The 57671-nt window shown below is 37.9% G+C and carries 51 protein-coding genes, 1 tRNA gene and 2 pseudogenes (2 of these 54 only partly in view); 19 read left to right on the top strand and 35 right to left on the bottom strand.

The genetic code is table 11. From position 1 onward, the window contains the following. The 7 genes from TDE_RS06430 to ispE form a co-directional block, all read right to left on the bottom strand. Positions 1 to 211, bottom strand: the start of a protein-coding gene (locus TDE_RS06430; protein WP_002678901.1) for a S1C family serine protease. Its footprint begins 1400 nt before the window's first position; 211 of the gene's 1611 nt are visible here — the first part of the coding sequence; the start codon lies at positions 209 to 211; its stop codon lies beyond the left edge, outside the window. A 64-nt stretch (positions 212 to 275) separates the two neighbouring features. After that, complete coding sequence (locus TDE_RS06425) at positions 276 to 2315, bottom strand: tetratricopeptide repeat protein (protein ID WP_002678898.1); 2040 nt, start codon at positions 2313 to 2315, stop codon at positions 276 to 278. Further along, positions 2312 to 3676, bottom strand: a complete 1365-nt coding sequence (gene tilS / locus TDE_RS06420) for a tRNA lysidine(34) synthetase TilS (protein ID WP_002678896.1) — start codon at positions 3674 to 3676, stop codon at positions 2312 to 2314. The genes TDE_RS06425 and tilS overlap by 4 nt, the downstream gene beginning before the upstream one ends. A gap of 128 nt (positions 3677 to 3804) precedes the next feature. Next, entirely contained in the window at positions 3805 to 4440 is a 636-nt protein-coding gene (locus tag TDE_RS06415; protein WP_002678895.1) for a 50S ribosomal protein L25, read from the bottom strand. Positions 4441 to 4510: 70 nt separating this feature from the next. Next, a tRNA-Gln gene (locus TDE_RS06410) sits at positions 4511 to 4583 on the bottom strand. 85 nt (positions 4584 to 4668) lie between these two features. Next, positions 4669 to 4950, bottom strand: coding sequence for a septation regulator SpoVG (gene spoVG, locus TDE_RS06405; protein WP_002678893.1), 282 nt, complete (start codon positions 4948 to 4950; stop codon positions 4669 to 4671). Between the two features lie 63 nt (positions 4951 to 5013). After that, positions 5014 to 5868: a 4-(cytidine 5'-diphospho)-2-C-methyl-D-erythritol kinase gene (ispE, locus tag TDE_RS06400; protein ID WP_002678892.1), complete on the bottom strand. Its 855-nt coding sequence runs from the start codon at positions 5866 to 5868 to the stop codon at positions 5014 to 5016. A gap of 132 nt (positions 5869 to 6000) precedes the next feature. Between ispE and TDE_RS06395 the strand changes: the two genes are divergently transcribed. Continuing rightward, positions 6001 to 7041, top strand: coding sequence for a DUF2804 domain-containing protein (locus tag TDE_RS06395; protein WP_002678891.1), 1041 nt, complete (start codon positions 6001 to 6003; stop codon positions 7039 to 7041). A 15-nt stretch (positions 7042 to 7056) separates the two neighbouring features. Here the strand turns inward: TDE_RS06395 and TDE_RS06390 are convergent, their stop codons facing one another. The 8 genes from TDE_RS06390 to TDE_RS06355 form a co-directional block, all read right to left on the bottom strand. Beyond that, complete coding sequence (locus TDE_RS06390; protein WP_002678890.1) at positions 7057 to 8454, bottom strand: SGNH/GDSL hydrolase family protein; 1398 nt, start codon at positions 8452 to 8454, stop codon at positions 7057 to 7059. Between the two features lie 14 nt (positions 8455 to 8468). Then, a complete protein-coding gene (locus tag TDE_RS06385; RefSeq protein ID WP_010956953.1) occupies positions 8469 to 9941 on the bottom strand; it encodes an MBOAT family O-acyltransferase in 1473 nt (490 codons plus the stop codon). A gap of 21 nt (positions 9942 to 9962) precedes the next feature. Next, positions 9963 to 10589 carry a periplasmic-type flagellar collar protein FlbB gene (locus TDE_RS06380; RefSeq protein ID WP_002678886.1) on the bottom strand — a complete coding sequence of 209 codons (627 nt, stop codon included), beginning with the start codon at positions 10587 to 10589 and terminating at the stop codon, positions 9963 to 9965. A gap of 99 nt (positions 10590 to 10688) precedes the next feature. Further along, entirely contained in the window at positions 10689 to 11753 is a 1065-nt protein-coding gene (gene hflC / locus TDE_RS06375) for a protease modulator HflC (protein ID WP_002678885.1), read from the bottom strand. 5 nt (positions 11754 to 11758) lie between these two features. Continuing rightward, entirely contained in the window at positions 11759 to 12715 is a 957-nt protein-coding gene (hflK, locus tag TDE_RS06370) for an FtsH protease activity modulator HflK (RefSeq protein ID WP_002678884.1), read from the bottom strand. A gap of 47 nt (positions 12716 to 12762) precedes the next feature. Further along, the gene (locus TDE_RS06365) at positions 12763 to 14889 is read right to left on the bottom strand and encodes a ribonucleoside triphosphate reductase (RefSeq protein ID WP_002678883.1); all 2127 of its coding nucleotides are present in this window, start codon (positions 14887 to 14889) and stop codon (positions 12763 to 12765) included. A gap of 33 nt (positions 14890 to 14922) precedes the next feature. Next, a complete protein-coding gene (gene nrdR, locus TDE_RS06360) occupies positions 14923 to 15378 on the bottom strand; it encodes a transcriptional regulator NrdR (protein WP_002678882.1) in 456 nt (151 codons plus the stop codon). 112 nt (positions 15379 to 15490) lie between these two features. Continuing rightward, the gene (locus TDE_RS06355; protein ID WP_002668661.1) at positions 15491 to 17254 is read right to left on the bottom strand and encodes an ATP-binding protein; all 1764 of its coding nucleotides are present in this window, start codon (positions 17252 to 17254) and stop codon (positions 15491 to 15493) included. 150 nt (positions 17255 to 17404) lie between these two features. Between TDE_RS06355 and TDE_RS06350 the strand changes: the two genes are divergently transcribed. The 3 genes from TDE_RS06350 to TDE_RS06340 all read left to right on the top strand — a co-directional run bounded on the left by TDE_RS06350 (position 17405) and on the right by TDE_RS06340 (position 19892). Continuing rightward, positions 17405 to 17845 (top strand): hypothetical protein, encoded by a 441-nt coding sequence (locus tag TDE_RS06350; RefSeq protein ID WP_002668656.1) that lies wholly within the window; start codon positions 17405 to 17407, stop codon positions 17843 to 17845. A gap of 12 nt (positions 17846 to 17857) precedes the next feature. Next, on the top strand, positions 17858 to 19018 hold the full coding sequence (locus tag TDE_RS06345; protein WP_002678869.1) for a hypothetical protein: 1161 nt from the start codon (positions 17858 to 17860) through the stop codon (positions 19016 to 19018). A gap of 178 nt (positions 19019 to 19196) precedes the next feature. Further along, positions 19197 to 19892 carry a FecR family protein gene (locus TDE_RS06340; protein ID WP_002678868.1) on the top strand — a complete coding sequence of 232 codons (696 nt, stop codon included), beginning with the start codon at positions 19197 to 19199 and terminating at the stop codon, positions 19890 to 19892. On the opposite strand, the pseudogene TDE_RS13370 reads toward TDE_RS06340, so the two are convergent. Next, positions 19869 to 19988: pseudogene (locus TDE_RS13370) on the bottom strand (YigZ family protein); the annotation flags it as partial. The gene TDE_RS06340 and the pseudogene TDE_RS13370 sit on opposite strands and share 24 nt — an antisense overlap. 82 nt (positions 19989 to 20070) lie before the next feature. Between TDE_RS13370 and TDE_RS06330 the strand changes: the two are divergent. Beyond that, positions 20071 to 20787: a hypothetical protein gene (locus tag TDE_RS06330; protein ID WP_002678867.1), complete on the top strand. Its 717-nt coding sequence runs from the start codon at positions 20071 to 20073 to the stop codon at positions 20785 to 20787. A 26-nt stretch (positions 20788 to 20813) separates the two neighbouring features. On the opposite strand, the gene TDE_RS06325 is transcribed toward TDE_RS06330, so the two are convergent. Genes TDE_RS06325 through TDE_RS06310 form a run of 4 tightly spaced genes read right to left on the bottom strand, consistent with a single transcriptional unit; the run spans position 20814 to position 25310 of the window. Then, positions 20814 to 21422: a YigZ family protein gene (locus tag TDE_RS06325; protein ID WP_002678865.1), complete on the bottom strand. Its 609-nt coding sequence runs from the start codon at positions 21420 to 21422 to the stop codon at positions 20814 to 20816. Then, positions 21419 to 22993: a ComEC/Rec2 family competence protein gene (locus tag TDE_RS06320; RefSeq protein WP_010956948.1), complete on the bottom strand. Its 1575-nt coding sequence runs from the start codon at positions 22991 to 22993 to the stop codon at positions 21419 to 21421. The genes TDE_RS06325 and TDE_RS06320 overlap by 4 nt, the downstream gene beginning before the upstream one ends. Continuing rightward, a complete protein-coding gene (locus TDE_RS06315) occupies positions 22987 to 24159 on the bottom strand; it encodes a hypothetical protein (RefSeq protein ID WP_002678862.1) in 1173 nt (390 codons plus the stop codon). The genes TDE_RS06320 and TDE_RS06315 overlap by 7 nt, the downstream gene beginning before the upstream one ends. Further along, on the bottom strand, positions 24156 to 25310 hold the full coding sequence (locus tag TDE_RS06310) for a PilZ domain-containing protein (protein WP_002678853.1): 1155 nt from the start codon (positions 25308 to 25310) through the stop codon (positions 24156 to 24158). The genes TDE_RS06315 and TDE_RS06310 overlap by 4 nt, the downstream gene beginning before the upstream one ends. Before the next feature lie 32 nt (positions 25311 to 25342). On the opposite strand from TDE_RS06310, the gene TDE_RS06305 reads away from it, so the two are divergent. After that, complete coding sequence (locus tag TDE_RS06305; protein ID WP_002678850.1) at positions 25343 to 25837, top strand: CPBP family intramembrane glutamic endopeptidase; 495 nt, start codon at positions 25343 to 25345, stop codon at positions 25835 to 25837. Here TDE_RS06305 and TDE_RS13270 read toward each other — a convergent pair. From TDE_RS13270 to TDE_RS06260, 10 genes are all read right to left on the bottom strand, one after another. Further along, the gene (locus TDE_RS13270; protein WP_002678849.1) at positions 25813 to 26016 is read right to left on the bottom strand and encodes a hypothetical protein; all 204 of its coding nucleotides are present in this window, start codon (positions 26014 to 26016) and stop codon (positions 25813 to 25815) included. The two genes, TDE_RS06305 and TDE_RS13270, sit on opposite strands and share 25 nt — an antisense overlap. Next, complete coding sequence (locus TDE_RS06300; RefSeq protein ID WP_002678848.1) at positions 26004 to 27740, bottom strand: motility associated factor glycosyltransferase family protein; 1737 nt, start codon at positions 27738 to 27740, stop codon at positions 26004 to 26006. Before TDE_RS06300 ends, TDE_RS13270 begins: the two co-directional genes overlap by 13 nt. Then, entirely contained in the window at positions 27721 to 29583 is a 1863-nt protein-coding gene (locus TDE_RS06295; protein ID WP_002678847.1) for a penicillin-binding protein, read from the bottom strand. The genes TDE_RS06300 and TDE_RS06295 overlap by 20 nt, the downstream gene beginning before the upstream one ends. Beyond that, positions 29571 to 30107: a signal peptidase I gene (gene lepB, locus TDE_RS06290; RefSeq protein ID WP_010956947.1), complete on the bottom strand. Its 537-nt coding sequence runs from the start codon at positions 30105 to 30107 to the stop codon at positions 29571 to 29573. The genes TDE_RS06295 and lepB overlap by 13 nt, the downstream gene beginning before the upstream one ends. Positions 30108 to 30121: 14 nt before the next feature. Beyond that, a complete protein-coding gene (locus TDE_RS06285; protein WP_002678845.1) occupies positions 30122 to 31669 on the bottom strand; it encodes a helicase HerA-like domain-containing protein in 1548 nt (515 codons plus the stop codon). A gap of 112 nt (positions 31670 to 31781) precedes the next feature. After that, a complete protein-coding gene (locus tag TDE_RS06280) occupies positions 31782 to 33386 on the bottom strand; it encodes an ATP-binding cassette domain-containing protein (RefSeq protein WP_002678844.1) in 1605 nt (534 codons plus the stop codon). 110 nt (positions 33387 to 33496) lie between these two features. Beyond that, positions 33497 to 34795 carry a metallopeptidase TldD-related protein gene (locus TDE_RS06275; RefSeq protein WP_002678843.1) on the bottom strand — a complete coding sequence of 433 codons (1299 nt, stop codon included), beginning with the start codon at positions 34793 to 34795 and terminating at the stop codon, positions 33497 to 33499. Continuing rightward, positions 34795 to 36222: a TldD/PmbA family protein gene (locus tag TDE_RS06270; protein ID WP_002678842.1), complete on the bottom strand. Its 1428-nt coding sequence runs from the start codon at positions 36220 to 36222 to the stop codon at positions 34795 to 34797. Before TDE_RS06270 ends, TDE_RS06275 begins: the two co-directional genes overlap by 1 nt. A 44-nt stretch (positions 36223 to 36266) precedes the next feature. Beyond that, a complete protein-coding gene (tkt, locus tag TDE_RS06265; protein WP_002678841.1) occupies positions 36267 to 38294 on the bottom strand; it encodes a transketolase in 2028 nt (675 codons plus the stop codon). A 21-nt stretch (positions 38295 to 38315) separates the two neighbouring features. Next, on the bottom strand, positions 38316 to 39803 hold the full coding sequence (locus TDE_RS06260; protein WP_002678830.1) for a hypothetical protein: 1488 nt from the start codon (positions 39801 to 39803) through the stop codon (positions 38316 to 38318). Positions 39804 to 39932: 129 nt separating this feature from the next. Here TDE_RS06260 and TDE_RS06255 point away from each other — a divergent pair, with 129 nt between their 5' ends. Further along, a complete protein-coding gene (locus TDE_RS06255; RefSeq protein ID WP_002678829.1) occupies positions 39933 to 40355 on the top strand; it encodes a hypothetical protein in 423 nt (140 codons plus the stop codon). Positions 40356 to 40438: 83 nt separating this feature from the next. On the opposite strand, the gene TDE_RS06250 is transcribed toward TDE_RS06255, so the two are convergent. Together TDE_RS06250 and TDE_RS13265 are read right to left on the bottom strand one after the other, a co-directional pair. Continuing rightward, positions 40439 to 40801, bottom strand: a complete 363-nt coding sequence (locus TDE_RS06250) for a helix-turn-helix domain-containing protein (protein WP_002678826.1) — start codon at positions 40799 to 40801, stop codon at positions 40439 to 40441. An 87-nt stretch (positions 40802 to 40888) separates the two neighbouring features. Beyond that, positions 40889 to 41035, bottom strand: a complete 147-nt coding sequence (locus tag TDE_RS13265) for a hypothetical protein (RefSeq protein ID WP_164920584.1) — start codon at positions 41033 to 41035, stop codon at positions 40889 to 40891. A gap of 127 nt (positions 41036 to 41162) precedes the next feature. On the opposite strand from TDE_RS13265, the gene TDE_RS06240 reads away from it, so the two are divergent. The 12 genes and pseudogenes from TDE_RS06240 (at position 41163) to TDE_RS06185 (ending at position 52169) form a co-directional block, all read left to right on the top strand. Further along, complete coding sequence (locus tag TDE_RS06240; RefSeq protein ID WP_002671531.1) at positions 41163 to 41594, top strand: hemerythrin family protein; 432 nt, start codon at positions 41163 to 41165, stop codon at positions 41592 to 41594. Between the two features lie 96 nt (positions 41595 to 41690). Next, entirely contained in the window at positions 41691 to 43376 is a 1686-nt protein-coding gene (recN, locus tag TDE_RS06235) for a DNA repair protein RecN (protein ID WP_002678799.1), read from the top strand. Positions 43377 to 43387: 11 nt separating this feature from the next. Further along, positions 43388 to 44197, top strand: a complete 810-nt coding sequence (locus TDE_RS06230) for a hypothetical protein (protein ID WP_002668611.1) — start codon at positions 43388 to 43390, stop codon at positions 44195 to 44197. Next, on the top strand, positions 44194 to 45390 hold the full coding sequence (locus TDE_RS06225) for an HD domain-containing protein (protein ID WP_002671534.1): 1197 nt from the start codon (positions 44194 to 44196) through the stop codon (positions 45388 to 45390). Before TDE_RS06230 ends, TDE_RS06225 begins: the two co-directional genes overlap by 4 nt. Before the next feature lie 101 nt (positions 45391 to 45491). After that, positions 45492 to 46025, top strand: coding sequence for a cyclic nucleotide-binding domain-containing protein (locus TDE_RS06220; protein WP_002668609.1), 534 nt, complete (start codon positions 45492 to 45494; stop codon positions 46023 to 46025). Then, positions 46025 to 46930, top strand: a complete 906-nt coding sequence (locus TDE_RS06215) for a M23 family metallopeptidase (RefSeq protein ID WP_002678797.1) — start codon at positions 46025 to 46027, stop codon at positions 46928 to 46930. The genes TDE_RS06220 and TDE_RS06215 overlap by 1 nt, the downstream gene beginning before the upstream one ends. 122 nt (positions 46931 to 47052) lie before the next feature. Then, positions 47053 to 47343 carry an HPF/RaiA family ribosome-associated protein gene (locus TDE_RS06210; protein WP_002671537.1) on the top strand — a complete coding sequence of 97 codons (291 nt, stop codon included), beginning with the start codon at positions 47053 to 47055 and terminating at the stop codon, positions 47341 to 47343. Between the two features lie 77 nt (positions 47344 to 47420). Continuing rightward, positions 47421 to 48473: pseudogene (hprK, locus tag TDE_RS06205) on the top strand (HPr(Ser) kinase/phosphatase). Positions 48474 to 48485: 12 nt separating this feature from the next. Continuing rightward, entirely contained in the window at positions 48486 to 48752 is a 267-nt protein-coding gene (locus tag TDE_RS06200) for an HPr family phosphocarrier protein (RefSeq protein ID WP_002668605.1), read from the top strand. 51 nt (positions 48753 to 48803) lie between these two features. Further along, positions 48804 to 50186, top strand: a complete 1383-nt coding sequence (locus TDE_RS06195; RefSeq protein WP_002668604.1) for a TldD/PmbA family protein — start codon at positions 48804 to 48806, stop codon at positions 50184 to 50186. Beyond that, positions 50186 to 51493, top strand: coding sequence for a TldD/PmbA family protein (locus TDE_RS06190; protein WP_002678796.1), 1308 nt, complete (start codon positions 50186 to 50188; stop codon positions 51491 to 51493). The genes TDE_RS06195 and TDE_RS06190 overlap by 1 nt, the downstream gene beginning before the upstream one ends. A 100-nt stretch (positions 51494 to 51593) precedes the next feature. Further along, entirely contained in the window at positions 51594 to 52169 is a 576-nt protein-coding gene (locus TDE_RS06185; protein WP_002678795.1) for an HDOD domain-containing protein, read from the top strand. A gap of 19 nt (positions 52170 to 52188) precedes the next feature. Here TDE_RS06185 and TDE_RS06180 read toward each other — a convergent pair whose 3' ends face one another. The 3 genes from TDE_RS06180 to mfd all read right to left on the bottom strand — a co-directional run. Next, positions 52189 to 53409, bottom strand: a complete 1221-nt coding sequence (locus tag TDE_RS06180) for a hypothetical protein (protein WP_002678794.1) — start codon at positions 53407 to 53409, stop codon at positions 52189 to 52191. 152 nt (positions 53410 to 53561) lie between these two features. After that, entirely contained in the window at positions 53562 to 54428 is an 867-nt protein-coding gene (locus tag TDE_RS06175) for a CPBP family intramembrane glutamic endopeptidase (protein WP_044971571.1), read from the bottom strand. Between the two features lie 123 nt (positions 54429 to 54551). Continuing rightward, on the bottom strand, positions 54552 to 57671 hold the 3' portion of the coding sequence (gene mfd / locus TDE_RS06170; RefSeq protein ID WP_002678792.1) for a transcription-repair coupling factor. The gene runs 348 nt beyond the window's last position; 3120 of the gene's 3468 nt are visible here — the last part of the coding sequence; the start codon falls outside the window, past its right edge; its stop codon occupies positions 54552 to 54554.

The following is a 57671-nucleotide window of genomic DNA, read 5'->3' as shown; positions in this document are numbered from 1 at the left end:
CATCCCAATTTTTTTCCTCTATGCTTTGTAAAAATGCGGCTTCCGTTTTTTCTATCGACTTTAAATTAATCTTGTCCACTTCTTCAAAATTTTTTGTGTTAAGATGAAGAATCCGGGAGCGGATTAAAGCATCCGTTATCTTACCCGATTTAAGGAGTTTTTCTGCGTAATCAACCTGATACAATACACTGGATCTATCCGAATAATCCACATAATGGACCTCTTTGGTTGAAGTACAAGAAAAAATCAATAAGAAGAAAAGAAAAAAACTTATTTTATTCGTTGACGATTTCAGCAAAAACAAACCCTCCGGAGCGCACGGCAAAAACTTCGATATTATTTATACCAAACATATAGGAAACAACCGGAAGGGTCGTTTGGTTAAATATTTCTATAATTTTTTCGTTTACTTTTTCAATATTTGTAGGACTCCGATTAAGCCAGAACAGGTTTCCCTTATCCGAAGGAATGAGCAGAAGGTTTTCTTTTCCGTCAAACAATTGGAAAGGAACACCGTTTTTATAACTGACACGGATTTTTTTATTCAGCTTGGGATGAATCCATTCGGTTTGAGAGTCGCCATTTTCATATTGTGTATATGTAATTTCGTAGGAACCGTCCTCATCGCTGTCCCAAACCTTTGTAACGGAGCCGTCTTTTTGATGGTATTCCGAATATTCATAGAGTTTATTTTTATTTAAATCCATATCTATCCTTTTTAATACACCCTTTGGATCATACTCAATCCTTGTTTCAAAATAACCGTCTCCGTCTTTATCTATGTTTTCAAAAACAGGTAAGCCTTTTCTGTAATTAGTTTGCGAGTATGGCTCCCCTAGCACAGTTACCTCGGCCTTTATCGGGATACCCTTATCAAAGAATACTTTTTTTATGCCTCCGTCTATGTACGAAGTATTTTCTTCAGAAAATGCAGCGGAGTAAATCAATGCACCTTCATGAAGACTTCTTACATTTTTGCCTACTTTTAAAGAAAAAAAGGCCTGTTGTTTTTGGTGCATGCCATACAGCTTTAGGTTTAATTCTTTTAATTCTATCGGTGCCCAATTCAAGTCAAGGGGGCGCATGGTATACTTTTTACCGTTTTTGGTAAAATTTTTAACGGCCGGATATGAATCATAGGACACCGAATATTCATTTTTTTTGCCGTGAATTACGGAGGGAATACCGAAGTTACATTCCACAGTGTATTCGGGATATCCTGTTTGGAGGCTGTCAAATTCGGCACACCAGGGTCTGCCGTTTTTATAATAGATTTTAGAATCTATAATCAGATCTCCATTTTCATCATCGACAACCAAACCCTCATAAACAGATAAAAAGTTCTTAAGCTCATTTCTCAATTCGGAATTTACAACCAAGCGTAAAAGCTCGACCAAATGGGATTCATACATAGCCTGAGTAAGAATATACTCCTTCAAAATCGGGTTAAAATAATAAACCTTAGCCGATAAAAATTCGTTTACAGCCGTTTGTTCATCTATTATACCGTACCTTAGACAAAGCAATGTAGAATAAGAGCGGTTATATAAGTCGTCAAGATCATAAGATTCGGTAAAGGGTAAGTACATACCTCGATATAGTTTCAGCCGTCTGATATTTTCTTCCGATTTTGTTTCAAATGGACTTGCAAGCAAGAGGAGAGACGGATCCTCATCCTGCCACGCGTAAAGGCGGGAAATTATATGTTCGGCCAATTTTTTGCCTAAAAAGTTTACCTTTTTTCCGCGTTCCCGTAAAAAGAACAATTTTGCAAAAGAAGAATTAAAGGCCCAGCGGTCAAGAGCTTCGGAAATAAGCTGCTTTGCCTCATCATATCGCCCCAAGCCATAGAGGGCATCTGCCCTTACATAGTCCGACTCGGCAGATTCAAAGGGTAAACGTTTGACAAGATCCAGAGCTTCCTTGTATTTTAACATCCGTGTATTGACTTGAGCTGCCAATAAGCGGCCGGCATTTATATCGTATAAACGCCAGATCATTCCATCGGTACAGGCAGCATTGACTTTCTGCAATACATCGTCATTAGGATAATTTAATTTTAAACTGCATACTGCCTGAATATATAAAAAATCGGCGGTTTTCGAATCATAAACTTCACCAAGCTGGGCCTCAAATAAGGCTTCCTTCCATTTTTCTTCGGTAAAGAGCTTAGCGGAATTCTGCAAATATGATAGGGCAGCAGATAAATTTACCCCCTCAGTTTGATTTGCATAAATACCTATACAAATTAAAATAAAAAAAGCACATAATCTATGCTTGAGTTTAAAACACTTAAATCTACAGGAATATTTCATCTCTTTACTCCTAAATCCCCTACAACATACCAATTTTTTTTGCCGAAAACGGCTCCGTATATACCTTTAACTACCCCGCCCTCTTCGATTATCGGCAAAATATTTCTATTTTCATAGTCTATATTCCACTCATTTATAATTTTTTTTACCGATTTTTTTGAGCCCGAAGAGGTCTCAATTTCATCTCCAAAGAGGCGTGAACGCACACAAAAGGGAGGCTTAAAAGGACCTATACCGCAGGTTTTATCGCTTTCATGCACTATAAAGAAGCCGTCATCATTTTCTAAGGCCTTAAAATTTCCGGCAGGGGTATCAAAGGAGCAAGGCTTATCAATCCAGATAGAATAAAAAACTTCGCTTGTCTTTTCTTCGGTTACGGCCTTAAAAAGCAATACTTCATCTCCTTCTTTTTTTATACAAAAGCCGCCGGAAAAAATTATCTTTTTAGTATCGGAAAGCTTCATCAAATCGTCAAAGACCGAGTAAGGTATCCTTCTTTTTCCTTTTAAAAGAATAAGGCCTTCTTGAAGAAATTTAAGTTTTAAGGCTTCGTCAAGGCTTAGAAAAAAAAGAAATTTACATCGGCAGCAATCTTCCTTTTTATCCAATACCCATTCTTCTTTTTTTGTTTTATATGAGGCAATAACAAAATCGTTTTGAGCCTTTATTTTTGCCAAACTTTTATCCAAGCCGCTTTGCCAGCCGTCAAAGCAGATACTCAAAACAGGAAGAAGATTGTGTCTGACCTTATTTCTAAGATATGAGGCTTCAAGATTAGTAGCATCTTCTCTCCACGGGATATTTTTTTCTTTTAAATATTCTTCTATTTCCGAGCGGCTGATATTAAGCATGGGGCGTATAAATCTTCCCCGTCTTGGAGAAATCCCCATAAGGGCTTCAGGCTCGGAGCCTTGAAAGAGCCTCATCAAAACCGTTTCATAATTATCATTTTTATTATGGGCCGTTAGAATATAATCGGCATTTAAGGAGTCGGCAGCCTTTTCAAACTCATTGTACCTTAAAAAGCGGGCAGCATCTTCAATTCCGGTTTTTCTATTTTTAGCCTCATCAAATACCGTATTTTTAGGAATTTCGGCCAAAATACATGGACATTTATCATTACAAAAATCTAAAACAAATTGGGCATCGCCTAAGGTTTCTTTTTCGGGTCTTATATTGTGGTTTACAGTCAGTACAAAAATTTCGGCATTTATATCGCTCTTCAATTCCAAAAAGGCTGAAAGCATGGCCATAGAATCGGCTCCTCCTGAAACGGCAAGCAGGAGTCTCAAAGGTGCCGCCGTTCTATCGCATAAGGAGGAAAAGCCTAAAAGCACATCTTTTAAAAACGATTTTGCCATAAGATAGATTTTACACAATTTCTAAAAATGGTCAACAGTCAAGAAAAAATGCAGGGAAAGTTATAAAGACATAAAAAAACTTCCGCCCTTTAAATGGAACGGAAGTTTTGAAATATTAAGATTAAAGCTTATTTATCCTCTGCAGCAGGTTCGGGTGCGGCAGCGGCAGCTTCGGTTTCTTCACCTTCAGTTGCAGCCGGTGTTGTACTTTCAGCAGCAGCAAACTTAATAGCAGCAACCGTTATATCATCGCTTGTTAAAACGGTAACGGCTTCAGGAAGCTTAATATCCCTGACATGAAGCGATTGATTTACATCAAGAGCAGAAACATCAACGATAATTCTGGCAGGAAGATCCTTAGGCAGACACTCAAGTTCAAGTTCGGTAATACCGGTCTCAAGAATTCCACCATGGCGTACACCTTCGGGAGAACCTTCAAGTCTAATCTTAACCTTTGTACGTAAGGTCTTTCCTCTTTCTACTTCATAAAAGTCGATATGTTTAATCTTATCCGAAACAATATCATGCTGAAAATCTTTAATAAAAACTTCGTAATCCTTTCCCGCGGCATTTAATGTTACAATAGTACTTTCGGTAACAAGTTTAAAAAGTTTCATAAATTCTCTTTCATCAACATCAATAGGAACGGATTTGCCGTGTCTATCATACATTACTGCGGGAATTCTTCCAGCTTTTCTCATTTTTACAGCGGCATTTTTACCATATGTTGATCTTTCATTTGCGTTTAACAGTCTCTGTTCCATAATCCCAGAACTCCTCTAATACCAATTATTTAGTTTGCAACAAGGGCCGCCGATAAAAGCAGCCTCAAAACTGGGACGGTAGGATTCGAACCTACGGAATGACGGCACCAAAAGCCGTTGGCTTACCACTTGCCGACGTCCCAAAATATATACAAAAAGCCGAAAGCTAAATTGTATCCAAAAACAGAAAAATAAAACTAGTATTACGTCACAAATTGATTGCTAAAGCTAGATTTCAGCCTCTTGCCCGGGCATAATAGGTGTTTTTTCGTAAACCTCCAAAACAGCCTTTGTCATCTTTTCCCTAAACTCGGCAGTGATAGGATGAGCTATATTTTTAAACTCACCGTTACTCAACTTCCGGCTGGGCATTCCAATGTACAAACCGTCATTACCCTCGATCACTCTTACATTATGAAGGACAAAGCAATCATCAAACGTAATATTAGCATAAGCCTTTAAACTATTCCCCGGACTCACTCTCTGAACACGGACTTCTGTAATTTCCATACTGTCCTCCTTGCATAATAATATTGGTAATACTTACCTACCAATATTTTACTACGCTTTCTATCAGAACGCAAGTAACAAAAAGAAAAAACATCGTCCATATTCGGCTAAAAGCTTAGAATAAGCATTTTTGACGGTTTTTTCATTTTTAAAAAGCCCGAAAACTGAAGAACCGGCACCGCTCATAAGAGCAAAATCAGCCCCGTTAGTTAAAAGGTCTTGTTTTGCCTTTTTTATTGCAGGATATTCCGTAAAAAGAACGTCTTCAAAACTGTTAAAAAAAGGCCATTCACGGCAATCTTTACCGCAAAAAAGCTCAGGATTAAAAGCAGGATTCAGTATCTCCGATTCTTTACGGCCTAAAAGGCTGTAAGCCCTGGGTGTAGCGCTTTTTATTTCGGGATAAATCAAAATCCCAAAATAATCTGAAAAAACTGAAACCCTTTTTATCGTTTCTCCGCGGCCTCTTACAACCGCAGCCTCATTTCCCAAAAAAAAGGGAACATCGCTTCCTATTTTCAAAGCTATAGCCCTTAAGTCTTCTTCCGCTAAACCGGTAGAAAACATATCGTTAAGCCCCCGCAAAACCGAAGCGGCATCGGAAGACCCGCCTCCCAATCCGGCACCTTCAGGGATTCTTTTTAAAATCCTAACGGAAATGCCTTCAGAAATACCGGCAAAGTTTTTAAACTCTTCATAAGCTCTTGTAATTGTATTTTCTGCCGGCAATTCAGCCAAAGGAGACAATACCTTACATTCTTTTTTATCCGGTTTTCTTTGCATCAAAAGCTCATCGGCAAGAGAAATCGGAGCAAAAACACTTACGATGTCATGAAATCCGTCGCTTCTCTTTCCTAAAACTTCCAAATGCAGATTAATTTTTGCATGAGCTTTAAGGCTAATCGCACTTTTAATCATGTCTTAAGCATTATATCCAATTATAAAGTTTTGTCAATACAAAATAATGGAAATTTACGTAATTTATAAGAGCATTTTAATCGGTTTTAGTGTATAATGGACATCGCAAATAAATCGATGGAGGAAAAATTTATGAATCATGAAGTCAAGGAAAAACAAGATTTACTCAATGCGCAGGGTCATATCACCGAAGAAGGATGGGCAAGATTTCCTGTATGGAACTATGATAGAAGTAAGATTAAGGCTTCGGCATTTAAAATAAAGGAATGGGACTATTACAGCATAACCAATTCCAAGGAGCTTTGGAGCTTAAATACTACAATGGCAGACTTAGGTTTTGGAGCCTTATTTTCCGTTTCGTTTATTGACTTAAAAAAGAAAGCTTTTTCACAGGAAGATGCTATGACCTTCTTTACCTTCGGTAAAACAGGATTAAAACCTTCATCCCTAATGGATCATAAGCTTGAGTTTAAAAATAAAAAAATGAAACTGCTTTTTTGTAAGCAGGGAGAAAAAATTATTATACAAACAGATGTGCCTCATATGCACCTGCCTTGCGGAAAAACAGGGCTTAAAGCAGATATTGAGCTTACACGAAATCCGAATGATGAGAGTATGAACATAGCAACTTCATGGAAAGAAAACCGTAAGTGTTTTTACTTAAATGAAAAGGTCAACTGTATGCCGGTAAGCGGAACCGTAAGCCTTGGAAACGATAAAATCACTTTAGAAAAAAACAGCTCTTGGGCTGTACTGGATTGGGGCCGGGGTTTTTGGACAAGAAAGAACCGTTGGTATTGGTCAAGCGGGAGCGGTATAGTCGAAGGGAAGAGATTCGGCTTTAACCTAGGTTATGGTTTTACCGATAGGAGCCCTGCAAGCGAAAACGTAATTTTTTATGATGGAAAAATACATAAACTTACAGATGTGGAATTTCATATTAAAAATGATGAGTATTTAAAGCCTTGGAATTTCATATCAAGCGATAAACGTTTTGAAGCCGAGTTTATACCGGCTATAGACCGCTCGGCAAATACGAATTTAGGGCTTATAAAAAGCGTTCAACACCAAGTATTCGGCTTTTTTTCGGGTCAGGCAGTATTGGACGAAGGCAAGATTGTAAAATTCGAAAATTTTCCTGCCTTTGCTGAGGATGTATTAAATGTCTGGTAAAACTATGGGCTTAAATTAAGGCGTACAGGGTTCCAGATCCCAATCCTTATAAAGCAGCTCTAAAAAGGGCTGCATAATATATTCACCGCCTGAAACCGTATAATGATGCCCGTCATCTTTCATAAGTCTTATTTTTTTACCTTCGGCGGTTTTAACGGTATCGGTATAAGGAACCCCTTCTCCGGGAGCGATACTGCTTAGAGAAAATTTATTAAGGATTATACTCGAATATTCAGATGCTATTTTTTTCTGTAAGTCTTCAATATAGAGTAATTGGGCATTGTATATTTTATCCCGTACAATAGGCATGCCCAGCCAATACACCTTTTTTGTATTTGCAAATAAAACGTCCAAATGTGTTATTACCTTATCCCTATAAGCCGATTCCCAGTCTTCAGTTTCTTTTACAAGAACTTTGCCATTATCTGCATAAAAATTTTGATAATCATTCATTCCTAAAAAAATGACGGCAATATCATAGCGTTCGTTTTGACTTTCTTCAAATACATTCTTTAACTTTTTAGGCCAGTTGTAATAATCGCTTCTTATAAAACCTGAAGAGTGAACCGAAATTTCTTTTACCCTTATGGAAGAGTTTTGACCTGTAAGCCTTAAAAAGCCTGCGGCAATACTGTGCATCTGAGAATCCCCTATCATTAATATACGCAAGGGTCTTTCCGTATTATAGGTATAAACCTTTTTAGGCGCCTCAGCCTGCTCTACATTTGATTCTCCTTCCTTAACGGCAGTTTCGAATATATCTTCCTTTCTTAATTCCAACATTTTTTGTGTGAGTCTTATTTTTTCAAGCTCTGCAATTCTAGCCTGCTCAATGTCCTTTAACCTATCCAAAACCGTATTTACATTTTCAAGTTTTGCCTCAAGCTCATCTATCATTTTTTTAACGGCGGCAACATCTTCCGGTTTTGATTCTGCCGGTAAACCGTCTCTTGCTCTTTCTAAGTCTTTCTCAAGATTATCTATAGAAGATTTTTTATCTTGAGATTTATCTATAGCCTGCCCTAAGTTTTCCAAGGCTAAAAGTCTTTCCCGATGAATTAATTCTGCAGAATCCATATAATAAAAAGAATCCCAATCGCTTAAACCTTCAAGACCGGCATAGCGTAAAAAGAAAGTTCTTGCAGAAGGAATCAGATTATCAAGTTTCAATTTTTGAGACAGTTCCGAAACGGGTTTAACGGCAGTCCTGAATACCTCTGCGGCATAAGGATTTTTTATTTTAGATGAAAAATTGTCTAAAGATTTACCTAAGAGCAGCATGAAGAAAAAAATACAGAGTAAAAAAAACGAAAGAGCTTTGTTTGCAGAATAAAAGATGGATTTTTTATTTTTTAGTTTTATTTTAAAAGGAAGAACATCATTTAGTTTTTTTATTGTATCTTTTAGTTTCATATGTCAACTTTCACCTAAAATGCAAAATAAATAAACGGCGGTATACCCGAAGTTGAAACCGCATAAAGAGCGGCTAAAAAACTGACGGTGGTAACAACCTTAACAATCATCGGAAGACGGCTATATATTGTAAAAGCTTTTTTCCTTAAACTTTCCGAAGGAAGCTGCAAAGAAAGGCCTGCAAAAAAGATTAAAAGAATAAATGGACTTATAATTTGAAATGGCTGAGAAATATTGCCAAGAGATCTTAAATATAAACTCAGTTCCGATAGTGACGGCGAAAAAAACACAAGCCAGCTGATATTTACGAATATAAAAACCGGTATAATTCTCAAAAAATCAAAACTTTTTTTTGCGTCTTTTTCTTCATCTAAAATTTCTTCTCCTATAGCTTTACGTTCTTTTATTTCCGAAAAAATCTTTTCGATACACAGCATTGTCCCCTGCATAGCTCCCCATATTAAAAATGTCCATGAAGCCCCGTGCCAAAGTCCTGCAATGAGCATCGTAAAAAAAAGCGCAAAGAGAGCTCTGGCAAGACCGAATCGGGAGCCGCCTAGGCCAAAATAAAGATAATCTCTAAGCCAAGAAGAAAAACTTATATGCCACCTTCTCCAAAACTCGGTGATAGACTTTGAAACATAGGGACGGTTAAAGTTTGCAGGCGTATTAAATCCCAAAAGGATTCCTATACCTATCGCCATGTCGCTGTAGCCCGAAAAATCTGCGTAGATAATTATCGTATAACATAGTAGTCCGAAAATAAGCTCCCATGTATTATAAAATGAAGGATTTGCAAAAATTTTATCGGTAACGAGTATGGTCAAAAAATTTGAAATTATCATTTTTTTATACAAGCCTGAAATTAAAAACACGATAGCACGGTCAAAGGCTATGGGTTTTGCTCCTTTTTCATTATCGCAGTTAAGTGCCCGAGGAAGGTCCTTAAAAAAATACTCGGCCTGAACAATCGGCCCTGAGGACAGCTGAGGAAAAAACGATACATAGAGTAAAAAATCCCAAAAAGATTTTACATGCCTTATCTTACAAAGATAAATATCGAAGACATAACTCATACATCGAAAAGTATAATAAGAAATTCCAACAGGAACCAAAAGAGACCAAGAACGCAGAGTTAAAAGAGTAGAATTAACAAACATATCCGGAAAAAATTGGTTTAAATATGAGAGCAGGGTGTAAAGGTATTTAAAAAATCCCAGATATAAAATATCGATAATACAGATAATGATTACGATAGCCTTTCGAGGAGCATAATTTTTTTCTTTATCGAGAAGAAAACCGTAAAAATAATTTATAAGGGTAAAAACAAAAAGCAGAATACAAAAACGCCAATCCCACATTGCATAGAAAAAATAAGAGGCGGCCGTTAAAAGGATTTTACGTTCTTTTTCCTGCCTAAAAATATACCAGTATAAAAAAAAGACTGAGAGAAAAAAAACTGCAAAAGAAATCGTCGGAAAAAACATGCTTGAATTTTAAATTACCGATTACGGGAAGGTAACAGGCTTATTTGCCATCTTACGCTGAATCTCCGCAGCCCTGGAGGCCGGCATCAAAGAAAACCAATAAGCAACCGAAGAGTTTTTACCTTCTTCTGCAGCTATTTTTTCTACAGCCCTAAGCACGTCAATTATATCCTGATCGTCCATGGCTATAAGATTTGAAACGGCTTTTTCAGGGGGCATACCGTTTATATATTTAGCGATTTGGATTATGTTCGCCTCACGGGCATCCCGTTCCACAACCAAAAGATTATAGTTCTTTTCTTTTTCTTCTATAGCCAACCTGCGGTCATCGAGCTCTTCGGCAACCTGTTTATTTTCGTTTTCCTGAGTTTGAACATCTTCCTCCCGCTTATCCAATTCCTGAGAACGCAGCTCTAAGGCCATCAAGCGTTTTTCGTAGCGGTCATTTTCCAAATTTGCCATTTCATCGGAATCTAAGGGGGCAATACCCTCAGGCGTTTTTAAACCGAAAAAGGAGTAAATAGGAGAAAACAAGCTCCTTGAGCTGATTAGGCCTAAATAATCAAACCACAATAGGCCTCCGAACACAAGTAAAACAATCAATATCAAAAGAACAATAATACGTCCTATAGTTCCGCTTCTTCTCAAAATTTTTACCTCCCATACAATCAATAAACAGTGAGGCAGAATTCCTGCCGAGCTGTTTATCGTACCTCCTATATAATATCGGAAAAACTTCTTCTAATGTTAATGCCTATACAGATACTGAAAATATTCCATATCCGTTGAGAGGACTTTTTCGGTCTCGGGCAAGGAATTTTTATAAATCTCCATGCTTTTCCAAAAGCTGTAGAATTCGGGAGACTTACCGTAGCTTTCGGCATAGATTGCAACAGCCTTTGCATCGGCATCTCCCTTTATCCTTTCTGACTCGGCATAGGCTTGCGACAGGATAGTCCGCTTTTCGTTTTCCAACTCTCCTAAGATTTTAAGTTTTTCACCGTCGCCTGTAGACCTAAAGGTTCCGGCGATCTGATTCCTTTCTTTTATCATGCGGCTGAATACGGAATTTTCAAGCTCATCCGAATACTTAATTCCTTTAAAAATCAGGTCAACCACCTCCAAGCCGAATTCACCCAGCTGGCTATTGGCCTTGGCCAAAATTTCATCAGCCAGAGTTTCCCTGCCCTTTTTTATCACAGGGAAGTTTACTTTTTCCGTCTTTAAGGAACCAAGGTCAACTTCGGCATTTTCAAGGTTAAACTCTTCCGTTTTTTTGCTTTCATTTATAATATTTGAACTTCGTACAACATCGGCAAGACTGTTTACAGAAATAATATCTCTAACAGATGAATCTACAATATCCGAAAGGCGGGAATAAGCGCTATCATAGGTTGTAAGGGATTCATAAAACTTTTTTACGTCAACTATACGCCATCGGCTGGTAGTATCTACCTTAAGATACTGTTTTTCTAAAGTAAGAATCTTTTGTGGATCGCCGTCAAGACGTAAGAGTTTTGCCGTGTATTTGTTTACGGTATGAATCAAGGGCATTTTAAAATGAAGCCCGGCCTCTTTTTCCGTTTTTACTACAGCTCCGAATTTCGTTATAATGGCAACATTGCCCTCATTTAAAATATAAAAAGGTTTTAGGAAAAAAAACAAAACAAGAAGTATAACCACAAAGAAAAACAATCCGAAACCTTTTTTGTCTTTTTTGTTTTTTTCGGGTTTTATCTTATTTTTGGAAGAAGGACTTTCAAATCTTACATCTTCAGTGTTTCCGTTTTCGGTATTTTCATAGTTTTCCATAAAAATCAGTTGCCTCCTTTATTTAATTCTTTTAAAGGTAAAAAGTTTTTTAAGTTTTTGTCTATGAGGGTAACATTTTCATTATTTTTAAAAATAGCATCGAGAGTTTCAAGGTACAGCCTTCTCCTAGTAATATCGGGAGCCTTTACATATTCCGAATAAACGGCGTTAAAACGGGCAACATCTCCCTTTGCCTTGTTTATTCTTTCGGAAGCATAGCCCCTAGCTTCTTCAATCATTTTTTGAGCTTCACCCTTTGCCTTAGGAATCTCTTTATTGTAGGCTTCTTTTCCTTCGTTTATGAGCCTGTTCATATCCTGAATTGCTATGTTTACATCCTCAAAGGCAGCTTGAACTTCATGAGGAGGGACAATGTTTTGCAATTGTACCGAGGAAACGGAAATTCCAAGACCGATCTGCTTATATTTTTCGTTCATTTTTTCTTGTGCTAAAACTGCAATGCTGTCACGATCCAAGCTGATTATGTCCATTATAGCCCTGTCCCCTACCAAGCTGTTGACAACGGATTTTGAAACATCTCTGACGGTTTTATTTCTTTGATCTTCGTCAACATTAAAAAGCCAAGCCTTAGGGTCCACTATTTTATACTGAATAACCCATTCAACATTTATGATGTTTAGGTCTCCCGTAAGCATCGAGGACTCATTAAGCATGGAATTTTGATATTCGCTCCTTTCTCCTGCCTTGGAAGTTCTAAAACCGAATTCTTCCTTTTGAACGGTTTTAACTGGAACCTTATAAACCCGATCTACAAAGGGAATTACAAAATTAAGCCCCGGTGAAAGGGTATTTGTATATTTACCGAAACGGGTAACAACTCCGTTATCCGTTGTAGGAATAACCTTTATTCCCGAAAAAGCTATAAGAGCAATTACGACAAGTATTATTACCGTGCGTAAAGCTCCTAACATCTTTGAAGGATCAACCTTTTTTTGCTTCATTTTTTTCCTCCATGAAGAATCTATTTTTACCATTACTTCTAAAAAATTTAAATCTTAGAAGAAACACTCAAGACCTCGGCCTTTTCTTTTTCAAGCTCGGCCAGTTTCAGTTCAAGTTTTGCCTGTTTTTCTCGCTTGCAATAAGGGCACTCAAAATGTTCGCCCTCAAGATAGCCGTGAACAGGACATATCGAAAATGTCGGCGAAATCGAAAAATAGGGAATACGGTAATTGTTTGCAACAGCCTTAACCAAATCCCTGCAAGATTCCCAATCCTTGATAGATTCACCCAAGAATATGTGAAAAACCGTGCCTCCCGTATACTTACGCTGTAAACTTTCTTGATGATCCAAGGCTTCAAAAACATCGGTAGTATAGGCAACGGGAAGCTGGCTTGAGTTGGTGTAATAAGGCTCGGCATCTCCCGAACTTATTATATCGGGGAACTGATTTTTATCGTGGCGAGCCAGTCTGTAAGAAGTACTTTCAGCCGGGGTTGCTTCAAGATTGAATAAGCTGCCCGTTTCTTCTTGGAAGTCTGCAAGGCGGTTTCTCATATAGGTTAAGACCTTTTCGGCAAAGGCCTTTCCCCTCGGGCTTACAATATCTTCACCCAAAAAGTTTAGGCAGGACTCGTTCATACCGCAAATTCCTATAGTCGAAAAGTGATTGTTTAGATGATGTAAATACCTTTTTGTATACGGGAAAAGGCCTCCCTCCAGTAGCTTTTCGATTACCTTCCGCTTTATCTCAAGGCTTTGCTTTGCGATGTCCATGAGGTAGTCCAAGCGGTCAAAGTAGTCCTTTTCGGTTTTTGACAGGTACCCGATTTGAGGCATATTTATCGTAACTACCCCTATGGATCCTGTAAACTCATCGGAGCCGAAAAGTCCGCCTCCTCTTTTACGCAATTCCCTTTTATCGAGTTGAAGACGGCAGCACATGGAACGCACATCCCCGGGATTTAGGTCGGAATTTATAAAGTTTTGAAAATAGGGCGTACCGTATCGGGCAGTCATCTCAAAAAGCAGTTTTGCATTCGGACTTGACCAGTCAAAATCGGAGGTTATATTGTAAGTGGGAATTGGATATTGGAAACCTCGTCCTGCGGCATCTCCTTCAAGCATAAGTTCAATAAAGAGCTTATTTATCATATCCATTTCTTTTTGACAGTCACCGTATGTAAAATCCTGTGTTTCGCCCCCGACAACAGCCTTTTGGTTTGCAAGGTCGGGCGGACATACCCAGTCCAAGGTTATATTCGTAAATGGAGCCTGAGAACCCCAGCGGCTGGGAGTGTTTACACCGTAAACAAAGCTTTGAAGGCACTGTTTTACGTTGGCTTCACTCATCTTATCTTTTTTTACAAAGGGAGCCAAATATGTGTCAAAGGAGCTGAAGGCTTGAGCTCCAGCCCACTCGTTCTGCATAATGCCTAAAAAGTTGACTATCTGCTGAATAAGTGTCGATAAATGCTTGGGAGGCTTTGAGGTAATCTTATCGGGAACCCCGCCTAAGCCCTCATGGATAAGCTGCCTAAGGGACCAGCCTGCACAGTAGCCTGAAAACATTGAAAGGTCATGAATATGAAAGGCTGCAGTTATATGGGCTTCGGCAATGGCAGGTGTATAAATATTTTTAAGCCAATAGTTTGCCGTAATAGTACCTGAGTTATGGAGAATAAGACCGCCTAAAGAAAAGTTTACGTTGGCATTTTCTTTTACGCGCCAGTCGGATTGACTTAAATATCCGTCCATGGTGCTGTTTATATTCAGCATGAGGCTTTCCGCATCCCGTACGGCCTCCCTCTTTGCCCTGTAAAGGATATAGGCCTTTGCGAGACGGGCTTCCTGCTGTTCAATTAAAACAAGCTCTACAACGTCCTGAATCTCTTCTATTGCCGGAATAGAATGAGCATAACGGGATGCCATAATATTTTTAAGCTTTTCTTCGACCTTGTCCGTTAAAAACACAGCTTTTTCATCATTTGGGCTGCCTTCAACTGCGGTTATAGCCTTATTGATTGCCTGTTCTATTTTTTTTCGATTATACGCCTCAATTTCTCCCGAACGTTTTACTACCGAGCGCAAAATTTCAGGCTTTGCCTTCTCCATTGTCCCTAAAAAGGACTTCCATTCAGGAAAAACCGTTTGATTTGTAGTTTTTTCCTCCATAACTTTTAATACCTCCCAATTTATTTACATCATTTATTTTCTTACTTTTTTTACCTCGTTTACAAATTCATCCAAGTTGCTGAATTGTTTATAAACGGAGGCAAAGCGGATATATGCCACCTTGTCTATTGAATACAAATGAGATAGAACCATTTCGCCTAAAACAGTAGTTTCTATTTCTTTGTTAAGACCGGAATTTAAAACAGCTTGATCTTCAATTTCAGTAACAATATTTTCTATACTGTTTAAGGAAACAGGCCGCTTTTCAAGAGCTCGTTCAATACCTTTTTCAAGCTTTTTTCGGTCAAAGGGCTCCCTGCGGCCGTCTTTTTTGATAACCATAAAAGGTTTTTCTTCAATATGCTCATAACTTGTAAAGCGGTAACCGCAGGCAAGACACTCCCGTCTCCTTCGGATACAATCCCCTTGAGCCAGAGTTCTTGATTCCATAACCTTATCATCGCAGTTTCCGCAATGCGGACATCTCATATTTTACTTACAGGATGCCTAAAAGCCGGCATCCCTCCCTCCCAAAAATAGCGTATCTAATTATACACTACAGGATAACACACTATATATAGCGTGTCAAGCCGATATTAAATTATTTTTCTCCTAAAAGCTGTTTTATTTCGAAAATTTCCGAAGACATGGCAGAGCGCTGCATGGATTGGTATTTTTTCGGAACCATCTCCTTGCTTGTGCACTCGATTGCTGCAACTAAATTTTGCAGCTCTATCTCATAAGGATAAGAAGGCGGAATAAAATCGGCTATAGTTTCTTCCAAGTCTTTTTGTATAACCATTGCCCTGCCTTCTACAGTGGCGTTCATCTTAGCACGCACAAGTATGGCTTCTATATCAGCACCGGATACATCGAATTTAATCTTTTTTATTATCGAATTTAAATTTACATCATGGAGCTTGATGCGGAGCTTTCTTTGAAGGGTTTCAAAAAGGTCGAGCCTTTCGGCATCGGTTTCGGGGTAAAAAAGAGCCAGATGTTCTTCAGCCCTGCCCTGCCTTTTTAAGTCGACGGGAATCAGGTCGGGGCGGCAGGTAATCAAAAACCAGATTATCTTTCCCCTGTAAGCCGTGTTTCCCATAAAATTTGCTATTTGAGCAAAAACCCTGCTCGAAGTACCGGATATATCGTTAGCAGTGCGGTTTCCGAGCACAACATCGGCCTCATCTATCATCACAGCCACAGGCGACATAGCCCTCAAAATATTCAGCACCTTTTCAAGATTCGATTCGGTAGCCCCCTGCCATTGAGAGCGGAAATTGCGTAAACGCACCATAGGAATGCCTATTTCGCCGGCAAAGGCCGACACTATAAAGGTCTTTCCCGTGCCTATTGGGCCGGAGATAAGATATCCCATGGGAAGAACATCGGTTCGGGCGGCCTTTAAAGCCTTAGCCGCAATTTTAAAGCGCTTTTTTACAAAATCATGACCCGAAACAAGGGAGAGGTCATAATCCGTATCTATAAATTCCAAGAGGCCTCCGGCTTCATTTTCGATAATCTCCCTCTTCTTTGTTGCCAAATAATCCAAACTTATAGGCTTGTCGTCCTGATAAGACTCTCCTACAAGCTGGTAAAGATTTAATAGGTTTAAACCGGAGGTTAAAGCGCCCATTCTTTCAGGACTCAAGCCCCGCTCAGCTAAAAGGATTTCTTCAGTCCGTCGTAAATGTTCTAAAAAATTAACCCTTACGGCTGCATCAGGCAGAGGAATACGCACCTTTATTGTAGAAGGAGAAGCTGTAAGACGGGGGTTTAGGTCTGTCAGGTTTTCGGTAAGCATTATTATCGAGATATCTTCCCGAGTAAAAGAAGGCTCATGGGACCATCTGTTTAGGGTAACAAGGCAGTACCTATCGGTTTCATCCAAATTTCCGATCTCATCGGCAGGAATTATGGTTTCGGCATAATCTACGATAAGAACAATCCTCAAATTCTTGCCGAAATTTAGAACAAAATACCTTTCAAGGTAAGAAAAAGCCTCCTCAGGATCGCGGGATAAAAAGTTTTCGGGAGGTACATCAGGATAAGTCATATGCATTGTCTCAAGATAGGCTCTTTCCATATCGGAAGTACAAAAAGAAACGCCTCCGGACTTATCGTAATACACTATTATGTCCTGATTTCCAAACAAAACTTCGGAAATATAGTCTCTTATTTTTACGAACAAGAAGTTATGCCCGTATTCGGTTATTTGATGGGGTAAAAAATCCCTTATATTTCCATGCACAAAGTAAAGGTTTGCCGTTTTTGAGCAATATTTTCTGGAAAGCTCCTGTGCCCATTCCGGCAAAATATCTATATAGGCACTGTTTTCTTTAATCAGCTGTTTTCCCGCTGCCATAATCCCTCCCGCCTTATAATCACCATACAACAAAAAAAATAAAATTTCAAGAAGAAAATAATTTCATTTTTTTTATATTCCGATTGTTGTTTTTTATTTTTTGTGATATACTTATATATAAGTAAAACTGTAATAAATAAGGGAGGCTGTATGAAAAGAATATCAACAATTCTTATATATTTAGGTATTGGAGCAATTCTTTTTGCTCAATCGGCAGAAAAGGTGGATGAGATTTTAGCATCAAAGACCTTAACAATAGGACAGGCATGCTATCTTGTAGGTACTTCTACCGGAGAAGTCGATGATAAGAGCTCCTATGAAACGGCCTTTAATAAATTTAAGGGGCTTAAAATGTTCGAAAATAAAAAGCATGATGAGCCTATTAGATTTGACGAATTTTCTAATTTGGCTTTGCAGTATTCTTCGATAGAGCATGGCTTATGGTATGGAATTGCAAAAAATCCGCACTACGCTTTTAGACAGCTTAAAACAATGAAGCTGATTCCCCATAAAACGGTTCCGTCTTCACATATTACGCCGTTTACCGCAATCAATCTATTGGCCAAAATAATGCCTAAAGAGGACAAGTAAGGAGGATAGATAATGAAAAAAGTAAAATTGTTTATATTTTTGTTTTTAATTATTGCATTAAACCTTTCAGCCTTTGAAGGAGGCGGAATGCTTAAAACGGGTCTCGGCATTGACCTTGGTAAAAACAAAACAAACTTATCTCATTTCGATAGTCTGTCTCTTTGGGCTAAACAAAATCTCGATAAAGAAGGGAATTATAATTTTGCTATTCAGTCTTCATATTTGTTCAATTTAAAAAAGCCTATAAAACCTGATGGAAAGTTGGATTTAGATCATATTGTTAATTTGGATATGCTTAAATTCTCATTCCTAGTCCCCATAGGTAATGACAGTTTGACCATTGACGCCGGCAGGTACAATATCTCCGATATAACTGCTGTAATTTTAAATCAAAACATTGATGGTGTATATATAGCATACAATAAAACTAATTTTTCAACATATTTTAACCTAGGATACACAGGGCTTTTAAACTCCTATGTAAATCCTATCAATGCAGCAGGTATAACATCAATATTAAAGAAGCAAACAAAAATTTACAATCTTGCACCGTCTTTTGTTCATATGTCTGCTTTGTTTCACGTTCCTTTTCAATCATTGCGTCATGCCATTGACTTTGATTTGAACTCGTTCATGGCAACGGAAAATCCGAAGACAACAAATAATTATGCCTCAATATCGGTAAACGGTCCGATAGTTAATAGACTTTTTTACCTTGCATCAGTATCAACATCCATTTTAACACGGGACAAAAGAAAACCGCAAACAGGCTTTTTTTTAAAAGGAGAACTGGACTACTATTTTGAAAAATACGATTCAAAACTAGGTTTAAAAATGCAATTATTTTCAGGCGGCAAGATGAGCTTTAAATCTTTTACGCTTTCAACTATGTCAAAGGTTAACTTTATGGAGCCTACGGATTTATTGAAAATAAGTTTAGATGGCAGCATAAAACCTGTAAAAAATTTGTTTTTAAGTACGGAAGCAGCTATTATGGCTTATGCAGCAACTCAACCTAAGGGTAGAAGCAATTTTGCCGGTTTTGAGTGGAATGTGTCTGCCAATTATACAATACTTCAAGATATATCCATTAGTACCGATCTAGGTATGTTTGTGGGAAAAAACGGTAAGTTTGATGCAGTGTTCAAATTAAAGGGCATCATTTCGTTCTAAGATTTTTATAGGAGATATGATAAACAGCTCGGCAGGAATTCTGCCTCTCTGTTTATCTTCGAGTTTTGTGCAAAGCACAAAACATCATGTGGTTGTATGCGGTTTGTTTACAAACCGCTTGAAAAAACTTTTTTCGGAAATTGATATTTCCTGCAAAAAGTTTTTATAGGAGAAAAAGATGAAAAAGGTATTTCTTATTATTAGTTTGGTTTGCTTTATGTTAACTCCGCTTTTGGCTATTAGCGGTGAGGTTGTTGCAGTCAAGGGAAAGGCTGAAATAAAGCAAGGCGGAAAATGGATTCCTGCAAGGGCTGGAAACAAAATAACATCGGGACTTATGATTTCGACAGGGTTTAAATCCGAACTGACTTTAAAGATTGACGGTTCCGTTATTACGGTTAAACCTATGACAAGGCTTACAATCGAAGAAATCGCCGAAAAGAATGAAACCGTTTCTTCGGAAGTTTACTTAAATGTAGGTTCCGTAAAGGCCGATGTAAAACCGGCTTCAACAAAAAAGGTTGAGTTTAAGGTAAAAACACCTGTTGCAACAGCTTCCGTTCGCGGAACATCGGGAGAGATCGGTTCTGACGGTCTTTTAATCGGAACAAGCGGAATATGGTCGTATGTAAACAATGATGGAATTGAAACAAGGGTAAATATCGGCGACTCTGTTATTATAAGCGATACAGGGATGGTAACTCCGGCTCAAAATATCAAGGCTAATGAAGTTTTACCGGCATCAGTCGCAACTCTTGCAGAAGCGGAAGCCAATTCTCCTACGCTTACCAACCAATCACCCGGCATTGAAGACGCAATAAATACGGCGGCTTCAGTTTCAACACTATCTTTAAGTATAGGCTGGAAAGACTAAACTTATACCGCCCTTTGAAGCATTTTCAATAAAGGCTTCAAAGGGTGCTTTTTTTTCTAAAGGAATTTGTCCGTTTATTGTTACCTTATAGGAATAAATACTCATTTACTCAATTAAATAATCTCGATTTAGGAACGAAAAGCAGCCTATTTTGATTAACGTTGAGGAGTTTTAGCTAATGAAAACTAAACACGGTATTATATTTTTATCTTTAGGAATATTTATTTTTTCATCATGTATAACAGTAAAGTATTATGGAACCGATACTACAGCATTTGAAACAAAATATTTCGGAAATATTATTGAATTTAAAAAGTCAGCCGTTGCTGATTCTAATGATATTATTTTGAATGGAAAAGAAGACTTTAGGTTAGGCTTTGATCCTCTTTATCCAAATGAAGTAGACCTCATGAAATGGACAGGAAAAATCTGGTTTAACGATATTTTTTACGATATTCAAATTAACTATCGGCAAAAGAAAGGAAACTATGGAATTGAAAATATCCGAAAAGTTGATATTCAAAATCTCCCGCCTATCTATAAATTTGAAAAATTCAATATATCCGGTTCGCAAGCGATTTGGGAAAAATCCGTACATGAGTCGGAATTACCGGTTAAGCTTGCAACTTTTTCTGTTGAAAACGTTGAATTTTATGTACTGTTAACAAGCATGTATACCGTAGCGACAATGAAAGATAATATGAGTTCGTTTATTCAGATGGTTAAATCAAAAGATCAGGTATTCCATATTGTTAGTTCAGACGGAATAATTTATGCAGAATTTACTAAAGATAAATATAAACTATTTGAGGTGAATAATTCAAAATTGGATTCTAAAAAATTATGGCCTTGTATAGCAGTATTTTCGATTGTAAGAATTATCTGTTCCAAATAGAATTTATATGGCATATTTGCAAATTCTCAAAACCTGTCATACATTGGAAAGACTAAACTTATACCGCCCTTTGAAGCATTTTCAATAAAGGCTTCAAAGGGTGCTTTTTTTTCTAAAGGAATTTGACCGTTTACCCTTACCTTTTCGCTGTAATCGGCTTGTAACATTTCAACCGAAAATTCATCAAGACTGCGTTTTAAATTTTCCCATTCGGAATAAGAGCATTCAAATTGAAAAGGCTCTTTTTTGATAAGCTCTTCGGTTGAAGCTTCTTGAAGAACAAGTTTTGCAGAATCCGAGTAAGCTTTTACCAAACCGCCTGTTCCCAAAAGGGTGCCGCCGAACCAGCGTGTAATTGTAAGCATTATGTTTGTGATTCCTGAACCCTTGAGCACTGCAAGAGCCGGCCGGCCGGCAGTTCCCGAAGGTTCTCCGTCATCGGAACAGCCTAAAACCTCTCCGTTTTCGCCTGCAATAAAGGCATGGACTACATGGCGGGCATCTTCGTATTTTCCCTTTTGGCTTTTTAAAAGTTCTCTGGCTTCGGCGGCCGAATTTATAGGAAAAATTTCCGCTAAAAATCTTGAGCTTTTTACGTTGAGCTCACTTGAAGCATACCGCATTAAAACTTTCATTTTAAAAGGTTCTCCATCTTTTTTAGCTTTCTATCGGCATAAAACACACAAATTAAGCCGGCCGTAAAGGGAAGTATTGCAAAAGTTAAACCGGCAAAAAAAGTATCTGCCGTCATCAGCGGAAAAAGGGCAAAAGTTCGAATAATAAAAAATATCAAATCATAAAAAGCATTTAAAAAGTAAGAAAAAATAAAGCCCGTAAACGGAAATAAAAGAGAAATAAAAATTGCCCCAAGGCCTAAAATTAAAAAGGCAGATATCAGAGGGCTTACAATGATAGAAGCAATTATACCTATAGGCGCTAAGACTCCTATTTTGCTTATTACTATAGGAGCGGTAAAGGTTTGCGCACCTATTGAAGCCGAAAAACTTCCCAATATTTTAGGAGGTATTTTTCCGTTTAAGATATCGAATACGGCACTTCCAAAGATAAGAATTCCGGCCAAGGCACCGTAAGAAAGCATAAAGCCGAGACTTAGGGCATCATCAGGCTTTACGGCAATATGAAAAATAAGCATTGTACATAAAACCGAAATCATAGGAGGCTGGAGCCCCAAGGACTTGCCTATAATAATTAAAATCATCATGCCGAGGGCACGATTAAGAGAGGGGGCAGCTCCTGCAAACCAAACAAAGAAGATAATAGAAACTAGTGAAAACTTTATCGCGAGGCTTTTTTTCCCGAATATAGAACCCATCTGCAAGGCGGTTAAGCTTACCAAAGAAACATGCATCCCCGAAAGGGCCAAAACGTGAGCAAGCCCTGCATTTCTAAAAGCTTCCGAAACAGGAAGAATCAAAAAATCCCTGTTTGCAGAAAGGAGGGCTAAAAGCAAGGCACCGGCACTCCCCCACCCAGCCAACAAACGCATAAGATAAAACCGTAAAAAAGCCCTGAATCTTAAAACGGCCGATCTCCAACCTAAAAATTCGGGAACGGATTTATCTCCAAAAAAGGCCAAGGGGCTCATAGCGTTTTTCTTTGCTCCGAAACGGCCCGAAGCTTCAAATATTACGCCCTTGGAAAAATTGGCTAAAGCTTCTTTTCTTGAACCGGTCTTATAGGGCGCCGAATCGGCGGCCTTGTAGGCCGTCTTGTAGACCGAAATTCCGTAAGCATTATTTTGTAAGACCATATCCGAAGGAAAAAATATTTTTATATTTCCCTTTGCAGAAAATTTGGCCCCATTATTATACGAAAAAGAAATAAGTTTAGCATTTGCAGCATAGTATTTTTCACCTGCAGGATAAGCTTCTCCCGTAAGCTCGGCTTGAATACTTTTAACCTTATTTAATTCGGCAAGGGAAAAAGGCTCCGCATAGATAAAAAATAAACGCAATACTGCAAGGCTTCCTATAAAAAGCCCTGCAAAGATAAAAAAGAACTTCTTTTTTCTAAATATAAAACCGATTATAAAACTTAAAATAAAAATAGAAATTATCAAAAATTTATTAAAATAATTTCCTATTGCACAAAAAAAATAAAAAGATAAAACAGCGGCACAAGCTGAAACTACAATCGGTTTTAATACAAAAAACTTATTACGTGTTAATTTGTTTTCATTTACCACTTTAACTCCTCTATGGCATTTCGAGAAGCTTGTTTAACCGTTTCAGAATAATTTAAGTATTCAACATACAATAGATAGTCAAATGCGGTTTTATCCCCAAGCTTTCTCAAAGCCGTAATTACACTGAGCACTAATGGCTCACTGTATTGCTTTGTTTTTTCGGTTTCCGAATTTAACACACCTAAAAATATCGACAAATTTTGAGAACACTCGATTGTACCTAAATTTCCCATACAATCGATTATCTTAATAAGCAATTCATCGCCCCGCGGGCTTGTTTTACGCAAACCCTGAGCATAGTAAAAAAATTTGTTTACCTGCGAAGAAGCCTTACTCCACTTCAATGCAGATAAAACAGGTAAAGTCTCTTCAATCAAGTTTTCAGAACTCTCAAGATCCGCTCCTTTTAGATTTTTAAGACCGTAATCAATTACAAGCTCACTAATCCTGCCAAGCTCAGGGCCCTCAATACGCTTATTTTCTTTTGCCAATAAATACAGTGTCCATATATATTGTATGTTTTTTTGCATTGTTTTAGCAAGAATTTCATCAAAATAATTAAAAGAAATATTATTTAATGCAGTTTTTACCGTATCCTTTAAACCATCGTTTACAGGATAAAATAAGGTTTTAATCAAGACGTCAAAAGAAGAAGGATCTGCAAAATTCCCGAGAGCTTCGGCGTAGACTCTTAGAAGATTAACGTTAGACGCCTTGCCTGAAAGTAAATCGGATAAACCTGAATCATAAAGAGAATTCAGATAATCCGTAAAGGCGGAATCTTTTTGAACCAATTTGCTTAGACTTTTTAAGCAGGCTATTTGAAAATCTTCATTTTCAACCGTAGAAAACAAGTAGCGGATACTTGCAGAGGCCTTTAATTCGTTTAGCTCTCCAAGCTTGGTTACGGCAATTATACCTATATTTAACAACCTGTCATCATTTTGTAATATTGCATAAGAGGTTTTAACATATTCCACCGCATCTTGATATATGGGAATTAAGCTTTTATCCTCTGACTGTGAAAGTGAACGCAAAATAACGGCCTTCACATCTATCCCTGCAGAAATAAAATCTTTACGCAAATTTAAAAGCTCATCTTGGTCTACAGCAAAAATAGAAAAAACACAAAAGATAAAAACTAAAACAAAAGCTATTCTTTTCATACAGACCCCTTACTTTCTGCAAAATCATAGAGCATTTGACCGTCAGTTAAGCCGTCTTGCAAAAAATCGTTATCTTTTATTTTTTGGTCTGCCACTGAATGATCATTATTTTCTTCTTTTAAAATATTGTTTATAAATTCGGTGTTATCATCGGTAGTCGCTATATTATATATATAGGATAAAATAACATTTTTCATTTTTTGGTCTAAAAATTCACATTGAAAATGTACTCGCGATTTATTTAAGGGTTGGTCATAAACGAAACGGACAATCTTACCGCACATTACAATCTCGGTATTTTTTAGTTTAAATTGCAGCTTCATTCTGATACCCTTTGCAGCCTTGCCTTTTACAAAAAACATGGCTCCGTCTTCCGATATGTCCTTTATGTTTGATTTTACTCCGCCCTGAATTTCATAATCGGAGTTATAAGGATCTCCAGCCCTAAGAGGAAACATCAAGCCTTCAATATCACATGAAGCTCTAACCGATTTTCTTTTTTGTGTACGAACAATTTTTTTTGAATGCTTAATATAAATTTCTATTCGGTCCTCTATTTTTTTTGCCTTGACGGCTTCAGAACTAAAGACATATCCTGCATCATTTTGTTTCCAAAAATAAACCCTTACAGCCTTATTTTGCCAATTAACTTTTTCGGCTCTTTCTGCAGATGCATCAAAGAGGGCAAACACAAGCTCATTCTTTGTATTTGCCATAAGTTTGCCGTAAACGGTTGTTTCTCGCGGCACAAAGATAATACAAATTTGGCCGATATAAATTTCATGAGTCGATTCAATTCTTCGTTTTTTTTGAACTTCTTCCAATTCAATTTTTGTGCGGTAATCATAGAGTTTGTTAAGTAAAATTTGCATTTTTTGAGAAACATCGGCATCCAGCTTATTTTCAACCTGACGGGCAATAAAGCGTATGCATTCATCTAAGGCAGCAACCGACCAAAAAAGACGGGTTTTATCTTCAAGACCTACATAATTGGCTGTCCGCCACAACAATAAGAGATTAGAAAATAAAAATCCCCTGTCTTTCCCTTCGGTAAAAAAACGGATTAAATCCAAAAACCGTCTCCCCGGAAGAGTGAACGAGAAAGCCGTAAATAAAAGAAACACAATAAAAAAAACTACAAGAATATACATACTTATCTCTTTGTGATATAATACCATAAATTATGCATTTTGATAAGAAGACTCTAAGGTTTTTACTTGAATTTATCTTCATTTTCACCATTTTTGTCCTTCCTCCGATGTTAAATAAGAGGGATTTTACCCCGCCGCCTCAGCCAGAAGGCTTTTTTTATGTTTTAGTCTTTATATCAAAAATAGTTTTTTTTGCAGCCTATGAAGAAATTCTATACCGAATATATTTACCGTATAGAATAAAAAGCTTTTACGGAGAAAATCCTGAAAGTTTTAAATCGGCCTTTGCCGTCTATGAAATTCTTCCGGTCATTTTTTTTGCTCTGGCTCACCGTTATTTAGGTCCCTTTAATGTGCTTTATGCTGCGGCCGCAGGAATAATTTTTAGAGTATTATATGTCCTTATACAAAAAAAAGCCTCTACAAAATGCAGCATAACAATAGCAAGTATAAAAGCGGCTCTTTGCGTTATAGTGCTTCACTCTGTCCATAACGGAATCATCTATCTTTTGATTTTTAAAGGATAAATTAAGGCACAGGTTTCGTATATCTTTTTGTATATTAAAAAATTTTCTTCATATACGGAGATAAAAGATTTGCTCTTAAGAGGCTTGTTTTCATCTCCATCAAGCAAGAGATCAAAACCTATTATGGTATTGGTCTTATCGGTTTTTATTTTTTCGTCGATAAGGTTTAAGTTTTCCATACTTTTTTTATGATAGAATCTTCAAGAGGCTTTCCGGTTTTTAAAGAGTCTAAGAGGTTCAGACATATATCCATACCCTCCCTTGCAAGCTTCATGGTTTTTTCCAAATCGGTACTTAATTCTTTTAAGGCAGAGGAAAGGTTTGGAGAACTAAAGCTACCTTCTTTTTTATAAGAAGACAAGTTAAATAAGGCACTCATCTTTTCGATTTTTATTTTTTTTGAAAGAGGCGAAGCTTTTGCTTTAAGTAAAAACTCTTCCATACTTAGGGCCGGCATATTCGGAATCTTTAATCCCCGCGGTAAAAGGTTATAAGTTTTAATATCGGGGAACTCGGCAATCTTACTTTCAAACCACCACGCATACATCTGCATTCTCTTGTCGCTTAAAACCTTTCCCTCATAGCCTTCTTTTAATTGGGGCGAGGCGGAATAAAGGCTTAGATGCGAAGCTGTTTCCGAAGGAAAAAACCGGTTTGAAAAAGCGTTCACATCTTCTTCAAATCGGCTTCCCTTAAAGTGGGTTTGAAAATCGGGAAAGGCTAAATCGAGGCCTGCAAAAATAATTTCAGAACAGCCTAAAATTCTTGCAAAATCCCAGCAAGCTGTTGCAACGGAACCGCCGGTAACAAGTTTACCCTTTTCGCCTATAAGTTTTTCTATATATTGAGCAAGGGGAAACATGGAAGTGCATAAAAACTTGGCTCTTGTTTTAAGACGGAAAACGGCCGGATATACGGAAGATTCGGTAATAAGAATCGAATCCGAAATGTCGAGGTCTGAAAGATGAAGATAGTTCCAATATTGAGCATCCATTAAAAGAATAAAGTCGGGTTTTAGGCCATGCCTATGACAAGCCCTTACAGCCGTATCTGCCGCAATGATTATAAACTTATCTTCATTTTCTTTTACAAGATTTATCGTGTCATCTAAGCCGGGGCCGGCAGCAATTATCAAAGCAGGACAAGAAGCAAAAATGTTTTCTATTTTATTGATGCCAAAAAGACCTTCGGTTTGTTTTATATTTTTTAAAAAATTTTTAAGCCAAAGTTTTCCGAATTTTTTTAAGGTATTTTTGTTTAAATTTGTTTTTTCATTCCTTCGTTTTTTTAAGGCCTCAAACTCTGAAAACCAAGAAGAACTTACATCAATCAAGGACTGAATTTTAAAAATCGGAGTATCAAAAAAAGATTTGCTTTCAAAAAAATCCAACACATCTTTCGGATAAAGACCTAAAAGAAGAATCAGATTTTCGTGCATAAAAAAATCATCCAATGGACGGCTTTGTAAAAAAAGAAAAAAAACAAAGAGGTCGGGCTCGATTATAATCAACGAAGATTTAGGATATTTTTTTGCATAAAGCTCTTGAGCATAACCCAAACCAAGGCCGCAAAAAACACAAGAGCTTTTAGCCTTTTTATCTTCAAAAAAATCAAGAGAAATATTTTTTTCGGCCTCGCTTATAGGATTATATTTTGAATGAAGGTATTTTCCGTTTATGCGTGCAGTAAAAATCTTTTTATCTGTTTCTTTTAATTTTGCTTCTTCAAGATAATAGCTTTCAGGAATTCTTTCGGCAAATTGTTTAATACCGATTTCTGAGTCAAGGCCTAAGGCCGCAGAGAGCTCAGGAAAACGGCAGGTAAAAAGTTCCGCATTATAAAAAAGGTTCTTATACAAAATTTCACGATTACCGGCGCTTTCTTTATTCGAGATTGAGCTCAATTTTCATTCCTTTTTTAAGAGGTGTTCCGGGCGGAGGAGTTTGAGAGACGACATATCCGTCACCTGTAATTTTTACCGAAAAGTCTTTTTGTAAAAGAAGCTCAAGCAAAAGTTTTTTAGGAACGCCCGTTAAGTCGGGCATCTTATCTTTTAAAACGACAGGTTTATTTTCGCTTATGGGAATCCGCCCGGTGTGTTCAACGGTAGGAGCGTTTTCTCTTGCAAGTCCGAGATAATCTATAATTTCGTTCGAGGCCTCGGAAATTACGGGAGCCGCAATAACGGAGCCGTATATTTGTCCGACAGGTTTTATGACTGCCGTATACAAAATAATCTTTGGGTCATCTGCCGGAAAAATTCCTATACAGCTTGAAATAAAATCGGTCTTACTGTAGCCCCCGCCTTTCTCATTTGCCATCTGAGCTGTTCCGGTTTTTACGGCAATGGGAACTCCGTTGATAGAAGCCCTCCAAGCTATACCCTCTATGGAGCCCGTTCTCATATAGCTTAAAAGCAGATCGGCATTTTTTTCGGATATAACCTTGTTTAAAACCGAGGGCTTATGAAGGTAGACGATGTTTCCTTCCTTGTCGGCAACCTTCGAAATAAGAGAAAGCCTCAAAGTGTAACCCTTATTGGTGAATGCCGTTGCAGCTTCAACCAGCTGCAATGCTGAAACTCCTATTTCCTGTCCTATAGCGATTGTGTGCTTTGTACGTATAGACCAGTTTTGAGGAGGAGCAAGAAGACCGGCCGACTCTCCCGGAAGCTCTATATTGGTTTTGGAGCCGAAACCGAAGAGTTTAATCTTTTCATAAAAAGCATTTTTTTCGGTAATATCGGCAATCTGGGCAGTTGCATCGTTACACGAAAGGCGGATTATATCCCGCGGGCTTACCCTGCCATGAGTCTTTAAACAGGTAATGGGTTTTACATTGGGTCTGTTAAATTCAAAAAGAGCATTGCAGTCGTATACCTGCCCGTCCTTAGTAGTGCCCAATTCCAAAAAGGCGGCCATAGAAAATATCTTAAAAACCGACCCCGGCTCATAAACATAGTTTGCAGGACGATCAAGGCGCTGTTCAGGAGTGCTTTCGATAAAGTTTGCAAGGGAGGCAGAAGGAGAGTTCACATAGGCGAGGACCTCTCCGGTCTTTGCATCAACTGCAAGAAAAACGGCAGATTGAGCCTTTGTTTCTTCCATCGTTTTCGATATAATTTTTTCGAGCATGTATTGAATGTTTCCGTCTATACTGAGATAAACGTCGTAGCCTTTGCCAGTATAGCCCTTTGTTTCAGGAGGGGGAGAGAGAATATTTTGAAGAGAATATTCTACGCCTGTTTTACCCCTGCCGTCATCACCTAAAAAACCTACGACTGTAGAGGCTAAGGTATTTTCGGGATAGGTGCGGTTAAACACAGACTCAAACCTAATACCGCTTAATTTATTTTCATCTATAACGTTTTTAACCAAATCCCTTTCACTTTCGCTCATTCTTTTTTTTAAATATAAAAAATTGGATTTGGAATCTTGAATTTTTTCCAAGAGATCGGATTCATTTTGCATTAAAACAGGGGCCAAGACCTTCGCCGCCTCGGCAGGATTTTTCATAAGGGTTTTATCGGCATAAAGATTATAGATAGTTGTCTGAACTGCAAGGATTTTTTTATTTCTGTCATATATAGTCCCCCTTTCAGTCGAAACCTTAGGCGTAATCACTATAGGTTCTTTCATTATCATGTACTTTGCAAATTGGAGTATAAGCAAAACAACAAAAATAATTACAAGACTTATAAAAAACCAAAACCTAGGTTTTGAAATAAAACTATCTACTTCTTCCATATAAAAACCTTACCGTAAATACCGTCAACGAGGACAAAACCGTAATCGCGGGAATCATGAGACTCTTTTAGATTATCTCCCAAGGCTAAAACATAGCCCGCCGGAACCCGCACCTTTTCTTTATCGGACATACCGCCTAAATTGCGGAATTGTATAGCCGTCAAGGGTATATTTTTTCCGGAAACCTTCATCGAATAATCGTAATTGTACCCTAATTTTTTAGAAAATTCTATAGGTTCTTCCGAAATACCTAAACATCTTTTTATGGTAAAATGCCCGTCTTTTCGGTACACGATTATATCGCCGCTTTTAGGCCTTGCCCAACGAAAAATATACTTATTATTTAAAGGATGTTTTATACCGTAGGCAAACTTAAAAATAAATACACAGTCCCCGTCCTTTAAAGAAGGCTCCATAGAAGGGCCTGAAACCTTCTTTACATCAAAGACACAAGACTTGATAAAAGCAAAAAAAAATATAAAGCAAAAAAAATAAAAGAGTTTTCTTTTAGTTTTTTTAAACACCTTTTAGCCTTAACCTACTTAAACATCTTTTTTATCGAGCCGAAAACTCCGCGGGTAATTTCTCTGCCTACCGTGCGGGTCATGCTGTCAACCAAGACACGGCCCAGCCTCCCGGCTTCGCTTCTTTGTTTTTTATTTTGACTCTCTTCCAAACGGCACCTTGCATTTTCTGCCCGTATTCGGGCATTCTCGGCCCTGATTAAGGCCGCCTCTTCTTTTGCCTTTGCAGCAGCCTCCTTGGTAAGACGTTTTTCTTCAAGTTCTCTTTCGGCAACAAGCTTCTTTTCTTCAAACCGGTCCGTAAGAATTTCATAGGCGGATTCTCTGTCGATTATATCCTTGTACTTATAAAGAAGGGGAGACTCTTCAACAATAGCTTTAAGTTTTGCCTCTCCTACGGTTCCTATCTTACTCTTAGGGGGAGCTATCAGAACCCTTTGACTTACAGATGGACTTCCGTCTTCCTGTAAGAGGGAAACAAGGGCTTCACCCGTTTTAAGTTCGGTAAGGACCTTAGCCGTATCGAATTTAGGATTAGCTCTGAAGGTTTCGGCCGAAAGCTTTATAGCCTTTTGGTCCTTGGGAGTAAATGCCCTGAGAGCATGTTGAAATTTATTTCCCAACTGGCTTAAAATACTTTCAGGCAAATCGGCAGGATTTTGCGTAACAAAAAAAACTGCAACACCCTTTGAACGGATAAGCCTGATCATGGTCTCTATCTTTTCGATGAGGACTGAAGATAAATTATTAAAAAGAAGATGAGCTTCATCAAAAAAGAAAACGATTTTCGGTTTTTCCGTGTCTCCGGCTTCAGGGAGGTTTTCATAGAGCTCGGACAAAAACCAAAGCAAAAATGTCGAATAAAGATTAGGCCTTTGATAGAGGCTCGTAGAATTTAAAATGTTTATATAGCCCCTTCCGTCCGAGGTAAGTTTAAAAAAATCGGCAATATCCAAGGCAGGCTCTGCAAAAAAGTTATCGGCCCCCTCTCCTTCCAAAATGAGGAGAGCCCGTTGAATTGCTCCTATTGAAGAGTCGGAAATATTACCGTATTTAAGCTTTAAGTCTTTGCTGTTTTCACCTATATAAACCAAGATTGATTTTAGGTCTTTTATATCCAAAAGGAGTAATCCATCTTCATCTGCTACTCTAAAGGCAATGTTGAGAACACCTGCTTGAACCTCGTTTAAATTTAAAAGTTTGGATAGAAGAAGGGGCCCCATCTCAGATATGGTAGTGCGTATCGGATGGCCGGTTTCTTTTAAGATACTCCAAAGGCGTATAGGATAGGATTTAAACTCGAATTCGGAAAGACCTAAAAGGCCAAGTCTTTCGTTTATTTTTTGATTAGCCTCGCCCTTTTCGGCAAAGCTGCATAAGTCTCCCTTTACATCGGGCAAAAAAACGGGGACACCCATGTCGCTAAAGGCCTCTGCAATTACCTTTAAGGTAATAGTCTTTCCTGTTCCCGTAGCCCCCGCAATGAGGCCGTGCCTATTTGCACGATTAGGTAGAAGCTCTACCCTGCTCTCTCCTACTCCGATAAAAATTCCTTTTTCCATTATAAGCCTCCCAATAACCCGACCTTAAACCGGCTCCCTCCGATTATCGGTCATTGTATGTACTATAAATCAATTTGAATATAATATCAATCCTTAATTTTTAAGAATTCCTTTATTCACTTCCAATTTTTAATATCCTTAAATCTGTATTGCCACTAAGAAATTTTTGTACCGCTTCATCATGTGATATGATAATTAAAATCTTATCCTTAGATTTATTAAGGACTTGGGTTAAAATTGAGTGAATAGAATTTATATCCAAATTAGCAAATGTTTCATCTAAAATAATTAAATCCTTTTCCGCAATGTTCAGCATCAGACGGGCCAAAGCAATCCGCTTTCTCTCTCCTCCTGAAACCTTATCAATTTCACTTGTACCTATGTGCTGTGTTAAATCTTTAATACCCGCAATTTTTGCTGCCGTCTCAAGCTCGGCATCAGAGTACCTATCATTAAACAATAAAATATTTTCTTTGACTGTTCCGCCGATTAAATATATATTTTGATGAATAATTCCTATTTTTTCTTTTAACGAATTTCTATCGATATTTTCAAACTGCACATCATTAAAAAGAATAGAACCTTTATAATCGATTTCTCCCAAAAGCGCATTGATTAAACTTGTCTTTCCTGCTCCGCTTTTACCGTTTATTAAATAAACATTATGTTTTGTAAATTCACAATTAAAACTGCTGAATATATTTTTATCATCATAAGAAACACTCAAGTTTTTGAGCTTTATATTATTTATTTCTTTGCAAATAATAGAAGCAGCATTTTCTTTTTCCTTTGCCAGTTTAAAAAAATCCTCTACAGGTTTTTTTAAGGCTTTAACATCTTTTGAATAAGTTCTTAATGTTAAAATACTATTAAAGACGGCAGCGTAGTTCATAGAATACATATACATTGCCAATATGGTACCTGTACTTACATCAGGCGAAATAAAAGTTTTATAGCAGATAATAATAGCGATACTTGTAAAATTGCCGATATATTGTAAATAACGGGATTGAGAGCTGGTCAGCATAAGAGAAATATGAGACGAAATATATTTTTTATTGATTTTTTCCAAATGTTTAAAAAAGCCGTTATAGGAAGCGTAATATTTTAAATCGAAATTTCCATATACGGCATCTTTCGCTAAAGCCATTACCTCCGTATAATTAGCTCTTTCATTTATTCTATCCTTGCTTATTTTATCTACAAGTTTTTTACTTACACAATAAAAAATTATATACCAAAGAATTGTTATCAAGCCCAATTTATAATCCAATAACAAAACAAACAATAATAAGGTCAGCACTTTAATGACAGTACTTATAGATATAAAATACTGCTTAATTACAGCTTCTTTTAATTGTTGAATATCGCTTGTTGCCATCCTTGATAGCTCGTCAGGACTCATTTTAGAAAACACTAAAGTTTTACTGTTCATCACTATCATTAAAAATTCTTTTAACAATTCCAAACCGATACCGTTTGTAAATTTCCAATAATATTTATCCGCCAAATAATCCGAAAAATATTGGACAAATCCGGCTGTTGTCAAGCCTCCCGCCAAAGCTAAAATTATTAACGGCGGACTATCAAGAAAATTATCCGAAATAAATTTTATTAAGGTGGGAATTCCTTGCGACAATAGCTGGGCCAGTATCATAAAGAGCGTAATTATTAATAATTCTTTTTTCTTAGACAGTATTAACTTAAATATCGACATAGTTTCTCCGTCCATAATAAGAAAGTCAACAAGGAAATATCTCTTTCCTCACTGACTTTCTATTGTCTTAAATCAACAAGCCTCCGCACGAATAAAACTTTCGGCTGGCACTAATCCCCCAATACTTCCATATTCGGAATCATAATGCTTTTAGGACCTAGATAGTTTGAATGCTGCACCCTTTCCTTTGAAAAGTAAAATTCTTTTTGGGCATCAAACATGTTTCCTGAAATTGAGCCGTTATTTATTATGTGCAGAGCCTTTCCGTCAAAATAGCGGGCAAGCCTAAACTCGCCGCCGAAGTCTCCGGTTACCTCATCCTGAAAAAAATCGGAAAAGGTTAATATTTCGACATAGGGCTCTTTTTTTAGGTCGGCTTCCGTTTTAGCTCCTGCACCGACTTCAAAATTTATTATATTGCCCGTAGGTTCTACATTTAAGTAATGAGCAAACTTTATAGAGCCGTGGTAAGTTTTTACGATGCCGTCCTTATAAAGCTCATGCTCTTTTAAAAGAAGACCATCCCCGTCGTAGGGAGCGGAATAAGGAGAGCCCGCCATATTGGGAACGAGCTTGATGTTAACCTTGTCTCCTTTTACCCCGCTTCCTTGAAAGTTTTCTCCCAACTTAGCAGCGGAAGACTTTGTATAAACCATCGAAGCGGAGGCTTGCGAAATATAAAAGTCAAAAAAAGAAGCGGCTGCCGTATTTGTGATTATTACATTGACCGATTTAAGGTGCTTGGCTTTTTCGGCGAGAGCCCTTTCTTCAGTTTCCTTTAATTGCTCCGAAACCATATTGTCTATGAGCTTTTCACTTTCAGTCGAAAAAGAATTATCCCCGTAAATTTCAACTTCTTCTTTACCGATAGAACAATCGGTTATAACTTCGATATAGCCCTTGTATTTTTTAAACCGAACATCCACGCCTTCGGAGTTTACTATTTGGACTTCCATGTTGTCGATAAAGATTTCGGTAGAGTTGATTTCGGCCTTCGTATCCCGCTTTTTATAAATTGCTTTTTGAATCTTGACCAATTCTTCATTTAAGTTTTCGGTATCGAATGAAGAAGAAAGACTAAAGGGCTTTTCGGAAGAGGGACGGCTAAGAGGATACCATTCGTTTTTAACAAATTGGGCGGCAAAGGCAGCCTCTTCAATTTTTTTGTTTATTTCCTCTTCGTCCATTGTGGGCGAAAGGCTTGCATCGGCAGAACCTCTGTATTTTTTTCCGGCCTCTTCAAAATCTTTATAAACCGTGAGCGAGGTATGAAGAACATTTTTTGCACGGTTCATATCCATTTTATCCCTTACCAAAAACATCTCGCCCGATCTTATCTTTGTAAGAACAAGCCTGTATCCGTCTATGTTTTTTTTATTCTTTAAAATAGAAATTATCTTATCTTTCATTATCCAAGTCTCCCGCGTGCCTTAATATATCCGCCTCCTGCAGAGGTTCTTACATATTCTTTATAACCCTTTCCGCAAAAACCGGAGCCTTCCAGTTCAAAGTCTTCTTCGCCTGAAATCATAGAAATAGAGGAAAGGAGCTCGGGAACATAGCCGGTTAAAAAAATCGGGCCGACTATTTTACCTGTAAGTTTTCCGTCCTTTATTTCGTATCCCTTTTCGACGGCACATTGAATACCCCAGTTTTTAGGATCTTCCATTCCGCTAAAATAGCCGTCCAAAAGATAGCCAAAATCTACGGACTTTATCATTTCATCGAGGGAAGAATTTTTTGTACTGAAAAAGGTGTTGGTCATTCGGGTGTAGGCCTTGCGCTCAAAGGATTCCCGTTTTCCGTTGCCTGTGGGCTTTATACCTAAGCTCAAGGCCGAAAGGGTATCGCAGATTCCCCGCTTTAAAATTCCTTTTTCGATAATCTGCGTATCTTGAGCCAAGACTCCTTCATCATCAAAAAGATAGGAAGAAACCTGCTCCGCAGCGGCAGCCCCGTCGTGCATATCGGTAATTTCGGAAGCAACCTTCTTGCCGATAAACTCCTTAGCCTTTGCGCGGTTTTTAACGAACATATCCATCTCGACCCCATGGCCGAAAGCTTCATGGGCTATAAGGCCCGTAACATTTTGCTTACAGATAATATCGTAAACTCCGGGCTTAATCCTTTCGGCATCCAAAAGTTCCTTTGTAGCATCAATGCTTTTTTTGATATTGTCTTCAACCTTGTGTAAAATTTCCATACCGCAGTTTCCCGAAAAGTCTTGGAAGCTGTATTTTACGGATTCTCCCTTTTTTAAATACGGACTAAGATAAGAAATTGCATAAGCATAAGCCTGCTCCAAATCTTTTTTTTGTGAAAGGAAGATTTTACAAACGGAAACCTCTTCATACCTGACCTGAAAATCTATCATTTCTGGACAATAGTCAAATCCCTTTTTCATTACGGATTCAAGCCTTTTTATTTTTTGCTCGTCATTCATCGAATCAAAACTTTCTTTTACTTCGGCATAAAAACTTTTTGTTAAAGATTCTTCCTCGATTACAGGATACTTAATTCTTTCAAGGTTTTTCGATTTTAAAAACTCGATATCGGTTTTAGCAATACGCCTGATTTCTTTTTTGATATTTTCGGCATCAATTACATCGAAAGAATATTCCGAATATCCCAGACCGTTATAAACCCGCAAGACAAAACCTCTTTCGGTCGAAAAAGAATCCCCAACCGAAACAGCCGTTTTACGTACCGAATAAGATTTTCCCTTTGAGTCACTCCCCAAAATCGAAACATATTCAAATTCTTTAGAAAGCTCTTCTATCAGTTTTTTTAAGACAGGTTTACTGTCCGTTAAAAACTTACTCATCTTTTGCTTCATCTTTATAATACCTCCAAATTGGGCTTAAAGTTCAAATAAAATTATTAATTTTTCTCTATCAGCTTTGCCAAGTTTTCTGACGTAAAGCCTAGGTGTTCTGCGACCTTGGCTCCGGGGGCTGAGGTGCCGAAACCCTCAATCGAAAAATTATCGCACTTACAACCTGTCCAGCCTTCCCAGCCTTGGGCGACTCCAGCCTCGGCGGTAACAACACGGATATGCTTTTTACATCCGCCCAAAACTCCATGTTTAAAATCCTTAGGCGAGTTTTCAAACCTTTCTTTCGACATAACGGAGACAACTCTGACCTTTTTATCCTTTACAAGACTTGCAGCCTTTACTGCCATACTTACCTCGGAGCCCGTAGCCAAGACCGTTACGTCAGGAGTTCTATCCGGCTTGCCTACCGTACAGCCTGAGGCCGAAGCCTCTACATCCTTTACAATGTATGCACCGTTTTTAATCGATTCCCTCCAAAAAAGATCGCTCTTTTCCAAGACAGGTAAATTTTGGCGGCTCAAGATTAAACATACGGGGCCGTCCTTGTGTAAGAGAGCCTGCTTCCATGCTTCCCCTGTTTCCTCCGCATCGGCAGGGCGTAAAACAAGAACATTCGGAATAGCCCGCAATGAGGCTAAAAGTTCTATGGGCTGATGGGTGGGGCCGTCCTCCCCTACAAAGATTGAATCATGGGTAAATACATAGATTGAAGGAAGCTTCATAAGGGCAGCAAGGCGGAGAGCCGGGCGTAAATAATCGGCAAAGACCAAGAAGGTCGCACAAAATGCCCTAAAACCTCCGTGAAGCTGAATACCGTTTGTGATTGTCCCCATTGCAAATTCCCTGATACCGAAATAAATATATCTTCCCGAAGGATTTTGATGAGAAAAGGCTGAAATTCCGTCCAAGCCTACGGCATTGGGGCCTTCCAAGTCGGCAGAACCTCCGACAAGATTGGGAAGGACTTTTGCAAACTCGTTTAAGGCCTTTTTTGAAGCGGCACGGGTTGCAAGACTCTCATCTTTTTTGAACTCAGGGAGCTTTACAGATTTTACAAGGGCTTCATCAGCTCCGCCTTGGGCAAAGGAAAGATCCCATTCTTTTCTTTTTTCGGGATTGGCTTTTGACCAGACTTCAAAGGTTTTATTCCATTCGGCTTCAGCAAGAGCCAGCTCTTCATTTCTCTTTTTAAAGAAAGCATAAGCTTCTTCTGCAACATAGAAATCGCCTTTTCCTTCGAGTAAAAGATTTTTCTTGGCTTCGGCAATGCCGTCTTTTCCTAAGGGAGCGCCGTGTGCCTTGTTTTTGCCTGCAACCGTCGGAGCCCCCTGACCTATAACGGACTTTAAGATAATAAGAGTCGGCCTTTCATCTTTTTTAGCTTCAAGAGTCAGGCGTTCAATATCTTCAAAGGAGTACATCGAACCGCGCAATACCTGCCAGCCGTAGGCCTTGTACCTTTCTTCGATGTTTTCGGTAAATGTTAAGTCGGTCGAACCGTCAATTGTAATCTTATTTTCATCATAATAAACAATGAGCTTTCCTAATTTTAAGTGGCCTGCCAAACTGGAGCTTTCGGAGGAAACGCCCTCCATCAAACAGCCCTCCCCTACAAGGGCATAAGTATAATGGTCTACTATTTTATGCTCGGCTGTGTTAAAGCGGGCGGCAAGCATTTTTTCGGCAATGGCCATACCTACGGCTGTAGAAATTCCTTGACCCAAGGGCCCTGTGGTAGTTTCAACACCGGGAGTGTCGCCGTATTCGGGATGCCCCGGACATTTGGAGCCGAGCTGCCTAAAACTTTTTATATCTTCGATTGAAACATCGTAGCCTGAAATATGTAAGGCTGAATACAAAAGCATCGAACCGTGGCCTGCAGAAAGCACAAAGCGGTCCCTGTCTTTCCAATCCGGATTTTTAGGATTGTGTTTTAAGATTTTAGCATACAGGGCAGCACCCAATTCGGCAGCTCCCAAAGGCAGCCCCGGATGCCCTGAGTTGGCTTTTTCGATTGCGTCCATCGAAAGACTTCTGATTGAAAGAGCAATAGCTTCCAGTTCGTTTTTCATAAAAAACCTCCAAGATTATTTTTAGGTGAGAGCCGATATTTTATTTCTGATTTCGACCTTCACATCAGTATATACATAAGACAGATTTTCAAGAGACATAGACATTACTTCAATAAAATTAGAATCTTCCGGAGACATAGAAGAAACGAATTCGCTCCACTGAAAAATCTTGTCAAAAATTTGATAAATTATTAAGGCTGATTGACCATCAAAGTCCGATGTTTTTAATTTACGTTCATCAAGCTCATTAAAAAACAGAACAAGATTTTTATAAAAGTCTACCAAGTCTGCGCGTAAATCTTTTGAACCATCGTCCTTAAATGGATTATATAGGTTAACCCAATAATCGTAATGCATCTCCAAATAAGTTTTACACTTTGAAGATACGGTTTTATAGTTATTTATAAACTCCGGAATAAAGAAGTCTAAAGATTCTTTTATAAAAAGTCCTTTTACCTCATCATCAAAGCGGGCCACATAATGTGAAGATAAAAAATCCAGAACAAAGCAATCTATAACGGCCTCCGTAACAGGCCTGTTTATAGAATTAAAAAAATTGTCCTCTTTACTTTCGTTATAAGGATAATAAAACCAGCTGTTGGGACAGGCTATCGGTTCATCTAAAACTCCAAATTTTTCTTCGATACCGTAAGGCATAACACCGAATACATCCTTACGTTCAAAAAACAATTCCATCGGCGCTGCATTTTCATTAAAAAGAGCATCTTCAGCCAAAAAGAAAGCAAAGGAAAGAATCTCTTGAGTTGTCGAGTCCATAGGTAATATCTTTAAGGAAGAGCGGACGGCCGTTTCAAATAGACTGAACCAATTCGAAATATCATCTTCTAAAAGCTCATGGCTTTCTTTTAAGATTTCAAATTCCGCATTTGCCCAATCCTTGATATGCACAAAAAAACGCATAGGATAATCGAAATTACATTCATCAAAAACGGCCGAGAAATCCCAAGCAGTTACGGCAAAACGGGCTTCGGGATTAAAACTATCATGTAAACGGGAAAAGGTCTCTACATTTTCTTCATAGTCTTCACATAAAATATTGGAAAGATCGCTTTCGGTATATAAAAAATAAAAGGAAAAAATTCTATCAAAGCTCAAATACACCCTGCGTTTGGGGATTTCTTTTCCCTCATAAAAAAGCTTTGACTCATGAGCATATTTATCTGCCGGCAAAAAGGGTAAAAACCGCGAGCCGGGGATAAAAATTTTCATTTCATTTTCCGTATCCGAAATTTGCACACAAAATTTCTTGCCGGTAAAAAATCCGTGCTTGCTAATCCATACCCCGTCATCCGAATCGGGATCAGGAAAAAAATACGCGAGCGACAAGGAAATTAAAAAAATACCCAAAGTAGAATCATCAAAATTTTTTAGACCGATAAAATTTTTAAGATCTTCAAGAGTAAAGGCTTCCCCAACATTTTTTAAAAATAAGTTAATTTTAGGCAATAATGGTTCTAATCGGTCAAACATTGTGCGGTATTTTAGCATATTAATCGTTTTTTTTCAAGATCGAGGAAAAAAGGTGTCGAAACTTGATTGAATGACAGAATGTGGGAAAAATGATATAATGGGATGGACGAAAAATTGACAAGTTAGAATTTAGAGGTAAATATATTAATGATGGATTTTATACATGATAGAAGCAGTAATATTCCTTTTAGCCTGCATGATAGTAAAATAAAGAAAATCATCTTTAATGACGACATATTGACATTAAAGATAGATAAATTATTTCAGTATACCGAAAATGGAGAAAAAAAATATTCCGGAGATGTCGTATTTTACGTCAGCGACTTAGATGAATGTAGTGTTTGGATATTCGACAAAATTGTTTATGAAGGAGATTTTTCCGGGAAAGCCATCGGGTTAAAAGAGTATATTGAAAATTTTTCCGGCATGGAGTTTGAAATTTTAACGGAAGGATACTTCGGCTATAACACAACATATACAGGCTGGCTTTGGGAAGAAGGAAAAGAGCCTGTGTCAGCCGCTATGTATATTTGGAATACCGGCGATATGGTTTATAGGATTGATGAATAAATTAGAATCTTTAACAATAAAGGAGCATAGACAAATATGTTATTTGAAGAAATTATGGTAAGTCATAGTGAAAAGAAAATCATCTATATAAACCGCCCTGCGTCTATACCGAAGATTTCAGAAAGCAAATAGGCGGTTTTGCGGCTTATAGGCTTTTGTCCTGTTTCCATGTTGGAGATGAACTGTTTTGTAACACCTAGTTTTTCGGCCAATTGTACTTGAGTAAGTTTATTAAGTGTTCGATAAAAACGCAAAGTCTTAGCAGGGGTTTGTCTTTTTTCGGCTTCTTTATACCAGTCCATCGTTGAAGCTTCAACATATTCAGTTTTATCGTCTTCAAGTATAAGATGTTTCTTATAGTAAGTTTTTAATATACTTAAAATATTTTCAGGAATATCGCCCGATACGGTAAAACTAGTATGGGGCATTTTCACGACTGCCAACATATTCGACCTCCACTATGAGTTTATTTTTTTCGCATCTCCATACCGCTACCCATTTATAAAGTAAATGGCAGTGATAGGTATTTGCACTCAATTTACAGTAGTTATGATTTTAGGCTGTACGGGACCTGATTTTTTTATGTCTAAAATTAGATTATGCAGAACATCTTGAGCTTTTTCAGGCATAAGCCTGATTATTTTATCCAATTTTTTAGGCATAACTACTGTATATTCCATATCCATATGGTAATATATTTTTTATTACTTGTCAAGTTTATTTTAATTTTGATTTTTCAGTCCCTTGAGCCCTTGTGCACCCCGCTCCTTCCCTTGACTTTTTTTGATAATAAGTTAAAATAGTCTTATGAGTGAAATTAAAGGTTTTGAGTGGGAAGACTCATTAAGCGTAGGGTATAATACAATAGATTTACATCATAAAAAACTTTTAACCATCATGGGGCAGTTTAAAGATTTGTTCGACTTGCCTCAAGAAGAATACAAACTAAAAATCGGTAAAATACTGAAGAATTTATCCGACTATACCTATTATCACTTTGAAGAAGAAGAAAAAGTAATGAAAGAGTATGGGTATCCCTATTTAAAAGAACATGCAGAAATACATAAATCTTTTATAAAAAAAATAAGAGAAGCGATTGTGCCTTTAGCCTCCGGCAATATCGAAACGGGACTTCAATTTTACGATTTTTTGGGCAGGTGGCTTGTTGAACATATAGCCGGAGCCGATCACGACTGGGCGGAATACATCCATAAAGAACATCCCGAAGCCCAATTTTAAGCATTCTCACTTTGACATCTGTACTTTGTTACGTCCTACTTGAAATTTGCTGCATTTTGGTCTATACTTGAAAATGTTGAAATTTAAGGAAAGTAAATGCTTGAAAATATATCGGTAAAAAACATAGCTCTAATAGACAGTCTCTTTGTAGAATTCGAAAACGGCTTAAATGTTTTAAGCGGTGAAACGGGGGCCGGTAAGTCGATATTAATCGGCTCCTTAACGTTCCTCCTCGGAGGAAAAACCTCGACAGATTTAATCCGTTCAGGTACCGATGAGGCAGCCGTATCGGGAAGTTTTTTTATCGGGAATGAACACAGCGAGGCCTTAAAATGGCTTGCAGATCACGGAATTGAGCCCGAAAACAGCCGTATTCTTATCCGCCGCAATTTAAAACAAAACGGCCGATCCAATGCTTGGATACAAAGCACACCGGTAACAAGGAACGAACTTGAAGACTTCACCTCTCTTTTGGTGGATATCCACGGCCAACACGATCATCAGTCTCTTTTTAGAATTGTAGAACACCGCCGTTTTTTGGACAGCTTTGCAGGCATAAACAACGAAGTGAAAATGTTTACCTCTCTTTATGCCGAACTTGCCGAAAAAAGAACAGAGCTTGAAAACTTAAACCTTTCCGAAAAAGAACTTGCCGAAAAACAAGAGCTTTTGCAGTTTGCCATCGACGAAATAACAAAAGCAAAATTAAAAGAAGACGAAAAAGAAGAACTGGAAGCTGAAGAAAAAAGATTAAACCAATTTGAAAAACTTTTCGAAGCCTTAAACACAGCATCTCAGCTTTTTTCCGATGAATCGGGAATAATCAGTCTTACAAAAAAAGCAATGCATAACCTTGAAACCGCCAAAAATTGTGATGAGGGGCTTGAAGACCTTTCAAAAAGGCTTGAAACCGGCTATTACGAATTGGACGATATAAGCTCTTCGATAGATTCTTATCTTTCAAAATTGATCTTTAATCCTGAAAGGGTGGAACAAGTACAGGAAAGACTTTCTTTAATATATAAGTTGACAAAAAAATACGGGGCAACAATACACGATGTCTTAAACTATGCTCAAAATGCCGAAGAACAGCTTGAGAGTCTTTCCAAACGGGAAGCCGGAAAATCGGAGCTCGAACAGAAAATAGGAATTTTGCAGTCAAAGCTTTTAAAACTGGGAAGAATCCTATCCGAAAAACGCAAAGAGGCATCTTCAAAACTCCAAAAGGAGGTTGAAGAAGTTCTTTCCAATTTAGGAATGCCGAAAACCAAATTCCAAGTTAGAGTGGACACTCGGCTCCCTGAAGGGAACAAGCTCTCGGCAAATCCTTACGGGTTTGACGATATCGAATTTATGATAAGCCCCAATGCCGGGGAACCATTGCGGCCTCTTGCAAAGATTGCATCGGGGGGAGAGCTTTCTCGAGTTATGCTTGCCTTAAAAACGGTACTTGCAGAAGGAGATGAAGCGGACACCTTAATATTTGATGAAATCGATACCGGCATCGGCGGAGAAGTTGCGGTAAATGTAGCTTCCCATATGAAAAAGCTGTCGAAAAAAAAGCAAATTCTTTGTATTACTCACCTTGCGGTAATCGCATCTCATGCCGATAATCACATTAAGATAGAAAAGAATACGATAGGGCAAACTACCAAAACCTCGGCAGCAGCTGTTTCAGGCAAGGCGAGGCTTGAAGAAATAGCAAGAATGCTGGCCGGAGACGAATTAAGTGAGGCTTCTCTCAGACATGCTGAAGAGCTTCTGTTAAAATATGTCCGATAGAGGAGATTATTGTGGACGGGGAAAAAAGCGGAAACAGAGAACTTTATACAAAACGGGTTTATGAATATGATCAGGTAATAAACCAAGTTTTAAAACATGAAGAAAATATTCTTTCGCTTATAAAAAAAGACACATTCGGTGCCGCTTATAAAAGACTGGTACTTGCCGATGAGATGATTTACTTGGCAACCCTTTATCTGGCCAAATTCAGGCTATCGGTAGCCCTCCTCGGCGGAAAAAACGAAAACATTCTCAATGAAGCACGAAAAACCCTGTATAAGCCCATAATCTACCTTGAAGAAATTGTAACCGACCTCATAGATGCTCCTTTTTCCGAATATGAAGAAGGAGTTGACCGGATTTCAAAGATTACCGAAAAACAAAGATATTATCTTATACGAAAACTGGGCCTGGTAATAAACTTGGTAATAGATGCATACGGGGAAAATACCAAATGGCGTTGGTCCTTTATCGACATAGAAGCCCGTTTTGCAGTAGTTGCAAAAAACATAATGGATCTAAAAGAAATAAGCCAAACAGGCTTAAACCCTCATGCGGAGGATTATGATACCGTAATATATCATCTTAGGCTTGTAAAAAAACTTTTTACCAAAGCTGCCGACAAATATCGCGAAAAATACGAAATTGTTACAAACAATATAAGCGACTTCCGCACTGCAATCCTTTTTTTGGAAGGCTTAAGAAGGGTACACATGGTTTTAAATGAGCACAGGGAAGTTGAAGAAATTAAACGTAAAATCGAAATCTGGAAAGATAAGATGGAAAAAGATCTAAAGCAAAAGGATAAACCTAAAAAATGATTTTTACGACAAAAACCGTTTTAAAATTATTTGAGGCCTTCTCAATCCAGCGCTGGAACGATCTTATCCGGCCCTTTGAAATAGTCGAAATGGATAAAACAGCCGAAAAGACATTTTTAGCCTATATAATCGGAAAATACGAAGAAAAAAAAGGTAAAAAAATCGATTGGGATAGGATAATCGACGGTTCCGTTTTCGATATTTTAAGAAAAATAGCCCTTTGCGATATAAAGGCACCGGTGCAAAGAAGAATACGAAAAGAATACCCTGAAGAATACAAAAAGATTAACGAATGGATATTCGAAAAATATAATGATATTTTTCCCGACGGAGAATTTAAGGCTAAATTTCATTCTTACCTTTTTGAAGAACCCGATAAAGACGATATAACATGGAAGGTTTCACGGGCAGCTCATAAATATTCTACAATAAGAGAATTTGAAATGCTTAAACCGGTAAACGAAGCTTTCCGTTTAACCGAAATTGACGGCTTTCTAAAGGAAGAAATCTGCGAGTTTATGGATTTAACAGGCATTCAACTTCTCCTTGCAAACCAAAATCCTCATAAACTTATAACCGAAATAGAAAAATTGAGATTTCAGATCCGCTGGAATCAAACACCGAGAGTTCCTCCAACAACAGTGCTGGGCCACTCCTTTTATGTTGCAGCCCTAACCCTTTTAATGTGCTACGATTTAAACATTAATAATGAAAGAAGATATAACAACTTTTTTTCGGCCCTATTTCATGATCTCCCTGAAGCGGTTACAAGGGATATTATTTCACCTGTAAAACAGGCAACGGATCACTTGCCCGCTGTCGTAAAAGAAATCGAAGATCGCATAGTAAAGGACGAGCTTTTACCCTTGATGGACGAATCTTTTATAGATGAGGTTATGTATTATATATCCGATGAATTTGAAAACAGGGTTATTGTAAACAAACAGGTAAAAATTGTAAGCTTTGAAGAGTTATCGCAAAAATATGCCGATAAGGAATTTAAGGCTACGGATGGACGCTTGGTGAGGGTTGCCGATCAGATAGCAGCCTTTGTTGAGGCCGAAAGCTCAATCAAATACGGAATTACCTCCAAACATTTGGAAGAAGGCCGTAAAAATATACTGGGAGCTTATCCTGTAGGAACAAAGATAAATAATTTAAGCACGGATGTATTTTTTAATGCATACCGATAATTGGGAGTATCGATAAACAGTTCGGCAGAAATACAGCCTCACTGTTTATCTTCGAGTTTTGTGCTTTGCACAAAACATCGTATTATTTTATGGGAGTAGATATGAACAAGGTAGAAATGGATAGAGACATTTTTTTTCAAGAAGTAAAACAAACAGCTTTTTTTTCGTGCATGGAAGATGCGGATTTAATGCAGATAATAGATTTTTCTGAAATTCTTTCCTATGAACGAGGAGAAAGCATTATTACCGAAGGTACCGAAAACAACGGCTTTTTTGTATTATTGAGCGGAAAACTTGAAATAGTAAAAAGCGGAAAATGGGGAGATGTGAAAATAGGTATTTTACAAAACAATGCAAGTTTCGGTGAAACATCTCTCTTTAAAGATCAGCCTGCAACGGCCACAGTAAATGCCTTAGATCCTTCGACAATCCTGCTTATATCTAAAGAACAATTTACGGCATATATAAATGCTCATCCAAAGGCAGGAAACGTTATCTTAACATATATAGTTTTTAGCCTATTGCAAAAACTCAATACTACAAATAAAGAAAGGGTACAGGAAAAGAACCTTGAATTCTCTCCGGAAGATTTAGCTTTTATGGTTGATATGTTTACCCCTCCAACAGAGGCTTAATGTATAAAAAAAACATCTTAAGGCCTTTATTTTTTATTTTGTTCTCATTTTTCTGCTTTGCAGAAGATATCGTGCATATAATCGAAAAAGGAGACACTCTTTATTCCATTAGCAAAAAATATAATACGCCTATAGATTCTATTCTCAAAAAAAATAACTTAAGCGACCCTTCAAAAATAAAGATAGGGCAAAAGCTCATAATTCCGGTAGAAAGTTCTGCAAAAAACGATAAAAAAACTAATGCCAAGACCGGTTCGGAGGAGATCACCCATGTGATACAAAAAGGAGATACTCTTTATGCCTTGGCAAAAAAATTCGGCGTCAAATTTTCCGATATCCTTAAACTAAACGGACTTAACGAAAAAACGCCCTTAAAAATAGGCCAAATTTTAAAAATCCCTCAAGGAAAATCCCAAGGCACGGCCCAAGAGCAGGAGAGCAAAGCACCTCAAGACGGCAAACAAGAAAAAACCTCAATTACAAAGGCAGGCTCCGATAAGGAAACTCAGGCCGTAAAGCCGAGCACTTCTACAAAGCAAGCCGATTCCAAGCTCCTTTGGCCCGTTCCGGCCTCAAAGGTTGCCTATCTTTCAGGAAAAATCACCGGAGTCGTTATAGATTCGGTAAAGGGACAGGCCGTAAAGGCTGTAAGCTCAGGGAAAGTCGTATCCACAGGCCCTCACCGAGGCTTCGGTCAGGTCGTATTTGTTCAATCTAAGACAAAACACATCTATGTTTACGGCGGAATGGAGAAAATCGTCGTAAAAAAGGGAGATACAATCGCCGTAGGCCAAAAGCTGGGAGAGCTGGGAGTAGAATTGCTCACAGGCAAAGCAAGGCTCTACTTTATGGTCTATGATAAAAATAAGCCCATCGACCCTGCAAAGGCCCCGAGAGGCCTCTAGTTTTTAATAAAGTCAGTTTTCCGCTCAATTTCATTTTTTTACCATTTATCCGTATTTTAAGCTCGACTTTTGAGCAAAAGTGTAGTATCCTATAAGTACAATGAAATTGTGTGGAGGAAATTATGAACATTAATATTCAAGCAGTAAAATTTACGATGGACGAGGATCAGAAAAAATATCTGGATCAAAAGTTTAAAAGAATCGAATACGCGGATAATCTTATTACCGATATTCAGTGCTTTATCAAACTGGACAAAAAGTTTATCTACGACACAACAATTAACTTTAGGTGGGGGGGCACGGCCCATGTTTCAACCGAAAACTATGAGTTTGAGGCCGGCGTCAATAAAATGATGGATATAGCCGACCAAAAAGTCAAAAAAGAAAAGGACAAGGTTCAAGAAAAGAAGTAAGCTTAATTTAAGTTTTTAATTTTGGGGGAGCTCTAAAGGGGCTCCCTTTTTTATTTTAAACTCATAAATTTTAAATTATGAAAACAACTGAAAATCAGGCAAAGTCTGTTTACAAAACAGCCTTAAATGTGTATATTAAAAACATGGCTAACATAAGCTTTTCGGTGCTCAATCTTTTGGAATTAGACCTTAAAAAACATGACTCCCTTGAATTAACCTGTGTATCGGGAAGAATGGGGCTTTCCAATAAGATTCTGGAACCCAATATCAACCGTCCGGGACTTGCCCTTTCAGGCTTTTTCGATTCATTTGCAAATGAAAGAGTTCAGCTTTTCGGACGAGGAGAATACGCCTATCTTGCCACCCTTACGGAAAAAAAAGACCTGTCCACAATCGAAAAAATGTTTTCTTTTAAGATTCCATGCTGTTTATTTTCAAACGATTTAAAACCTCCAAAGGAATTTTTAGAAATAAGCGATAAGCATAATTGCCCTATTTTGACTTCAACTCTTTCTTCAAATGAACTGGCCTTACGCCTCTTACGAATCCTATCGAATACCTTTGCCCCTAGAATTTCTTTACATGGAGTCTTGGTTGAAGTTTTCGGCCTAGGCATTCTCATAATGGGCAGCTCAGCGTCGGAAAAAGCGAACAGCCCTTGAACTTATTGAAAGAGGGCACCGCCTCGTAGCCGACGATGTAGTCGAAATCTCCTGCATAAACGGAAACACCCTTGTAGGACGGGAGCCAATAAGATTATAGGCCATCACATGGAAATAAGGGGTTTAGGCATAATAAATATACGCCAGCTTTACGGTATAGGAGCTATACGGGAAGTAAAGCAGATTCAGCTGGTTGCAAAGCTTGAAGAATGGGATGCCGAAAAGGTTTATGATAGATTGGGAACTGAGGAACTTACAACGGAAATTCTTGATGTTAAAATTCCTCTATTGGAAATACCGGTTAAACCCGGAAGGAATGTGCCGATTATTTTGGAAACGGCAGCTAAAAATGAAAGACTAAAGAGTATGGGGTATTTTTCTGCAAGAGAATTCAGCAGAAATGTTCTTAGATGGATCGAAACAGATTCTGCAAGGGCACCCTACTACACTGATGACGACACCTATTAGAAGGAATAAATTATGATTTCAAAAACTATTAAGGTTCAAAATCGGGCAGGAATACATGCCCGGCCGGCAGCTCTTATTGCACAAAAATCGAACAATTTTTCTTCGGAAATTTTTTTATGCAAGGAAGATGCAAAAATCAATGCTAAATCGGTAATAGGGATTATAACTATGGCTGCCGCCTACGGCACAGAGCTCACCCTCACCTGTGATGGGCCTGATGAAAAGGAAGCCAGCGAAGCAATCGAAACTATTTTTAACAATAAATTTGAAGAAGAATAAACTTTTTCGGAAATTAATATTTCCTGCAAAAACTTTTTATGGAGGTATGTCATGAAATTTGATGATTTAAAGAGCCATGCAAGGCTTTTTTCGGAGTACACAGAGCTTAGGGTTCAAAATGACAGCTTTATGACTGTGGCAGCTGTAAACGGAGACCTTATAAACAATGTTCAAGCCCGAAAAGCCGGAGTTTGTGCCCGCTCTTTTAAGGACGGGGTATGGGGCTTTGCCTCATCACCCGAACAAACGGATGAGGCCATAGCCTCATCTATAAAATCGGCAAACGAAAACGTTAAGTTTTTAGCCAAAAAAACGGGAAGCGGTCAAGCAGAACTTCCAGCCTTTACGGGACAGGGCACCTACGGAAAGTACGATCCTTCCAAGGATGCCGATCAAAAGGAAGCAATAGACTTTATAAAAGACCTTGAAAACTACACGGCAAAAAAATATCCCGAACTTCAATCAAGAATTTTTAGAATCTCGGCAAACGGAACCGAAAGGCATCTTATTACATCGGACAAGGCTGATGCCCACACCTATATTTCAAGAGCAAATTTAGTGATGAGCTTTAAGCTCCTCTCGGAAGGCCAGCCCATAGACCTCTACGATGTATTCGGAGGCTACGGTCAATTTAAAAACCTCTTCGATAAGCCTAATCTTTACTATTCTAAAATAGATGAAATGGTTGAAAACCTAAAACAAAAGGCGGCCGGAGTCTATGCCAAGCCCGGTATTCACGATGTTGTACTCGGCCCCGACCTTGCAGGCATCCTTGCCCATGAAGCAATAGGACATACCACAGAATCGGACTTCGTAATGTCCGGCTCCATTGCGGCAGACTTTATGAATAAGGAAGTTGCGACTCCATTGGTAACTCTCGTAGACTTTGCCTACGAGTGTAACGGCAAAATATGCCCCGTTCCTATCTGGATAGACGATGAGGGAGTTGCTGCAAAGGATGCCGTTATAATAAAGGACGGAATCTTACGATCCTATATGCATAACAAACAGTCGGCAGCCATCTTTAAGGTAGACCCGACAGGAAACGCCCGTGCAAACGAATTTTCGGATGAGCCTTTGGTGCGTATGCGGAACACCGCAATTCTCCCCGGAAAGGATAAGCTAAAGGACATGATAGCGAGCATTGATGACGGCTACTATTTTGTACGCTCATCGAACGGGCAGGCCGACTCTACAAGCGAATTTATGTTCGGTGTAGTGCTCGGTTATGAAATTAAAAACGGAAAAATCGGCAGGGCCGTAAAGGACTGCACTATAGCGGGAGTAGCCTTCGACATGCTTAAAACCGTAACAATGGTAAGCGACGATATGAGTTGGAGCAATGCCGGCATGTGCGGAAAAAAGCAGCTCATCAATGTAGGAATGGGCGGACCTGCAATCAAGTGTAAAATCGGAGTAGGAGGACGGGAATAATGAGCGGATTTGACGGAATAAAACATGCGGAATTTATCTTGGATGCCCTTAAAAAAGAGGGAGCCGATAAGGCAACAACAAGGGTTTCAAAAAGCGTAAAAAGCGAAATGAATATTGATGCAGGCCGTTTAAGCCTTTATAGGAGTACCACCGATATCTCAGTTGCAATGACCTCTCTTGTAGAAACCAAGAAGGGGCATATTTCGGGAAATGATTTAAGCGAAAAAACCTTAAAAGAAGAGGCTGCAAAAGTTGTTGCCCTTTCACGATCTTCCGAAAAGGATGATGGAAACGATATTGCGCCTATGCAAAAGGGAGAAACTCTTTCCTACGGCGATACGGAACCCAATAACGAAAAAATGTATGAGAGGCTGAAAGAATTTTTGGATTATACAAAATCGGCCTACCCTACCTTACAATTAAATCAATGTGTTTTAGACTTTACAAGAAGCGAGCAAATCCTTGCAAACTCAAACGGAGTGCGCTTTACACAAAGCTCAGGCATATACAATTTTACGGCAATGTTTTTTGCAAAAGACGACAAGGGTACGAGCAGCTTTAACTATAGCGGAGCCGCTCACCTTAACTTGGATAAGCCCTTAAAGGACTGGGGAAACCTCGATGAGATAATGAGGGAAAACTGCGGTCAAACGGTTACCGCCCCTCTTTCAGGTTCCTTTAAAGGGGATATAGTCATAACTCCTATGAGTATGATAGATTTTGCAGGTACGATGATAGGGCTTTTTATGAGCAACATGCCCCTAATTACAGGCACTTCTATTTGGAAGGATAAATTAAATCAAAAAGTACTATCGGATTTATTTACCCTCCATTCGTTTCCTCGAAGACCGGCGGGCACTGAACTTGAAAGCCTTTACACCGGAGACGGCTTTAAAACCGAAAACAAAACACTTATTGAAAAGGGCGTTTTAAAAGACTTTGTTTTGAGCCTTTACGGTTCCAAAAAAACAGGCCTTCCCCGCTGCGTTTCGGGAGGAGAAGGCTTAATAATAGAAAGCGGAAATACGGCAAAGGCTGATATGATTAAGAATGTCAAAAAAGGAATTTTACTCGGCCGTTTTTCAGGCGGAAACCCTGCCGCAAACGGAGACTTTTCGGGCGTTGCAAAAAATTCCTACCTCATCGAAAACGGCGAAATTACAAAACCTCTTTCCGAAACGATGATAGCAGGAAACATCGTAAAGATGTTCAGCGATATAATTTCCGTTTCAAAAGAAAAAGTCGACTACGGAAACGCAATAGTTCCGTGGATGCATTCTACAGGCATTACAATTTCGGGAAAGTAAACGCTTAAAATCTTATAAAGCCGCCTTAATGTGCCGAGCTTACAAGTTCTATAAAAAGCTAGGGCTTGAGCACAAGGCGGTTTTATTTTAAGGATAAAAAATGTTACCTTCTAAAGAAGAAGCTGAAAGATTACTTGAAGAAGCTTATTTAAAAAATCCCGGCCCTTGGAGAGAACACTCCATTGTTGCAGCCAAGTGTGCACAAAAAATTGCCTCAGCCTGTAAGGACTTAGATCCTGTCAAGGCCTATATCTTGGGACTTCTTCACGATATAGGACGGAGGGAAGGCGTAACAGCCCTTGCCCATGTAATAGACGGTTATGAGTATCTTATGAAATTAGGCTATGATGAGGCTGCCCGAGTATGTATAACTCATTCTTTTTCTATAAAAAAAATAGAAACCTACATCGGCAAAAACGATGTCAGCCCTGAAGCGTATAAAAAAATAAAAAAGCTTATCGACGAATACGAATATGACGATTACGACAGGCTCATTCAGCTATGCGACAGCATTGCTCTCCCTCAAGGCTCTGCAAAAATCGAAGAGAGAATGGGCGATGTAAAAAAACGCCACGGTTATTATCCCCAAGACAAATGGAACAAACATATCGAACTAAAAAAATACTTTGAACAAAAATCCGGCTTGGAGATAGATGAGCTAGGGATTAGGGTGTAGAGATTGTTTTGATATGTTCTTATTTATACAAGTCCTTTACTGCTTCAATAATACTTTTAAGATGATGCCGCTTTATTTGTGCATCGGAAGCGTTACCTTCATTAATTTCTTGAATGGGCCATTGGTTAATCGGATACCATAAATGTTCTTTTGCATATTCAATATTATCCTCGTTAATAAAATCTTTGATCGGTGTTACTCCTTCATATTCGGTAAAAGGGCCTTGACAAATATAACCGTCACAAAAATCCTTTAACATAAAAGGCTCATAACCATATTTATAATAACTTGTTTGCGATGTCAGTAAACCGAAAGGAGAAGAAGCCGTATCTACACCGAAGTGACGGTTTTCTTTAGGAAGGAGTGCCATAGCATAGTCAATTATACCGTCAACCGGTAAAACACTAGGAGCTTTATAGCCTTGTGCAGACACCCACGGATAATGCAGCGAAATAGTAAATACCTTATCTTTAATTTTTTCATATAGATAGTTTCCAAATCGAATATCGCCAAAACGGATAAAAGCTCCTAGACTTTCATCTGCAATAGGTTGGCGGTATTTGGAAAAAGCATGATGCATACCGCAATAGCAAAGCACCTTTTCTCCCCTATCGAGCACTTCGGTTTTTACTCTATACGCCCAATTTTTTTCAGAAAAATTACGGAAAATTTTTTTACGTATTTCAGGATTATTTCTATCTGCTTTCGTTTTTTGAAGAGACCAATCGAGAACATCGTTTATTCCGAGTATGCGCATTTTTTTTGAATCGGGAGGAAGTGAGGCATTTAATTTCCATGCCGCTTTAAAAATATCGCAGTATTCATGATAACCTCCAAGACCTATACTCAAGAATGCATTTAAATTTATCTTTTGAGCCAGCTTTTCATCATATTCCGATGCAGTAACAAGAGCATCGATAAGAGGCTGATCTTCATATAAGGCAAATTCAATTGCTACAGTGTAAATTCCGTTTTCATACAACAAGGGAATTAGCCTTTGTACAAGAAGCGGATCATGTTTTATTCTATGGTTTTCGCCTAAAATAACGGCATCATGATCTTTAAATTTTTCTATAACATAGGATTCGGGTGTCATATAGTTTTGTAGAACATAATCAGCACAAGCCTTAGCCTCTTTCGGAAATTCCTGTTTTGTATTATCCGAAAAACAAGAAATAAATAAAAACACACATATTGCCGCTATTCCGAATAAATAGATTTTCTTTTGTAAGTTTTTCATATTTTCCTCCAAAAAAGTTTACATAAAATTTCACAAGATATATAATAGCATATAAATTTTAATCTGTAAAGGGTAAGCTTCATAAATTTCAATAATTTATAAAATGTCAATTATTTTTAATAAATTCGAATATTTTCAACATCTAAATATGCTTAGTTTTCAGTCTCGGCTAAAGTATCGGTTTGTACTTCATTAAAAATCTTTCTCTTTTTTAGGTATATTTTTATTTCTTGTATAGCCATTATTATACCGGCAATAAAAATTATAAAATAAATAACTATTAAAAAATAAAAATATACATATTTAAATAAAAATATAAAAAAATTATTAATTGAATGAACAAGAATAGGAACATAAATATTATCGGTTTTTTCATAACAATAAGTCAATAAAATACCGTCAAGCACAAGAGAAAACATTTTTATATTAAATCCGTAACCGGGGATATGTAAAAAAGCAAAAAGTATTGAAGAAATAAATACAGCAATAAGGGTATTGCTTATTTCTTTTAATTTATTATATAGAAGGCCTCTATAAAATATTTCTTCAAAAATAGGGCCAATGATTACGGTACCTATAAGCATAAAAGGTTCAAAACGAGGTCTTTGCAATTTTTCTAAAATCAAAATATCATATACAGTAATATTTTTTTTACCCGTTAAAACATCATTAAAATATTTAAAAAAATTAAAAAGAAAAGAATTATCAAAAATAAAGGATATTATATAATATATCATCATGATTGATGACAGATAAATCAACCCTTTTACAACAAAAGAAAAATTTAATTTTTTATAAGTAAATATTATCTTTAAATCTTTTGAATAAAATAAATAGAAAATAATTATAAATAATAAAAATAATAAACTACCGAAAATTCCATTATATTTAACAAATAAGGTATAATAGTAATTATAAAAATTTTTAAAAAGAAACTTACCGGCATAAGAAAGCATAAAAAACGCAAAAAAATACAATATAAAAAGAATGCACAGATCTTTTATTACTTTTTTATTAATATTTCCCTCCAAAAATGTTTACATAAAATTCACAAGATATATAATAGCATATAAATTTTAATCGGTAAAGGGTAAGACACATAAATCTCTTTGCGCTATTAGCGGCCCTTGCGGTTGATTTCCCTACATCAAGCTGCCGAGCTTTTCGCGGATGAATTCGCTTTTTTCTTTTAAGCCGATTTTGCCGGTTTGGAGGATGAGGACATTCGGAGCTTTTGGGTCAAGGCTTACACGGCCTGCGGATTCTTTTATCATACGCAAAAGTTTATCCACCGAGATTTTTGATACACGGGCAAACTCTATGCGGACGGCAGCCTTTCTTTCTTTTAGGCTTGCAATCGAAAGATGATTACAGATAATTTTTATTTCGGAAAGAGCCAAAAGACTTTCCACCTCGGAAGGTGCAGGACCGAAGCGGTCAAGGATTTCGGAGTAAACCCTGTCGAGGTCTCCCTGCACCTTAACGGCTGCAATTTTTTTATAAACTTCCATTTTGGTTTCGGGGCTTGAAATATAGGAATCGGGAATAAAACCCGAATACTCAAGCTCGATAACGGATTCTTGAACAGGCTCATAATCTTGGTTTTTCAGTTTTTGAACAGCCTCGTCCAAAAGACGCAAATATAAATCAAAGCCTACGGAATAAATATCTCCAGATTGTTCCCTGCCCAAAAGATTTCCGGCTCCTCTTATTTCCATATCCTTCATCGCAATCTTAAAACCTGAACCGAGCTCGGTAAAGTCTGAAATAACTTGAAGCCTCTTCATAGCAATTTCGGAAAGAGCCTTATCGTCAGGATACAATAGATAGGCATAGGCCTTTTTGTCAGAGCGGCCTACCCTTCCCCTCAACTGATAAAGCTGGGAAACGCCGTACATGTCGGCTCGGTCTATGATGATGGTATTGGCATTCGGAATGTCAATGCCGTTTTCGATAATGGTGGTTGCAATTAAAACCTGAAAACCGCCCAAACTAAAGCGCTCAAAAATTTCTTCCAGTTGGTTAGGAGACATTTGGCCGTGTGCCGTTTCAATCATAATCTCAGGCAAAAGAGATTGAAGCATAAAAAGAGTTTCATCTAAACTTTCAACCCTGTTATGAAGATAAAAAACCTGCCCGCCTCTCTCCGATTCCCGTCTTATAACTTCGGCAACTTTTTCCGCATTGAACTCGGCGATAACCGTTTCAACAGGTTTTCTGTTTTGAGGAGGAGTTGCAATTACGCTCATGTCCCTTATTTTTAAAAGCGACATGTGAAGGGTTCGCGGAATGGGAGTTGCAGAAAGGGAAAGACAGTCCACATTGTGCTTCATCTGTTTTAATCTTTCCTTATCCTTAACACCGAAGCGTTGTTCTTCATCGACAATCATCAAACCCAAATCCTTAAAGACAACATCTTTTTGAATTATGCGATGAGTTCCGATTAAAATATCCACTTCGCCTTTTTTTAATTTTTCCAAAACTTTTTTTTGTTCACCCTTTGGAACAAAGCGGGAAAGACGGGCTAATTTTACGGGGAAGTTTTTAAACCTCTTGTCCAAGGTTTCAAAATGCTGCTCGGTCAAAATAGTTGTAGGCGACAAAAAGGCAACCTGCTTACCGCTCATAACGGCCTTAAAGGCAGCCCGCATTGCAACTTCGGTTTTACCGTAACCTACATCTCCGCAGATAAGCCTATCCATGGGAACAGGCTTTTCCATATCTTCCTTTACCTCGGCGATACAGGTAAGCTGGTCATCGGTTTCTTCATAAGGAAAAGCCGCTTCAAAAGCTGTCTGCCATTCATCATCTTTTTGAAAAGCAAAGCCCGTACTTGCCTTTCTTTTAGAATAAAGGTCTATAAGTTTTGCGGCTATATCTTCAACCGATTTTTTTACCTTGTTCTTTCTGTTCTCCCAAGATTTGGAGCCGAGGATATCGAGATGAGGAGCCTCTCCTTCGTTTCCTATATAACGCTGAACAAGGTCGGCCTGCTCAATCGGAATAAAAACGGTTTCATCATTTGCATATAAAAGATTTATATAATCCCTTTCCGTATCCAAAATTTTAACGCGTTCGATACCGCGGAATTTTCCTATGCCGTAATTTACATGAACAACATAGTCTCCCGGATTTAATTCGATGAAGGTATCGATAACCGAACTCTTTGCGGTCTTTACAGATTTTGGAATTCTTCGGCGGCGACCGAAAATTTCGTTTTCATGGATTACCAAAATTTTTAGATCAGGAATACCGAAGCCGCCTGAAAGGTTATAAGGTAAAATTTTTATTCTGTCTTCGTGCAGAATCTCTTCGATACGGAGAGCCTGATTATCGCTTTCGGCAAATACGAAGATAGACCAATCATCATTTAAAAGATTATTTAATTCTTCGCGTAAATAAACTATATTCCCGAAAAAACTGCGGGGCGGATCGGTTTTAAATTTAAGAGTTTTATTTTTATCTTCTTGCTCGGCTAAGGTTCTAAAATAAATCGACTTATTATATTTTTGTACATTGCTTTCAAATTGAAGTAAGATGCGTTGAGGTTCGGGATATTCCGAAATAAGAGCTTTTCGTTTTTCGTTTTCGTCAAATTGAGTTTTTGTTTTTTTATAAAGCCCCATATATTCTCTAAGTAAAATTTCCGAAGAATTTTTTTGTCTGTCATAGTCCGAATAAAAAACAGGAATATCATTTAATTCCGCATATTCCAAAACGGAAGAAGATTTTTGAAACGCAAGAGGATAAAAAATTTCTTCTCCTTCAAAGGTTTTATATTCTTTTAAGGCATCAATAATTTTTAAAATATTTTCAGAAAATTCCGAATAGGTTTTTAAATTTTTTTCCAAGCAGTCAATACGCTCATCATTCCAAATTACTTCCTTTACGGGATAGAAGTTAATTTTTTTATATTCCTCTAAAGAACCTTGGCTTGCTATATCAAAGCTCTTTATTTTTTCTACCTTATCAAAATCAAATTGAATTCGATAAGCCGTTTTTTCAGAACCCGAATTGGAAGCAAGGCAGATATCCAAGACCTCTCCCCTCAGAGCAAACTCGCCTCTCACGCTTACACGCGGAACTCTTATATAACCCCAAAGACTTAAAAGCTCTGCAAGGCTTAAAATATCAAGGCTTGAACCTGCAGCAATTTCTACCTTGTTTTGTTTTAAATAATCTGCCGGAGGAACCGGAGTTAAAAAGGAACGCTGGCAGGTAATAAAAACCGGAGGTTTGTTTTTTGTATAGGATTCATTCCC

This window comes from Treponema denticola ATCC 35405, assembly GCF_000008185.1.
In the GTDB taxonomy this organism is placed as follows: Bacteria; Spirochaetota; Spirochaetia; order Treponematales; family Treponemataceae; genus Treponema_B; species Treponema_B denticola.
The sequence above is the reverse complement of the archived record's forward strand: the minus strand, read 5'-3'. Positions and strand labels throughout refer to the sequence as shown.

Coding starts and splice junctions, on each gene's coding strand:
- TDE_RS06425 (WP_002678898.1), bottom strand. CDS start 2,315: ATGAAATATTCCTGTAGATTTAAGTGTTTTAAACTCAAGCATAGATTA.
- tilS (WP_002678896.1), bottom strand. CDS start 3,676: ATGGCAAAATCGTTTTTAAAAGATGTGCTTTTAGGCTTTTCCTCCTTA.
- TDE_RS06415 (WP_002678895.1), bottom strand. CDS start 4,440: ATGGAACAGAGACTGTTAAACGCAAATGAAAGATCAACATATGGTAAA.
- spoVG (WP_002678893.1), bottom strand. CDS start 4,950: ATGGAAATTACAGAAGTCCGTGTTCAGAGAGTGAGTCCGGGGAATAGT.
- ispE (WP_002678892.1), bottom strand. CDS start 5,868: ATGATTAAAAGTGCGATTAGCCTTAAAGCTCATGCAAAAATTAATCTG.
- TDE_RS06395 (WP_002678891.1), top strand. CDS start 6,001: ATGAATCATGAAGTCAAGGAAAAACAAGATTTACTCAATGCGCAGGGT.
- TDE_RS06390 (WP_002678890.1), bottom strand. CDS start 8,454: ATGAAACTAAAAGATACAATAAAAAAACTAAATGATGTTCTTCCTTTT.
- TDE_RS06385 (WP_010956953.1), bottom strand. CDS start 9,941: ATGTTTTTTCCGACGATTTCTTTTGCAGTTTTTTTTCTCTCAGTCTTT.
- hflC (WP_002678885.1), bottom strand. CDS start 11,753: ATGGAAAACTATGAAAATACCGAAAACGGAAACACTGAAGATGTAAGA.
- hflK (WP_002678884.1), bottom strand. CDS start 12,715: ATGAAGCAAAAAAAGGTTGATCCTTCAAAGATGTTAGGAGCTTTACGC.
- TDE_RS06365 (WP_002678883.1), bottom strand. CDS start 14,889: ATGGAGGAAAAAACTACAAATCAAACGGTTTTTCCTGAATGGAAGTCC.
- nrdR (WP_002678882.1), bottom strand. CDS start 15,378: ATGAGATGTCCGCATTGCGGAAACTGCGATGATAAGGTTATGGAATCA.
- TDE_RS06355 (WP_002668661.1), bottom strand. CDS start 17,254: ATGGCAGCGGGAAAACAGCTGATTAAAGAAAACAGTGCCTATATAGAT.
- TDE_RS06350 (WP_002668656.1), top strand. CDS start 17,405: ATGAAAAGAATATCAACAATTCTTATATATTTAGGTATTGGAGCAATT.
- TDE_RS06345 (WP_002678869.1), top strand. CDS start 17,858: ATGAAAAAAGTAAAATTGTTTATATTTTTGTTTTTAATTATTGCATTA.
- TDE_RS06340 (WP_002678868.1), top strand. CDS start 19,197: ATGAAAAAGGTATTTCTTATTATTAGTTTGGTTTGCTTTATGTTAACT.
- TDE_RS06330 (WP_002678867.1), top strand. CDS start 20,071: ATGAAAACTAAACACGGTATTATATTTTTATCTTTAGGAATATTTATT.
- TDE_RS06325 (WP_002678865.1), bottom strand. CDS start 21,422: ATGAAAGTTTTAATGCGGTATGCTTCAAGTGAGCTCAACGTAAAAAGC.
- TDE_RS06315 (WP_002678862.1), bottom strand. CDS start 24,159: ATGAAAAGAATAGCTTTTGTTTTAGTTTTTATCTTTTGTGTTTTTTCT.
- TDE_RS06310 (WP_002678853.1), bottom strand. CDS start 25,310: ATGTATATTCTTGTAGTTTTTTTTATTGTGTTTCTTTTATTTACGGCT.
- TDE_RS06305 (WP_002678850.1), top strand. CDS start 25,343: ATGCATTTTGATAAGAAGACTCTAAGGTTTTTACTTGAATTTATCTTC.
- TDE_RS13270 (WP_002678849.1), bottom strand. CDS start 26,016: ATGGAAAACTTAAACCTTATCGACGAAAAAATAAAAACCGATAAGACC.
- TDE_RS06295 (WP_002678847.1), bottom strand. CDS start 29,583: ATGGAAGAAGTAGATAGTTTTATTTCAAAACCTAGGTTTTGGTTTTTT.
- TDE_RS06285 (WP_002678845.1), bottom strand. CDS start 31,669: ATGGAAAAAGGAATTTTTATCGGAGTAGGAGAGAGCAGGGTAGAGCTT.
- TDE_RS06280 (WP_002678844.1), bottom strand. CDS start 33,386: ATGTCGATATTTAAGTTAATACTGTCTAAGAAAAAAGAATTATTAATA.
- TDE_RS06275 (WP_002678843.1), bottom strand. CDS start 34,795: ATGAAAGATAAGATAATTTCTATTTTAAAGAATAAAAAAAACATAGAC.
- TDE_RS06270 (WP_002678842.1), bottom strand. CDS start 36,222: ATGAAGCAAAAGATGAGTAAGTTTTTAACGGACAGTAAACCTGTCTTA.
- tkt (WP_002678841.1), bottom strand. CDS start 38,294: ATGAAAAACGAACTGGAAGCTATTGCTCTTTCAATCAGAAGTCTTTCG.
- TDE_RS06260 (WP_002678830.1), bottom strand. CDS start 39,803: ATGCTAAAATACCGCACAATGTTTGACCGATTAGAACCATTATTGCCT.
- TDE_RS06255 (WP_002678829.1), top strand. CDS start 39,933: ATGATGGATTTTATACATGATAGAAGCAGTAATATTCCTTTTAGCCTG.
- TDE_RS06250 (WP_002678826.1), bottom strand. CDS start 40,801: ATGTTGGCAGTCGTGAAAATGCCCCATACTAGTTTTACCGTATCGGGC.
- TDE_RS13265 (WP_164920584.1), bottom strand. CDS start 41,035: ATGGAATATACAGTAGTTATGCCTAAAAAATTGGATAAAATAATCAGG.
- TDE_RS06240 (WP_002671531.1), top strand. CDS start 41,163: ATGAGTGAAATTAAAGGTTTTGAGTGGGAAGACTCATTAAGCGTAGGG.
- recN (WP_002678799.1), top strand. CDS start 41,691: ATGCTTGAAAATATATCGGTAAAAAACATAGCTCTAATAGACAGTCTC.
- TDE_RS06225 (WP_002671534.1), top strand. CDS start 44,194: ATGATTTTTACGACAAAAACCGTTTTAAAATTATTTGAGGCCTTCTCA.
- TDE_RS06220 (WP_002668609.1), top strand. CDS start 45,492: ATGAACAAGGTAGAAATGGATAGAGACATTTTTTTTCAAGAAGTAAAA.
- TDE_RS06215 (WP_002678797.1), top strand. CDS start 46,025: ATGTATAAAAAAAACATCTTAAGGCCTTTATTTTTTATTTTGTTCTCA.
- TDE_RS06210 (WP_002671537.1), top strand. CDS start 47,053: ATGAACATTAATATTCAAGCAGTAAAATTTACGATGGACGAGGATCAG.
- TDE_RS06200 (WP_002668605.1), top strand. CDS start 48,486: ATGATTTCAAAAACTATTAAGGTTCAAAATCGGGCAGGAATACATGCC.
- TDE_RS06195 (WP_002668604.1), top strand. CDS start 48,804: ATGAAATTTGATGATTTAAAGAGCCATGCAAGGCTTTTTTCGGAGTAC.
- TDE_RS06190 (WP_002678796.1), top strand. CDS start 50,186: ATGAGCGGATTTGACGGAATAAAACATGCGGAATTTATCTTGGATGCC.
- TDE_RS06185 (WP_002678795.1), top strand. CDS start 51,594: ATGTTACCTTCTAAAGAAGAAGCTGAAAGATTACTTGAAGAAGCTTAT.
- TDE_RS06180 (WP_002678794.1), bottom strand. CDS start 53,409: ATGAAAAACTTACAAAAGAAAATCTATTTATTCGGAATAGCGGCAATA.